44 protein-coding genes and 13 pseudogenes are annotated in these 57,671 nt (G+C 33.3%); 39 read left to right on the top strand and 18 right to left on the bottom strand.

Annotated elements, in window-relative coordinates; genetic code table 11:
* The first annotated feature begins 119 nt into the window (after nt 1-119).
* Nucleotides 120-596, top strand: a complete 477-nt coding sequence (locus tag COO03_RS05485; protein WP_097895788.1) for a hypothetical protein — start codon at nt 120-122, stop codon at nt 594-596.
* 965 nt (nt 597-1,561) lie between these two features.
* Complete coding sequence (locus COO03_RS05480) at nt 1,562-1,741, top strand: hypothetical protein (protein ID WP_097895786.1); 180 nt, start codon at nt 1,562-1,564, stop codon at nt 1,739-1,741.
* Between the two features lie 144 nt (nt 1,742-1,885).
* On the opposite strand, the gene COO03_RS05475 is transcribed toward COO03_RS05480, so the two are convergent.
* Nucleotides 1,886-1,990 (bottom strand): YjcZ family sporulation protein, encoded by a 105-nt coding sequence (locus COO03_RS05475; RefSeq protein WP_097895784.1) that lies wholly within the window; start codon nt 1,988-1,990, stop codon nt 1,886-1,888.
* A gap of 706 nt (nt 1,991-2,696) precedes the next feature.
* Here COO03_RS05475 and COO03_RS26885 point away from each other — a divergent pair.
* From COO03_RS26885 to colA, 5 genes are all read left to right on the top strand, one after another.
* Complete coding sequence (locus COO03_RS26885) at nt 2,697-2,834, top strand: hypothetical protein (RefSeq protein WP_170958206.1); 138 nt, start codon at nt 2,697-2,699, stop codon at nt 2,832-2,834.
* Nucleotides 2,835-3,460: 626 nt separating this feature from the next.
* On the top strand, nt 3,461-3,604 hold the full coding sequence (locus tag COO03_RS05470; RefSeq protein WP_230322510.1) for a hypothetical protein: 144 nt from the start codon (nt 3,461-3,463) through the stop codon (nt 3,602-3,604).
* A gap of 204 nt (nt 3,605-3,808) precedes the next feature.
* Complete coding sequence (locus tag COO03_RS05465) at nt 3,809-4,750, top strand: DMT family transporter (RefSeq protein ID WP_097895782.1); 942 nt, start codon at nt 3,809-3,811, stop codon at nt 4,748-4,750.
* A complete protein-coding gene (locus COO03_RS05460) occupies nt 4,747-6,069 on the top strand; it encodes a histidine--tRNA ligase (RefSeq protein WP_097895780.1) in 1,323 nt (440 codons plus the stop codon). The genes COO03_RS05465 and COO03_RS05460 overlap by 4 nt, the downstream gene beginning before the upstream one ends.
* 525 nt (nt 6,070-6,594) lie before the next feature.
* The gene (gene colA, locus COO03_RS05455; RefSeq protein ID WP_097895778.1) at nt 6,595-9,231 is read left to right on the top strand and encodes a collagenase ColA; all 2,637 of its coding nucleotides are present in this window, start codon (nt 6,595-6,597) and stop codon (nt 9,229-9,231) included.
* A gap of 374 nt (nt 9,232-9,605) precedes the next feature.
* Here the strand turns inward: colA and COO03_RS05450 are convergent.
* Nucleotides 9,606-9,752 (bottom strand): annotated as a pseudogene (locus COO03_RS05450) (IS4 family transposase); the annotation flags it as partial.
* A gap of 4 nt (nt 9,753-9,756) precedes the next feature.
* On the opposite strand from COO03_RS05450, the pseudogene COO03_RS27450 reads away from it, so the two are divergent.
* Nucleotides 9,757-9,951, top strand: a pseudogene (locus COO03_RS27450) (hypothetical protein); the annotation flags it as partial.
* Between the two features lie 188 nt (nt 9,952-10,139).
* Complete coding sequence (locus COO03_RS05440) at nt 10,140-10,400, top strand: YuzF family protein (RefSeq protein WP_097895777.1); 261 nt, start codon at nt 10,140-10,142, stop codon at nt 10,398-10,400.
* Between the two features lie 190 nt (nt 10,401-10,590).
* On the opposite strand, the gene COO03_RS05435 is transcribed toward COO03_RS05440, so the two are convergent.
* The 3 genes from COO03_RS05435 to COO03_RS26880 all read right to left on the bottom strand — a co-directional run bounded on the left by COO03_RS05435 (nt 10,591) and on the right by COO03_RS26880 (nt 12,227).
* On the bottom strand, nt 10,591-11,247 hold the full coding sequence (locus COO03_RS05435; RefSeq protein WP_170958208.1) for a GAP family protein: 657 nt from the start codon (nt 11,245-11,247) through the stop codon (nt 10,591-10,593).
* Nucleotides 11,248-11,259: 12 nt separating this feature from the next.
* Nucleotides 11,260-12,018, bottom strand: coding sequence for a MerR family transcriptional regulator (locus COO03_RS05430; RefSeq protein ID WP_097895773.1), 759 nt, complete (start codon nt 12,016-12,018; stop codon nt 11,260-11,262).
* A 65-nt stretch (nt 12,019-12,083) separates the two neighbouring features.
* Nucleotides 12,084-12,227 carry a hypothetical protein gene (locus COO03_RS26880; RefSeq protein WP_003201958.1) on the bottom strand — a complete coding sequence of 48 codons (144 nt, stop codon included), beginning with the start codon at nt 12,225-12,227 and terminating at the stop codon, nt 12,084-12,086.
* Between the two features lie 486 nt (nt 12,228-12,713).
* On the opposite strand from COO03_RS26880, the gene COO03_RS05425 reads away from it, so the two are divergent.
* The 14 genes and pseudogenes from COO03_RS05425 to COO03_RS05365 all read left to right on the top strand — a co-directional run bounded on the left by COO03_RS05425 (nt 12,714) and on the right by COO03_RS05365 (nt 27,623).
* A complete protein-coding gene (locus COO03_RS05425; RefSeq protein WP_097895770.1) occupies nt 12,714-13,208 on the top strand; it encodes a DM13 domain-containing protein in 495 nt (164 codons plus the stop codon).
* A gap of 474 nt (nt 13,209-13,682) precedes the next feature.
* Nucleotides 13,683-14,474 (top strand): phosphotransferase, encoded by a 792-nt coding sequence (locus tag COO03_RS05420; protein WP_097895769.1) that lies wholly within the window; start codon nt 13,683-13,685, stop codon nt 14,472-14,474.
* A gap of 261 nt (nt 14,475-14,735) precedes the next feature.
* Nucleotides 14,736-15,479, top strand: coding sequence for a sulfite exporter TauE/SafE family protein (locus COO03_RS05415; protein ID WP_097895767.1), 744 nt, complete (start codon nt 14,736-14,738; stop codon nt 15,477-15,479).
* A 187-nt stretch (nt 15,480-15,666) separates the two neighbouring features.
* Nucleotides 15,667-16,596: an AAA family ATPase gene (locus COO03_RS05410; protein WP_097895766.1), complete on the top strand. Its 930-nt coding sequence runs from the start codon at nt 15,667-15,669 to the stop codon at nt 16,594-16,596.
* A complete protein-coding gene (locus tag COO03_RS05405; protein WP_097895764.1) occupies nt 16,593-17,690 on the top strand; it encodes a DUF58 domain-containing protein in 1,098 nt (365 codons plus the stop codon). The genes COO03_RS05410 and COO03_RS05405 overlap by 4 nt, the downstream gene beginning before the upstream one ends.
* A 12-nt stretch (nt 17,691-17,702) precedes the next feature.
* The gene (locus COO03_RS05400; protein ID WP_097895763.1) at nt 17,703-18,464 is read left to right on the top strand and encodes a hypothetical protein; all 762 of its coding nucleotides are present in this window, start codon (nt 17,703-17,705) and stop codon (nt 18,462-18,464) included.
* Between the two features lie 154 nt (nt 18,465-18,618).
* Complete coding sequence (aiiA, locus tag COO03_RS05395; RefSeq protein WP_097895761.1) at nt 18,619-19,371, top strand: quorum-quenching N-acyl homoserine lactonase AiiA; 753 nt, start codon at nt 18,619-18,621, stop codon at nt 19,369-19,371.
* Nucleotides 19,372-19,472: 101 nt separating this feature from the next.
* The gene (locus COO03_RS05390) at nt 19,473-19,844 is read left to right on the top strand and encodes a hypothetical protein (RefSeq protein ID WP_097895759.1); all 372 of its coding nucleotides are present in this window, start codon (nt 19,473-19,475) and stop codon (nt 19,842-19,844) included.
* 501 nt (nt 19,845-20,345) lie between these two features.
* The gene (gene pdxR / locus COO03_RS05385) at nt 20,346-21,788 is read left to right on the top strand and encodes a MocR-like pyridoxine biosynthesis transcription factor PdxR (protein WP_097895757.1); all 1,443 of its coding nucleotides are present in this window, start codon (nt 20,346-20,348) and stop codon (nt 21,786-21,788) included.
* Nucleotides 21,789-21,799: 11 nt separating this feature from the next.
* Complete coding sequence (locus tag COO03_RS05380; RefSeq protein WP_097895755.1) at nt 21,800-22,714, top strand: D-alanine--D-alanine ligase; 915 nt, start codon at nt 21,800-21,802, stop codon at nt 22,712-22,714.
* 421 nt (nt 22,715-23,135) lie between these two features.
* Nucleotides 23,136-24,509: a UDP-N-acetylmuramoyl-tripeptide--D-alanyl-D-alanine ligase gene (locus COO03_RS05375; protein ID WP_097895754.1), complete on the top strand. Its 1,374-nt coding sequence runs from the start codon at nt 23,136-23,138 to the stop codon at nt 24,507-24,509.
* A gap of 382 nt (nt 24,510-24,891) precedes the next feature.
* The gene (locus tag COO03_RS05370; RefSeq protein WP_097895753.1) at nt 24,892-26,112 is read left to right on the top strand and encodes an aspartate aminotransferase family protein; all 1,221 of its coding nucleotides are present in this window, start codon (nt 24,892-24,894) and stop codon (nt 26,110-26,112) included.
* Nucleotides 26,113-26,209: 97 nt separating this feature from the next.
* Nucleotides 26,210-26,287 (top strand): annotated as a pseudogene (locus COO03_RS26315) (DNA-binding response regulator); the annotation flags it as partial.
* Between the two features lie 133 nt (nt 26,288-26,420).
* Nucleotides 26,421-27,623 (top strand): L-lactate MFS transporter, encoded by a 1,203-nt coding sequence (locus COO03_RS05365; RefSeq protein WP_097895751.1) that lies wholly within the window; start codon nt 26,421-26,423, stop codon nt 27,621-27,623.
* Between the two features lie 86 nt (nt 27,624-27,709).
* On the opposite strand, the pseudogene COO03_RS05360 reads toward COO03_RS05365, so the two are convergent.
* A pseudogene (locus COO03_RS05360) lies at nt 27,710-28,134 on the bottom strand (IS66 family transposase); the annotation flags it as partial.
* 415 nt (nt 28,135-28,549) lie between these two features.
* Between COO03_RS05360 and COO03_RS05355 the strand changes: the two are divergent.
* Nucleotides 28,550-28,939 carry a cupredoxin domain-containing protein gene (locus COO03_RS05355; RefSeq protein WP_097895750.1) on the top strand — a complete coding sequence of 130 codons (390 nt, stop codon included), beginning with the start codon at nt 28,550-28,552 and terminating at the stop codon, nt 28,937-28,939.
* Nucleotides 28,940-29,313: 374 nt separating this feature from the next.
* On the opposite strand, the gene COO03_RS05350 is transcribed toward COO03_RS05355, so the two are convergent.
* On the bottom strand, nt 29,314-30,465 hold the full coding sequence (locus COO03_RS05350) for an ArsR/SmtB family transcription factor (RefSeq protein ID WP_097895748.1): 1,152 nt from the start codon (nt 30,463-30,465) through the stop codon (nt 29,314-29,316).
* 126 nt (nt 30,466-30,591) lie between these two features.
* On the opposite strand from COO03_RS05350, the gene COO03_RS05345 reads away from it, so the two are divergent.
* Nucleotides 30,592-31,092, top strand: coding sequence for a GNAT family N-acetyltransferase (locus tag COO03_RS05345; RefSeq protein ID WP_097895746.1), 501 nt, complete (start codon nt 30,592-30,594; stop codon nt 31,090-31,092).
* Nucleotides 31,093-31,129: 37 nt separating this feature from the next.
* The gene (locus tag COO03_RS05340; RefSeq protein WP_097895744.1) at nt 31,130-32,362 is read left to right on the top strand and encodes an MFS transporter; all 1,233 of its coding nucleotides are present in this window, start codon (nt 31,130-31,132) and stop codon (nt 32,360-32,362) included.
* Between the two features lie 37 nt (nt 32,363-32,399).
* Here the strand turns inward: COO03_RS05340 and COO03_RS05335 are convergent, their stop codons facing one another.
* Together COO03_RS05335 and COO03_RS05330 are read right to left on the bottom strand one after the other, a co-directional pair.
* Nucleotides 32,400-32,864: a DMT family transporter gene (locus tag COO03_RS05335; RefSeq protein ID WP_097895741.1), complete on the bottom strand. Its 465-nt coding sequence runs from the start codon at nt 32,862-32,864 to the stop codon at nt 32,400-32,402.
* A gap of 14 nt (nt 32,865-32,878) precedes the next feature.
* A complete protein-coding gene (locus tag COO03_RS05330; RefSeq protein WP_097895739.1) occupies nt 32,879-33,301 on the bottom strand; it encodes a DMT family transporter in 423 nt (140 codons plus the stop codon).
* A 128-nt stretch (nt 33,302-33,429) separates the two neighbouring features.
* Here COO03_RS05330 and yeiL point away from each other — a divergent pair, with 128 nt between their 5' ends.
* A complete protein-coding gene (gene yeiL, locus COO03_RS05325; protein ID WP_097895738.1) occupies nt 33,430-34,131 on the top strand; it encodes a transcriptional regulator YeiL in 702 nt (233 codons plus the stop codon).
* Nucleotides 34,132-34,811: 680 nt separating this feature from the next.
* Here yeiL and COO03_RS05320 read toward each other — a convergent pair.
* The 3 genes and pseudogenes from COO03_RS05320 to COO03_RS05310 all read right to left on the bottom strand — a co-directional run bounded on the left by COO03_RS05320 (nt 34,812) and on the right by COO03_RS05310 (nt 37,642).
* Nucleotides 34,812-35,864, bottom strand: a complete 1,053-nt coding sequence (locus COO03_RS05320) for a phosphatidylinositol-specific phospholipase C (protein WP_097895735.1) — start codon at nt 35,862-35,864, stop codon at nt 34,812-34,814.
* Between the two features lie 525 nt (nt 35,865-36,389).
* On the bottom strand, nt 36,390-36,548 hold the full coding sequence (locus tag COO03_RS05315; protein WP_097895733.1) for a general stress protein: 159 nt from the start codon (nt 36,546-36,548) through the stop codon (nt 36,390-36,392).
* Nucleotides 36,548-37,642: pseudogene (locus tag COO03_RS05310) on the bottom strand (response regulator aspartate phosphatase). The gene COO03_RS05315 and the pseudogene COO03_RS05310 overlap by 1 nt, the downstream one beginning before the upstream one ends.
* A gap of 683 nt (nt 37,643-38,325) precedes the next feature.
* Between COO03_RS05310 and COO03_RS05305 the strand changes: the two are divergent.
* The gene (locus COO03_RS05305; protein WP_097895731.1) at nt 38,326-38,631 is read left to right on the top strand and encodes a hypothetical protein; all 306 of its coding nucleotides are present in this window, start codon (nt 38,326-38,328) and stop codon (nt 38,629-38,631) included.
* 194 nt (nt 38,632-38,825) lie between these two features.
* Here COO03_RS05305 and COO03_RS05300 read toward each other — a convergent pair whose 3' ends face one another.
* Together COO03_RS05300 and COO03_RS05295 are read right to left on the bottom strand one after the other, a co-directional pair.
* Nucleotides 38,826-39,536: a hypothetical protein gene (locus COO03_RS05300; protein ID WP_097895729.1), complete on the bottom strand. Its 711-nt coding sequence runs from the start codon at nt 39,534-39,536 to the stop codon at nt 38,826-38,828.
* 367 nt (nt 39,537-39,903) lie between these two features.
* Nucleotides 39,904-40,369 (bottom strand): annotated as a pseudogene (locus COO03_RS05295) (Tn3 family transposase); the annotation flags it as partial.
* A gap of 588 nt (nt 40,370-40,957) precedes the next feature.
* On the opposite strand from COO03_RS05295, the pseudogene COO03_RS05290 reads away from it, so the two are divergent.
* From COO03_RS05290 to COO03_RS05280, 3 genes and pseudogenes are all read left to right on the top strand, one after another.
* Nucleotides 40,958-42,016: pseudogene (locus tag COO03_RS05290) on the top strand (sensor histidine kinase).
* A 569-nt stretch (nt 42,017-42,585) separates the two neighbouring features.
* Nucleotides 42,586-43,503: a CPBP family intramembrane glutamic endopeptidase gene (locus COO03_RS05285; RefSeq protein ID WP_097895726.1), complete on the top strand. Its 918-nt coding sequence runs from the start codon at nt 42,586-42,588 to the stop codon at nt 43,501-43,503.
* 832 nt (nt 43,504-44,335) lie between these two features.
* Nucleotides 44,336-44,812, top strand: a complete 477-nt coding sequence (locus COO03_RS05280) for a hypothetical protein (protein ID WP_097895724.1) — start codon at nt 44,336-44,338, stop codon at nt 44,810-44,812.
* A gap of 887 nt (nt 44,813-45,699) precedes the next feature.
* On the opposite strand, the pseudogene COO03_RS05275 reads toward COO03_RS05280, so the two are convergent.
* Nucleotides 45,700-46,572, bottom strand: a pseudogene (locus COO03_RS05275) (IS4 family transposase); the annotation flags it as partial.
* A gap of 252 nt (nt 46,573-46,824) precedes the next feature.
* On the opposite strand from COO03_RS05275, the gene galE reads away from it, so the two are divergent.
* Together galE and COO03_RS05265 are read left to right on the top strand one after the other, a co-directional pair.
* Entirely contained in the window at nt 46,825-47,832 is a 1,008-nt protein-coding gene (gene galE / locus COO03_RS05270) for a UDP-glucose 4-epimerase GalE (protein WP_097895723.1), read from the top strand.
* 569 nt (nt 47,833-48,401) lie between these two features.
* On the top strand, nt 48,402-48,647 hold the full coding sequence (locus tag COO03_RS05265) for a DUF3937 family protein (RefSeq protein ID WP_097895721.1): 246 nt from the start codon (nt 48,402-48,404) through the stop codon (nt 48,645-48,647).
* 132 nt (nt 48,648-48,779) lie between these two features.
* Here COO03_RS05265 and COO03_RS05260 read toward each other — a convergent pair whose 3' ends face one another.
* Nucleotides 48,780-50,210, bottom strand: a complete 1,431-nt coding sequence (locus COO03_RS05260; RefSeq protein ID WP_141523342.1) for an IS4 family transposase — start codon at nt 50,208-50,210, stop codon at nt 48,780-48,782.
* Between the two features lie 293 nt (nt 50,211-50,503).
* Nucleotides 50,504-50,980: pseudogene (locus COO03_RS05255) on the bottom strand (Tn3 family transposase); the annotation flags it as partial.
* Here COO03_RS05255 and COO03_RS05250 point away from each other — a divergent pair.
* From COO03_RS05250 to COO03_RS05235, 4 genes and pseudogenes are all read left to right on the top strand, one after another.
* A pseudogene (locus tag COO03_RS05250) lies at nt 50,975-51,568 on the top strand (recombinase family protein); the annotation flags it as partial. The pseudogenes COO03_RS05255 and COO03_RS05250 sit on opposite strands and share 6 nt — an antisense overlap.
* 329 nt (nt 51,569-51,897) lie before the next feature.
* Nucleotides 51,898-52,953 carry a ribosome small subunit-dependent GTPase A gene (gene rsgA, locus COO03_RS05245; protein ID WP_097895716.1) on the top strand — a complete coding sequence of 352 codons (1,056 nt, stop codon included), beginning with the start codon at nt 51,898-51,900 and terminating at the stop codon, nt 52,951-52,953.
* A gap of 29 nt (nt 52,954-52,982) precedes the next feature.
* Nucleotides 52,983-53,969 carry a phosphotransferase enzyme family protein gene (locus tag COO03_RS05240; protein WP_097895714.1) on the top strand — a complete coding sequence of 329 codons (987 nt, stop codon included), beginning with the start codon at nt 52,983-52,985 and terminating at the stop codon, nt 53,967-53,969.
* 433 nt (nt 53,970-54,402) lie between these two features.
* Nucleotides 54,403-55,323, top strand: a complete 921-nt coding sequence (locus COO03_RS05235; protein WP_097895712.1) for a CPBP family intramembrane glutamic endopeptidase — start codon at nt 54,403-54,405, stop codon at nt 55,321-55,323.
* A gap of 28 nt (nt 55,324-55,351) precedes the next feature.
* On the opposite strand, the pseudogene COO03_RS27445 reads toward COO03_RS05235, so the two are convergent.
* Nucleotides 55,352-55,902, bottom strand: a pseudogene (locus tag COO03_RS27445) (IS3 family transposase); the annotation flags it as partial.
* Between the two features lie 790 nt (nt 55,903-56,692).
* Between COO03_RS27445 and COO03_RS26310 the strand changes: the two are divergent.
* Together COO03_RS26310 and COO03_RS05215 are read left to right on the top strand one after the other, a co-directional pair.
* Nucleotides 56,693-56,779 (top strand): annotated as a pseudogene (locus COO03_RS26310) (bacitracin ABC transporter ATP-binding protein); the annotation flags it as partial.
* A gap of 257 nt (nt 56,780-57,036) precedes the next feature.
* A pseudogene (locus COO03_RS05215) lies at nt 57,037-57,347 on the top strand (heparan-alpha-glucosaminide N-acetyltransferase domain-containing protein); the annotation flags it as partial.
* Nucleotides 57,348-57,671 lie beyond the last annotated feature (324 nt).

The following is a 57,671-nucleotide window of genomic DNA, read 5'->3' as shown; positions in this document are numbered from 1 at the left end:
TTTCAAAACGAATGGGTTTAAATGATCTAGGTCTACAAATCATAAAAAATACCAAATCATTCTATAAAGATGTAAAAAAAGAGAACACATCCATCCTAAAATGGGGAATATATGGTCTAATGGGCGCATCTGCAATTGCAACTATTTTAGCTATGCCTGTTATCGCTCCAGCTATTGGTGGCCTAATGGGATTATCTGGTGCAGCAGCTACTGCTTCTGGTTTAGCAATTTTAGGAGGGGGATCAATAGCTGCAGGCGGACTGGGAATGGCCGGAGGAATGACTCTTTTAGCTGGTGGAAGTGGTATTTTAGGTGCTATTGCAGGTGGAGCCGCAGGGAAATTATTAAGCCAATTACCTCAAGAAACAATTGCCCTAAATGTTATTAAAGTAGTAAACTTAATTATTTATCTTAATTCAAATAACGGTATCAGCAAACATTATTCTGATGAATTATTAACTGAAGCTAAAATGCTATTTATTGAATTTAAGCAAGTAACAGAAAAAGAATTAGTTATTAACGGTATTAATAAAGATAAAAAAGAAATAATCCAATTACTTGATATTTTGAATGTTGGATTAAAAAGAATTATTTAAAATGTGATATAATGGATAATTTTTTATGGTTAATCTATCCGGTATTGATACTTATTTTTATTGACTTATTATCTGCATCATGGGTATTAATTCGAAATACGTGGAAAGATTTTTATGAGCTTGTGTGGAAATCCAAAAGGGTTTGATACTTTCCTGCTAGCAAGATGGAAAGGTCAATATCATACTTAATGCTAGAATCACTGTTGTCAATTACTCTTTCTCAATATACAATTAAATTATTATTATTAGTTTATTGTTTATTTTGTTTCCTGTTTGTTTTTTCTTCGAGTAACTCGATACAAACAGTTGAATGTTGAGATGGTGAGCTACAGCGAGATATATTGGTTATAACCTATATCCGTAATCATCAACTATTAAAAAGGGCTTTTCTTGGGCTGAACATCAAATGAAGATATTTACTATCTTTTTTTGAATGCTTCGACTTGGGAAAAGCCCTTTTTGTGTTTTCTCAAACTCGTGAAATAGGTAAATGGGGTAAAAGGAGTATCTGTGCTGGCAAATACAAAATAGATTCCAATAAAAGGATAAAAATGCACCGTACACTTTTGGCAAACATTTGTGGCAATCGTTTTGATAATTATTTTTGAAAATATCATATTCCATTGAAATCAAGCACCTAATAAAAATTGAATTAGTTACAAAAATTATGGCTTTTGGTAAACGAATATTAAACCAGCTACTTAAATAATGAGGAACCGACTACATAATTACATTTTCTGCAAGTTACTTTGCACTTCACGGCACGGTTGCTCCCTCTACCCCTATGAGGATAGTTACCCGACTATTTCACTCTTGATCCCTACACAATGTGTGGGGATTTTTTCTTTATTTTGTAATAGAGTACTATTATTGTACTCTATTGAATTCACTAAATGTTTATATATACAAATTTAAATGTTAATATATTTAAAAAGAGACCATTGAGAAAGGAGGGAATAAGTAGTATGTTTGGTAGTAAACAAGATGATGTTAAAGAGTATCTGATAGAAGAAGGTTATGAAGTTAAAGAATATTTAAGAAAAAATGGAGATTGGTATTATTTTAAAGTAAATACATTTCGGTCAGGGACTCACACAGTAAAAGTAAAAGATGGAGTATTCGGTTTTAGAGTAGAAAAGGCATAGATATTAAGACTACTCACGAACTTAAAATACCCCTATTAGTATGAAAACAGTCACCCGACTATTTCACTCTTGATCCCTGCACAATGTGTGGGGATTTTTTCATAAAGAAAAGACACTCTTATGAGTATCTTTTCTGATGTTTTTTTAGCAGAAGCAAGCAGCCCCAACTATGATTAATAATATAAAGAGGACAACGAGTAAAGCGAATCCTCCAGCAAAGCCGCCGGCACAACTACCACCAAAGCTCATAATACTTCCTCCTTTAAGTAAGAGGGAAAAACATAGGGATTCACATATAACGGATTCGGTTTATTTTATGCTGTTAGGATCTAAGTGAGCAGGTCCTTTAAGAAAAAAAGAAAAGACAACCGAAATGGTGCATTTCTACTCTGTAACAAATTTAAATACATAGTACATGGAAAATAAAAAAGATAGAGATGCTATTCTGCCAGCAATCGATTCTTTCATAAATTTCATAAGTATCACTTTGACAAGTAATGCTAAGAATAACGGTATAAACAGTACCATAGCAAGTTTGATTGCTATGTCATTTATAGTTGGATTAAACGGTTCAAAATTAATTATGATATTTACTTACCTTTCTATTAATCCTTTTATTTTTATAATACAATTTATATTGTTTTGTCCACTAAAAAAAGACACCCACAGGTGCCTTCCTTCGATTTGAAAACCACATTAATTTTAATAATATGTATATGGACTCCCATCCAATTTCCATTTTACCATATTTATCTATTTTGTTGGTTGAGAAAATCAAAAAAAGCACTCTTTCGAGTGTTCAAACTTATGCTGATGCAGATACCTTACCTTTGCGGAAGATTCCCATCAATCCACCAATAGCAGCAGCTGTCAGAAGCAAGAGCAATTCTTCTTAGTAGTTAAGAGCAGAAGCGGCAGCCTAACTCTTAAAGAAAGTATTGAAAGGATGAGAGTTATGAAGAATACGAATTTAACAGCAAAAATTGAGATTAAAGGATTGGATAGAGCTAAAGATTTGTTAGAAGAATTGAACAGCCTTGAATTAAAGGTTGTTGTACATTCAGTTGATCAAGACAAGGGTAAAGATAGATGAACAATGAACAATGAACAATAAACAACAGCAAGACAAAGGCGAACGAAAGAAGATCGTCGCAATAATACGTGATTTAAAAGCTAGAGAATTACATAATAGCGTGGCAGTCATCGAGAAGTATCTGGCTAAATAGGAAGATAAAGAAAAAGCCCTAGAGGGGACTCTAGAGCTACTAACAGGGTAATAAAAAAAGACAAATGGTAGTGAATGACTTCTTTAGATGTTACAAGTTTAACACGTAACTTATAAAAATCTTATATAAAGATGTTATGAAATTATGAGCATATGACAGGTCTCGTGCTTGTCATTTAAGGCTCTAGAGTAAGGGTATTGTCGAATCGACATCGTAATAATACCATGAATTTATTGATAAACAACTTGGTAAACGTGTCCAATTAAAAAGCCCTAGAGCTGGGCGAGCTCTAGAGCAACAAATAGGGTGTTACAAAAAAAGACAAATGGTAATGAATGACATCTTATAATGTAATCAGTTTAACACACAAAATATAAAAATGTTATATATAGATGTTGCAAAAGTATAAACATATGACAGACTCTGTGCTTGTCATCATGGTCGAGTCGAGATGTAAGGTTTCGATGATGCTGAGGTTATCATTAATAGCAGAGTGAACATTGCTGATAAACTAGACTATTATAGTAAAACATATAATACAGATTTAAACTATAAATTCGCTAAAGGTATTCGTATTATTGGATTTACTTACAGTGATTCATTTGCTGAGATTCAAAAGGATTTAATCGGAGAGTAACATGATCAAAGTAATATCAATTATTTTAGGCGCTGTCGTGGTCGGTATAGCGTCTAAAATAAAAAAGATTTAAGTTCTGAATATTCAAACAAAAATATAGAAAATGTTTATTTTGGGAAAATATTGAAAAATGAGGGTAATCATTTAATATTGTTAATAGTTAGTATATTAGGTCGTTTGTGATTTGAGAAGGGGAGGTTAGAATTGACAAAATTTCAAAAAGGGGCTACGTATACCATTATTTCAGCTTTCGGATTTGGCGTTATGCCTATATTTGCAGTAAAGGCATATCAATATGGAATTACAGTAAATACGTTATTATTGCTTCGTTTTTTTCTTAGTACTGTAATTTTCTTTTGTTATTTTTTATTTAAGAAGACAAAAATAAATTTACAGAAAACGGAAATGAAAACATTGTTTTTATTGGGAAGTGTTTTATTTACTCTCATTTCTGTATTTCATTTTGAATCTGTAAAATACATTCCTTCATCAATGGCTGTATTACTTTTATTCTTATTTCCTATATTTGTTTCAATTCTTTCTTATTTTTTATATAAAGAAAGAATTGGAAGTAAAGCATTTGGAGCGTTGATACTGGCTTTTATAGGAATTGGCTTTTTACTAGGAGTTGCATTACAAGATTCTAACTTTTATGGTATTGGACTGGCTATTGGTGCAGCTATCGTATATGCATTCTATATGATTGTTGGGAAAAAGGTGACAAATTTAATTTCACCTGCGGTAACGAGTGCATACGTGACATTATTTGCTACAATTGGTGTCTTTGCGATTGGCGTATTTTCTAGAAGTATACGATTTGATTTCGAACCTATGGCATGGGTTTATATTTTAGCTATTGTTCTATTCTCAACTGTTTTAGCAGAAATTACATTGTTTCAAGCATTAAAGCGATTGAGCTCGACTAATGTATCTATCATCAGCATGATTGAGCCTGTTTTCACAGCTATTTTTGCAAGCTTTTTGTTACATGAAAATGTAACGTTTCCCCAAATATTAGGTGGTTTAGTCGTTTTATTTAGCCTAACGTGTTTCATTTATTTTCAAAGAGAAGTTTCAGAGGATTCTACAAATCTAAAAGAAGAATTGTTTGAGAAGAATAAACAAATAGGAGGAAGAGAATTATGAAGCTGAACATAGTAAGAAACAGTTTAGATATTCCAGATGGAACAAAAGATGTTTTAGGATATGACATGCGGGTTAGAGAATATGTTATTGATACGATAAAAAATGTGTATGAAAGATTTGGATTTCAGCCCCATCAAACACCTATTCTAGAATACTTTACTACATTTGATGGGCACCATGGAGAGGGCGAAAAGTTGTTTTTTCATATGAAAGATACGAAGCAACAACATATGATTAATCGGTATGATTTAACAGTGCCATTGGCCAGGGTAATCACCATGAATCCTAATTTACCAAGACCATATAAAAGATATCAAATTGGTCCCTCTTTTCGTGATGATGTACCTAGTAAAAGTCATTTTCGGGAATTTACACAATGTGATGCAGATATGGTTGGTACAAGTAGTTTACTTGCAGAAGCTGAAATTACAACGATGGCAAATACATTATTAAAAGCATTACATATCGAAAATTTTACGATTCGAATCAATCATCGTCAATTAATTAAGGGAATCGCCCAAAAAGTTGATATACATTCAAAAGAAGGGCTTTTAGGGATACAATCTGCATTAGATTATGCAGATAAAGTCACAAAAGATGGGTTAGAGGGCATTAATAAATTAATTGAAAATGGTATAGAAGAATGCACAGCATCTTTAATTATTAATAGTATTCAAGGATTGAACCAAGAGATGAAACGAGAAGAAAATCTTCTTCATAAGTTAGAAGTAATGAAGAGTTTTTTTGATCAGCAATCTGTGGCACAACAAGGAATTGAAGAACTCGAAACAATTTTTTCATATATGTCAAAAGATGTTTTAGAACGGATAGAGATTGATTTAAAGTTAGCAAGAGGCGCTAACTATTATACAGGCTATATATTAGAAGGAGTTATAAAAGATTTAGAAATAGGTGCTGTACTGGGAGGAGGGAGATATGACAAACTTGTATCTTCTCTTGGTGTATTAGACGAACCAGCAGTAGGATTAGCGTTTGGATTAGAACGATTATTGCTAGCTTTAGAAGGGTTACAGTGTATCGATAGTAAAAGTGTATTAAAGGACAAAGTGTTATTAATGAGGGATGAATTTGTTAGTCCTAAATATATGTTATCCATTGCTAGTGAATTAAGAAATTATTGTGATGTAGATTTATACTATGATTCTTTTGCTAAAGAAGAAGGAATAGCGTATGCTCATGCAAATCAATATCCATTGATTTTGAAAGTTACAGAAGCTGAAATTGAGATGTATGATGTAATTGAAAATACGATATTCAAAGAGAGAATTGAGAGTATTATCCAACGTATTCGAAAATAAGATTATTAATTGTTATATATTGGGAATGTGCTTAAGAGAGGTCAAATTGCACTAACCTTCCTCATAGATTTTGTATCGTTTTTTGGAATTTTCAGTGGCGTGTATACTGGAAGGCCGCCGAGATACATGTGATTTTGGTTCATAGTCTGTATTTTATTTCTAATAAATTTGATACAAGGAAAAAAGTGCAAAATTTGGAATCGAGTGGACATCTTCAAATTTCAAAGGAAGCATTTTATGTCGAATAACTTCTACATGACTAAATTATTAGGGTATAAATAATTTGATTATTCTGTCTAAATCGTGTCTTTTCTGTGAATTTTAATGTCGGCATGGTTCTTTCTTATATGAAATAAGGAAGGGAGGATAAATTAATTTAGCAGTAGCTGAGATGAAAATATTGACTATTGATTTTACAGGTACCACTGGGGGATGCCGTTATCTAGTAAAGCTACATAAAAGAAAGTTTCGATTTAAAAAGTCAGGATTTTTAATATCTTTTGAAAAAGAAAGGGAGAAAATAGCATGATGAAATACTCGAAATTTTATAAACTGATGCTTGGTGTTGGAATTGTTACTATATCATGTAATGGATTGCAAATTCAAGCAGAGACAAAAGAGAAACATACAAAAAATGTATTACAAATGGAGCCGATAGGAATACAGAAATCCGTTGATGGGTTAGCACATTCCTCGAATGTACAAGAAAGTACATCCTTTACAAAAAGATTAAAGTTAGCAGACTTATCGCAGCGTCCACCAGCGCCAAAAGAGAATGCTAAACAGCTAGTTGAAGAAAAAAAATATTCAATGGCTGAGTTGAATCAATTAAGTAACAAACAATTAACTGATCTTCTTGTTACAATTAAATGGTATCAAATTCCGGAGTTATTTCAGTTTAATAGTGATAGTCTAAAGTTTTATCAAGATGATAGCCGGATGCAAGCAATCATTGATAAACTAGCAGAACAAGGACAAGCTTATACGAAAGATGATTCAAAAGGAATTGAGACATTAGTAGAAACCCTACGTGCGGCATTTTATTTAGGTTTTTATCATGATGAATTAAGCAAACTAAACGAGCGTAGCTATCATGATAAATGTTTACCGGCTTTAAAAACAATTGCGAAGAACCCGAATTTTAAACTTGGCACATCGGAACAAAACAAAGTTATTTCATCGTATGGCATGCTGATTGGAAACGCATCAGCTGATGTTGAAGTTATTCAATATGCAGGTGAAATCTTCAAACAATATAACGATAATCTTTCTACGTTTATTGAAGATCGAACAAAAGGCGATGCTATATATAATTTGATGAAAGGAATTGATTATGATGTTCAGTCGTATATGCATGCTACGGGCAAAGAACCAAAAGATACGATGTGGTATAGGAACATCGATAGCTTTATTAATGAAATAAGTCGTTTTGCACTCATTGGTACGGTAACAGACAAAAACGGATGGTTAATTAATAATGGAATTTACTATGCTAGCCGATTCGGCAAGCTTCATAGTACACAGGCAAAAGGACAGCAAGTTACTACAGAAGCGATGCGGATTTATCCATATTTAGGGGAGCAATATTTTGTTGCGGCAGAACAAATTACTACAAATTATGGTGGAGTAGATGTGAACGGAAAAACAATAAATTTAGATCAAATTCGAGAAGATGGTAAGAAGAAATATTTACCGAAAACGTATACATTTGATGACGGAGCAATCATCTTTAAAGCGGGGGATAAAGTTAGCGAAGAGAAAATTAAACGTTTATATTGGGCGGCAAAAGAAGTACGCTCTCAATTTTATCGTACAGTTGGTAGCGATAAGCCGCTTGAAAGTGGACATGCTGATGATGTATTAACAATGGTTATTTATAATAGTCCGGAAGAATATCAATTTAACCGTCAATTGTACGGCTATGAAACGAATAATGGTGGCATTTACATTGAAGGAATCGGAACGTTCTTTACATATGAACGTACACCAGAGCAAAGTATTTATAGTTTAGAAGAATTATTCCGTCATGAGTTTACACACTATTTACAAGGAAGATACGAAGTTCCAGGATTATGGGGACAAGGAGACATGTATCAAAATGAACGCTTGACTTGGTATGAAGAAGGAAATGCGGAGTTCTTTGCAGGCTCAACGCGATTAGATAGCGTTGTACCGCGAAAAAGTATGATTGGCGGATTATCTAATGATCCAGCGAAACGATATACGGCGGAGCAAACATTAAATGCTAAATACGGAACGTGGGATTTTTATAACTATTCGTTTGCATTGCAATCTTATATGTATAATAATCGTCCTGAGATGTTTGATAAAATACACGATTTAATTCGTGCAAATGATGTTCCAGGTTACGATGCGTACCGCTCTACATTAAGTAAAGATAATCAATTAAATCAAGACTACCAATCTTACATGCAAATGCTGATTGATAACCGTGATAAGTATACAATTCCGCAAGTATCAGATGATTATTTAGCACAGCATGCTACAAAACCGCTTTCAGATGTTACGACAGATATTACAAATGAAGCGAAGTTAAAAAATGTGAAGGTAACAAAGAATAAATCACAATTCCTTAATACATTTACACTACAAGGAACATATACAGGAAGTACGTCAAAAGGAGAAGCTGAGGACTGGAAAGCGATGAATCAAGCAACGAATGATATGCTGAAACATCTTTCAGAAAAAGAGTGGAGCGGATATAAAACATTGACGGCTTATTTCGTAAATTACCGCGTCAATGCCGCTGGGCAATTTGAATATGATGTTGTGTTTAGCGGAGTGAATACGGAAGAAGATCCTAGTATAGAAAAAGAACCGAATAATACATTTGATACAGCGAATCCACTATCTTTGAATACATTATTACGAGGTAGCCTAAGTGATCAAGATCAAGTTGACCGGTTTGTTATTGATGTGAAGACAGCGAAAGATTTACAGATTACCGTTACGAATGAACAAAACCTTGGAATGAATTGGGTATTATATTCTGAGTCAGATCTTAATAATTATGCCGCTTATACAACAAAACGCGACGGAAATAAATTACTTGGAAATTATTATGCGAACCCAGGGAAATATTACTTGAGTGTATATAAATATGGCGGTGGAACAGGAAGTTATACAATAGAAGTAAAATAATTTAAAGAGGCTGCTTTGAAAGACTTTTGTTAAGTATTTTATTTGTATAGAAGCATTTTCCATAAAGAAAAGACACCATAATGAGTGCATTTTTCTTATTGTTTTTTACCAGTATCCGTCGAAGTGAGCAGGTCCTAAAAAAAGATACTGAGATTGTATCGTAAGATTTAATAACTTTTGCATAAGCATCAAATATATATAGTATACTTAAGTTATGATGACAAAGAGGGCGAATGCTCTCTTTGTCTGTTAATCTCATGGTTTGTTACTCTTTTGTACTGTCGCCTGTTAAGCGCCGGTCTTTTTTTGTTTCTTGGAATGCAGCCCATGTCCATCAAGCTAATATTTTGAAATATCCCCAAAACAAAAAAATGTATAGCAATTAACTCCTTTGCTTGATATTTACTCTTTCGCTGAACGAATCCTTGTTCTTTAGCCAGGTGTTCTAGAACATGAGGAGACATATGTCGTTGTAATTCTTCAGCAATCAGTTGAAGTTCGTCAGGAATTGAAAGATTCATAAAAAACGCCATCCTTTCCTCTATCCTTACGCACCCATTTGGAGATTATACAACAATTTATGAACATATTAATGCACAAGGACGTGCACTTGCTATTGTAAACAATGGGAAATATCTTAATTTAACAACAGTTAGTATGGGAGATGGTGCAAGAACATGGAATGATCAAGCTTCCTCTGCAATCGTGAAGGCAAATTAATACTAAAATAATTGACACAATGAGGAGTTGACTCTTATGAGTTGGCTCTTTTTCATTTTTTGGGTAATTCAAAATTCTTAAGTTGATGGGCATGGCCATAATGTGGCATCTCTTTTTCTTTTAGATAGGCACTTCTTAAATGAACGAAACATACACTACAGCAAATCTTGAAAAGAGGAGGCACCTTTATGTATTATTCCTATGAAGATGTGTACGGTTATTTTCGAGATGGTTATGAGATAAGCGGTGAAGTAGTTGCGTTAGTTGATCCATACGTTGTACAAACATTACAATCTATTGTTGGACAAAGAATTGTAGTTGAAACAATCCGTGGTAGTGTAAATGGTACGCTAAGAAGTGTGAAACCAGATCATATTGTATTAGAAGAAAAAGAAGTGCCATGTTTTGTTCGAGTACAACAAATTGTATGGTTTATGCCTGAAAAATAAAAGAAATGTATAGACGAATTGCTAGAGTAAAGCTAAGAATCTATTATGTTAATATAATAGATTCTTAGCTTTAATTGGTTCCTATATATACATCAATTAAAAAACCGACATAAAACCCATCTTTTTAGGTGGGAGAGAGCATCTAGCCATGCATAGAAGTAAAGTGTACCCCATACTCTGGTCAAACATCCTACAAATAATCCAGGCTATTAAAAATCAGGATGAGTCCAACTATACACATAATCCACGAAAGAGCCGATCCTGTATTATTAGCGATTTTCACTCGAAGCTTCTCAAGAGATGTTTGCATCCACCGCCCAAACAGGAGGTAGAAGAGAAATAGCACGAGGGAAGGCAACACCATGATAAAGTTATATCCAGCTAAAATAGAAGACCATTCCACCCATGATAGATTAGAAGTAGTCATTATGCCAATTGCTGCAAAATAAGGAAATGCAGTACCTACTTCAATTAATGAAGTAGTGAATCCCAGAGCAACCATTGAAAGAATGCTTTTTGATTTTGGTGCAGGTAGGTCGGAACTTTTCTTTGCTGGAACATAAAAACTTGCTATGAACAATATCACCCCAATAATAAAGAACGTCCAGCTTACGATTCGATTTTGAAATACGCCAGAAATAATCTCAAGCAAGAAATCTAATCCTAACATGAGTGAAACTCCAACAGCAAAATAAAATCCTGCTATCGTCAATAAATAAACCAATAAACATTTGGTAAGTTTCTCTTTATCTGTTAAAAGCAAATATACTGTTACCCCTAATGTGGCAGGGCTTAGCGTGTCCAATAGGGCCAATCCCCCTATTAGGAGAAGTAGTTCTGTACTCATCATTCTTCCCCCTTATTTCGGTTGGGGATTATTCTTTTCAGCCATAAAAATGGCATATGCCTGATCTATAAATTCAAGCACATCCTGGTCAATTGGATATAATCTCAGTTTCTCTGATTGCTTTGGCGACATCCTTATTTTCCACAGCTTATCTAAAAATTCATCCTCACCTTCAAACTCCTCTAAGCGCTTTTCATCCATTCTTCTAATGATATTTTGGACTTTGGGTGCTTTTGGGCCGTCCTCCATATAACGCTTTAACTGACCTATCAGAGCAATCCATTCTAGTGAATCAGAGCTGTCACTTGTCATATTGGGAACCTTTTCCCATAGTTTTATTTCTCTGTCTTTAAATACAGATTCACGATAATACTGCTGTATTTCTTTATCTTTACTGGATAATTGCATAATCTTCTGAATCGCGATCCAGTTTTCTTCTCCTTCTATCGCGATTCCATGTATCATTTCCCGTAAGGATAACTCTATTTTCTTTAAATTTTCCTGTTCTTTTATTACAAAAGATAATTGACTTTTTAAACTATCTGACCAATCCCACGCACTGGAAGCGAGCATATTCTTAATCTCATGTAACGGAAATCCAACCTTTTTTAAGAATTGAACCTGTTGTAGTTTTTTTATTTCTTCATTGGTATATAAACGATGGCCACCCTCTGTTTTGGATGCTGGTTTTAATAATCCGATTTGATCGTAGTAACGCAGTGTTCTTACTGTAACACCTGTCAGCTCCCCAACCTTATTAATGTGTATCAACTGATTAACCTACCTTTCTGTACGTTAAGACTCTATCGTTAACAATTGTTTTATTCATTCCACATTTATTCTTCTTTACGAAAAAAATTTTTTAGTAAGTATCCTGCTCCTAAGCCAATCAGTACACCAGGAAATGCATTATCCAGTGTCAGTCCAATCCCTGCACCTATAATGACGCTTCCATAAATAATAATATCTCCCTGTTTCATCTAAAAACCTCCTATTTTCCTAATTTCTTTTATCTAGATATCTCTAAATATATAAATTCAAATTAAAAAACCGACATAAAACCCATCTTTTTAGGTGGGAGAGAGCATCCGTTCATGCATAGAAGCGGTTAGATCCTTTTCCTGTGCCCCATACCAAGTGAAAATAAAGAGAAAAAACGAGTGCAGGTCACCTTTTGTTATCCATAATCGCGACTTATATGTCGAAAAACCAAAATGGATATATATAGTAGTTACTAAACAGTATATAAAATGACGCAGCGTAAACTTCAAGTTTTTTTAGACTTTTTTTAATTTTCATTAAATCGTCCGGATAGGAAACAGGGATGTGAATTTTGATTTACTTTTCTCGTTACATCAGAAAAGAAATAGGGCGTTTGAAAGACTTTTGTAATAATTATGTTATAAAAATGAAAGACCTTCTTGTTAACATACATATAAGTACTATGTTACAGGGGAGATTATTTTATGAAAATAAAATCTGTATTACTTATTGCAGGATTTGTAATGGTTGGAGGAATTTTATGGTTTTTATTCCGTCCCGAAAAATTATTTATTGATAAGCAAATTAATGAAGCATTGCCACAAACAGAAATAAAATCAAAAGAAGTTCAACAACAAGAACGAGTAATAAGCAAAGGGCAGTTTCAGAATGGTATTCATGAAACGACAGGCGTAGCAACGATCTATCAACTATCGGATGGAAAGCGCGTTCTAAGGCTTACCAATTTTGAAACTTCTAATGGTCCAGATGTTCGAGTGGTATTGGTTCCTGCGAAAAGTTTAAAAAATAATGAAGATGTTAAAAACTATCAGTATATTGAATTAGGTAAGTTAAAGGGAAACAAGGGATCTCAAAACTATGCAATTCCTGAAGAAGTAGATATCGATGCATATGGTTTAGTTTCTATATGGTGTAAGAGATTTAATGAAAATTTTGGTATGGCTCATTTTGAGAAATAAAAAGAGATATAGGAAAATATTGATATGTATATAGGCTACAAGGTCAGTTAAAAAAGAATGTTAATGATGTTGTAAGTTTTACAACTATACAGATGTCAATATATAGAAAACAAAATCTAAGTAGTTCAGATAACGTGGAGAAACCGTATAAATGGCAGGTTAAATCGAGTATAAAATCACAAAGGTTTTATACTCGATTTTTTTGTTGATATGTAAAGGTTTATCCTGTTTTCATTGTTGAATTAACAAGTGCAATAGCACATCAATTATCAGGATGGCCATAACCATTGCCATTTTGTTATTTTAGATTTGATTCAAGTTGCTATTCGAGGTGTTAAAAAAGGAGTAGGAAAGTTATGTTAAAATATAAAGACAAGTAAAATGGTTCCTGTTCCGTTAACGAGCAGGATTGTTGAACAATCGGCATTTGTTTTAAGAGTGTCTAGTTTTCTAATAATGGAGGGGAATTATCAGATGTCAAACTACGAAAACGAAGAAATGCTAACGGGAGGGAATGTCTCAAACGTATATCGTTCGGAAAGTACTGTTCGACGAGAATTAAAGCCAGACAGTACCAAAATTCATAAGCTATTAAATCATTTGGAAAACAAAGGTTTTAGTTATGCACCAAAGTTTTTAGGTATTGATGAAAAAGATAGAGAGATATTATCATTTATTGAAGGAGAAGCTGGTAATTATCCTTTAAAAGAATACATGTGGTCTAATGATGTTTTAAAAGAAATAGCGAAGATGCTCCGTCTTTACCATGATGCTGTGAGTGACTTTCCGTTATCAGATGATTGGAAACCAATGGATAATACTCCAAATAAAATAGAGGTTGTATGCCACAATGATTTTGCAATATACAACATTATTTTTAATCACGAAAAACCAGTAGGTATTATTGATTTTGATGTTGCTGGTCCTGGTCCAAGACTTTGGGACATAGCCTATACTCTTTACACTTGTGTCCCCTTAAGTAGAGTTTATCATACTGAAACAGGTGAGGCAGTTTATTATAATTCATTACAGCATGCCGACCGTATAAAACAAAGAGTTAAATTGTTTTTTGAATCCTACGGTGAGGATATGGAAGAAGATTATTTGGAGATGGTATTGCTACGATTAGAAGGGTTATGTAAATACATGAAAAGAAAAGCTAAAGAAGGCGATATGAATTTTCAAAAAATGATAGATGAAGGACACCTTGAACATTATCAAGACGACATTAAATTCATTCGTGAACATGGAAAAGAGTGGATTTAATGAAATAAGTCTTATACAAAAGTAAAGCTCAGAGTCATATAGGGACTTTGAGCTTTTTTGCGTGTTATTTACTATGCAAATTAACCTGTGAATTAATATGTTATTTAGCTCGTTATTTTGGATTTTGCATTATATGTAATGAATAGACGGTCGTATTAAAATAAAGTGTTAGATTAAATCGTAGCTATGCGATTTTTATGCAGTGGCTTTAAATATGGTAAAATTTACATGGGGTTGACTTTTGGGATGAGGGGGATTGTCTTGGACACACTGTTTTTCACTCTACTAGTAATAGGAATTGTATCTGCCTTTATAGGAACGTTAGCAGGAGGTGGAGGATTAATCACTTTACCGGCTATGATGCTTGTAGGCGTACCTATCCAGATTGGAATTGCAACTAATAAGTTTTCATCAGGAATCGCTGCACTGACAAGCATATTTTACTTATTAAAAAATAAGCATCTAAGTGTAAAAATAATAATCGTGAATGTCTGTATTGCTATTATTGGGGGAATGAGTGGCGCACTTATTACCTCACATGTAACAGAACAAACAATGAATATTATGGCCTTAATCTTATTGATATTTGCTTTAATTATTACATTGAAAAATAAGCAATGGGTATCTTCTGTTGAGGGGAAAGCTAAAGATACAACAATTGTAAGTAATGCCATGCCGTTCTTTATAGCTGCTTATGATGGAGGATTTGGTCCCGGATCTTCAACATTTGGAATTCTACATTACATGAATCAAAAAAACACGTATATGAAAGCAGTTCAACTGACAAGAGTTTTGATTTTTGGTAGTTGTTGTGGAGCATTTATCATATTTTATCAAACAGGATTTGTCCAATGGAATTACGCAATTGCAATGGCAATCGGATCAGCAATTGGTTCCCAAATTGGATTAATTGCATTACCTAAAATTCCATTAAAGATTGCTAAAAAATTATTAATTACCATCATTTTTTTGCTAATAGGACAAGTAGCATTTAAGATGATTTGACTACCGAGAACACAGATTATGTGTTCAGTTATTACGTGAAGAAAGAAATAGAAAGTTTATCTAGAATGAAAAGGTCCATCAATTAGATGGGCTTTTTTTATTTCTAGTTTATGGAAGATGATGTGTGCTAAAATGGTATAAAATATCAGAATAATCAAAAAACAAAAAAGAAAGGTGAATGCGGTGTATGTCTATATTAGAAAAAATTAAAGAAAATGTTTCTAAAGTTATTGTAGGCAAGGAAGAGGTAATTGATTTAGCGATGATTGCGCTAGTTGCAAATGGACACGTTTTATTAGAAGACGTACCAGGAACAGGGAAAACAACGCTTGCTAAAACACTTGCCAAAAGTATTGCTGGAGCCTTTCAACGTATCCAGTTTACATCTGATACGTTGCCTGGTGATGTAGTAGGATTAGAGTATTTTGATATGAAAGAGAGTAATTTTAAAACAAGGAAGGGGCCTATTTTTGCAAATCTTGTTTTAGCAGATGAAATTAACCGGGCTGTTCCAAGGACACAATCAGCCTTGTTAGAGGTAATGGAGGAACGAACGGTAACGATTGCAGGAGTAACGCATGTATTACCAAATCCATTTATTGTGTTAGCTACACAAAATCCGTTAGAATCAGCAGGAACATTTGCACTTCCAGATGCGCAGTTAGATCGATTTCTATTAACAATTCGGCAAGGGTATCCAGATCGTACATGTGAAAAAGAAATGCTAAAACGATTTAAAGAAAACAATCCATTTAACGATTTACAAAGTGTTGTATCTCTTTCTGACATATTGGAGTTGCAGGAACAATCTAAAAGAATCCATATACACGATGAGGTGGAAGAGTACTTGCTCGATATTGTGGAAGCGACGCGAAAGCATGATCTAGTGGAAATTGGAGTTAGTCCACGAGGATCGTTAGCTTTTATGAGAGCGGCACAAGCAAGAGCTTTATTAAAAGGTAGAGAATATGTAACTCCTGATGATTTGAAAGCTTTAGCATCCCCAGTTTGTGCCCATCGATTAACTTTAACCATTGAAGGGGATATGAAAACAACAAAAGTAGATGTACTGCAAGGGGTCTTAGAAAAAATCGCAGTTCCAGTGGAAAGTGTATGAACGAAATCATAAAAAAGAAAAGTCTGTTGTTGGAGCCTTTCTTTATAGGGGGGATTGGAGTTCTTTGTCTTATACTCGTAGTATTTACAAATCAATTTTTAATCGTGGCTGCCTTTTTGTTTTATTTGTTGCTAGTAGGATTTATATATATGTATATGAAAGCAGTCATGAGAGTGAGACGGGAGATTTCTCAAAATCAAAAGAGATTATTTATGAAAGAAACAGGAGAGTGTGTAGTGCAAATTATAAATGAGGCACGCTTCCCGATTTTTAAAGCAGCTTTTCAGTTTCGCTCTGATGAACAAATAGAGTGGGAAACGAATCAGAAGATGCAACGTTCTCATCATTCTTATCAAATTCCTATTCAAATAGAAGGAAGAGATATGATAACAATTATGTTAGAGGGGAATTCGAATGAAAGAGGGCAGCAAGGTTGGCAAACTGCGGAACTTATGATATCAGATCCATTCGGTCTTCTGACTTATTATTTGCCTATTGAACGAAAGAAACTTCCTGAATTTCATATTCTTCCGCAAATGTCTAAAGTAACGATACCGGAAATGACAACATGGAAACATGGATTTCGCAGAGCCGCTGTTTCTCCATTATATGATGAAACAAAAATAGTAGGTGTGAAAGAGTATGAAGGAGAACCATTTCGCTCCATTCATTGGGGAGCTACTGCGAAAACAGGAGTTATTAGTGCAAAAAAGTATGAATATACACAAGGAGACCGGTATGCACTGTATGTAAATATATTAGGCAAAACGGGATATACGCTTCGTACAGATATGGAATATTTAATTCAAGTAGCTGCCGGTGTATGCCGAGAGTTAATTTCACAAGATTCCTCTTTTGAACTATGGATTAATGGGGTACGTGAACAAGGTGTCATTCATTTAAGGGGAGGAAAGCACCGAAAACAACTCTATAAAGCAATGGATCTTTTGTCTTCGTTAACAGAAAAAGATACACCACTTAATGCACATTTTTTCTATCAAACAGGCTTTCGAAGACAAGAAGCAGGTTGTATCCCATTAATTATTGGACATCCACCTGAAAAACAAAAAGGATGGATACAAATTGTAAAGTAAAGGAAGGGGAGTATGAAGAAATATAAATGGGGATCACGCGTTATATTTTGTCTCATAGCTATTAGTGCGTGCTTTGTATTAGCGATTGGAATAACAAAAGGCGCTTTTTTCGCGAAGGAAAAGGTACTAGATTCTTCTAATCCAAAGGGAAACCAAGGTGAACTACTCTTATCTAAAGGAGGGAAGAGCATTGAAAAAGGAAGGGCGGGACTTTGGAGGAAAGGGGAGGAGAAGGATTCAGGATCAGGAGTTGAAATAGAGGATACAATTGATTTTGATAAAGATGGATATTATGAGAAGGGGAAATTTAAACGAATACCCCGAGATAATAAGTTGCAAAATGATGGCGAAGAGTTTACAGGGATTAACACCGGAAATATCTTCATACAAATTGGTATTCTTTTTTTAATTATTTTAATCTTGTTTTTCATCTTTCGTCGTATACAAAATAAGAAACAACCGCTTCATAATATACGTTCTAAGCAAAAAGAAATACAAAAAATTAAGGGAGAGGAAGAACAAGAGAATCGAGATAGCTTAATACTTCCAGTAGAAGAAGTGCGAGCAATGCTAATCAAATGGGAATTGACATTACCGAAGTTTGAAAAGAGAAGATTACAAGAGACGGTTCAACAATGGTTTTCTCGTATCCACAAAAGTAATGATATTATTCCTATCTATGAAAAAGTAAGATATGGGGAAGGAACTGCTTCAAATGAAGAATTACAGATTATGCGGAGATGGGTAAAGGAAAATGCAAACAAGGGTTTATAATGTTCAATTTAGAGTAGGGCTATATCATTTTATAGGGTATTTGTGAACAGTGAATTTATGGTGAAATAAAAAGAATTAGAAGGAGAAAGTCTCTTATTAGCGGAAGTGTTACTGTATTTATTTCCAAAAATCACTATGTGAAGGTGGATATAGAATGACCGTTAAAAAACTTTACTTTTTACCAGCTGGCCGCTGCATGTTGGATCATTCTTCTGTTAATAGTATGCTTGCCCCTGGTAAACTTCTGAACTTACCAGTATGGTGCTATCTTTTGGAAACAACAGAAGGTCCTATTTTGATAGATACTGGAATGCCGGAAATCGCTGTAGATAATGAAGATCTTTTTAAGGGAACATTTGCTGAAGGACAGATTCTTCCTAAAATGAAGCCGGGTGATAGAATTGTAAATATTTTAAAACGAGTAGGCTATGCGCCAGAAGAGCTTCTTTGTGTTATTAGTTCTCATTTGCATTTTGACCATGCTGGTGGGAATGGAAGCTTCAGCCATACACCAATTATTGTGCAACGAACTGAACATGATGCTGCTTTACATAGAGAAGAATATTTAAAGGAATGCATATTACCAGGTTTGAACTATCAAATGATTGAGGGAGATTATGAAGTAATGCCAGGTGTTCAGTTGCTCTATACGCCGGGACATTCCCCAGGGCATCAATCAGTATTCGTTAAAACGGAAAAATCAGGCTCTGTTTTGCTAACAATTGATGCATCTTACACACAAGAAAACTTTGAGCAGGGTGTTCCATTCGCAGGATTCGATTCAGAAATGGCCTCACAATCTATCAAACGATTAAAGGAAATTGCTTTAGATGAAAAACCAATTGTTTTCTTTGGACATGATATGGAACAAGAAAAAATTTGTAAAACATTCCCTGAGTATTTATAGTGTACTTATTTTGTAGGAATAAAAAAAATATAACTACACCTTTTTTTATATTGATTTATGGAGATATGATATCCTAATAAAATCTAAAAAAGGTGGAAGGTATGAAAAAAATCATAATGCTGTTTAGTGTAATGATATGTTTTTGGTCGTTAAGTGGGTGTGATTGCACCTATTCATATGTTGGAGAAAGTGAACATTGGAAAGGCAAGTATATAATTTCACAAGCAGATACTAGTGAATCTGGAGAAGGCGCAATTATTTACAAGGGAAAAGATAGAGAAAAAATCAATGACGTAAAATGGAGAGTTGAAGATAATAGTAGTAAACAAGAGGGAGCGGGATTTATTGATAGGGGGACGATTCAATTAAAATCGTCATGTTCAGGTTGTGCAGTGCATGATAAGAAAGAAATGTTTCTTGTCACAATTGAATGGGATGGAAAGAAAGAGAGCTTTGAAATGAGATACAAGTAGTTGGGATTGTTAGACTAAATGAAAAAAGAGTGGTTTAAAAAATGAGCCGTGGAATAAAAAACTTAGCATGGGGAATAGAAAAGAATAAAAAACGACTTACATACTAAATGATTTTAAGGTGCAAGTCGTTTTTTTATTGGATTTGTAAAAAAGAACCTTAAATTTTGGTGGATGGAAAAATTTAAGGTTCTTTTCTTAGTTAGTGAGAGTATTTGTTTTGATTTGAGAGGAAGAAGAGAAAAAGATTTCTCTCTTGCATTTATAAATAACTTGTTTTGCATTCTGTAATCATGAATTACAGAATCAATTTTATAATTTTAAATTTTGTAAGATTGTAGGTTAATGAAAATAGGTGTAGATGTAAAATAAAGTCATGCTGTTTGTAAAAAAGCTGTATGAATGGTGTTTTAAACCATACCACTAGTTAAAGAAAATACATATATGGTGGACCTTTTGAGATAGATATAATTATGTGAAAATGATAGTAAGGAGGGCGAGGAAGTGTTTAATGATTTTAAGTTTGTAGACAATCGTCCGGTTTATATCCAATTAAAGGATTATTTGAAAAAAATGATTATGAAAGGCCAACTATTGGAGCATCAGAAGCTCCCATCTACCCGAGAATTAAGTAAATTATTATCGGTTAGTAGAACGACCGTTCTCACTACTTACGCAGATTTAGAACAAGAAGGCCTAATCTATGCAATAAAGGGAAAAGGAAATTTTGTAGGGAAAGTCGATGCAACCAAATCACCATCTATCGAACTAAACTGGCAAGGAATGCTGAATGAAGTTACCTTGCAAGCGGATGAATTAGATTTAATGAAGCACGGTGTTCGTTGGGAAAAAGGTATGATTTCATTCAATAGCATTGCCCCAGATGAAAAACTTTTTGATGTCGAAAATTTTAAAAGGGCTTTTTTGACGAGGTTATCCAATGAAGGAGATATCATTTTGAACTACGGATATGCCAAAGGTTACAGACCCCTAATTCATTACCTTCTTCATTATATGGAAATGAAAGGGGTAGACATTTCCAACAAAGATATCCTCATCACGAATGGCTTCACTGAGGGTCTGGATATTTTATTGTCTTCCTTAGCTAAAAAATCCGGGCGTATTATTTGTGAAAATCCTACCCATCATACTGCATTAAAGCTTTTTCGATTACATGGATATGAAATCCACGGGATGGAGATGAAGGATGATGGTATCGATATTTGTCAAGTTGAGAAAAGTTTGTCCGAAACAGATTTTGATTTTGCATATTTAATTCCGTCTTACCATAACCCTACTGGGATTGTCACCTCTTCTGAAAAAAGGTCTAAAATTATGAAACTTTTTTCAAAATATCAAGTTCCAATTGTAGAGGATGGATTTAATGAGGAATTACGTTATTCAGGTTCACATTTGGCGCCGTTATTGACCTTTTCCGGATCCGGGAACAATGTTATCTATATTAGCAGTTTTTCAAAAGTTCTTTTTCCGGGCTTACGTGTTGGATGGATTTTAGCGGATAAGAAATTAATCCACTACTTGGAAAGTATGAAAAGGGCACGTAATATTCATACGTCCACATTGGATCAGGCAGTGCTTTATCAGTATTTACATGATGGCTATTTCGAAAAATATTTAAAAAAGGCCAAGTCAATTTATAAGAAAAAATATGAACTAGCACTTCATTCTTGTAATCAATACATTCCATTTAAAAGAATGACTGGAGATGGCGGACTCCATCTTTTTATAGAGTTAGAAGAAGGAATACATTCACGTATACTTTTGAAAAAATGTTATCAAAAGGGAGTTGTTTTTTCTCCTGGAGATGTCTTTTACACGGATGGAAGGGGAAGTAATACGTTTCGATTAGGATTCTCTCGGTTAACGGAAGAAGATATTCTCACTGGAATTAAGATAATTGGTGATACTTTAAAAAATGAAAATTAGGAGTTGGAAAAATGAGAGTTGGCGTTATTATGGGAGGAGTGTCCTCCGAAAAACAAGTGTCCCTCATGACAGGGGAAGAAATGATTGCGCATTTGGATAAGAGTAAGTACGAAATAGTGCCTATTAAACTAAATGATAAAAAAGAGCTTGTTGAAAAGGGAAGAAATCTTGATATTGCATTGTTAGCACTTCATGGAGAATATGGGGAGGACGGTACGATTCAAGGTACACTGGAAACCCTTGGCGTCCCATATACCGGAAGTGGCATGCTATCAAGCAGTATTTGTATGGATAAAAATGTATCGAAAAAAATGATTCGTTATGAGGGCATTCAAACACCAGATTGGATTCATCTTTCAAGTATGGAAGAGCTTCAGCTTGATGAAATAGATAAAATGGGGTATCCGTTAGTGGTAAAACCAAATTCAGGTGGTTCCAGTGTAGGGGTAAAGATCGTATACGATAAGGATTCTTTACTTTCCTCTCTTGAAGAGGTATTCAAATGGGATTCTGAACTAGTAATTGAAAAATATATAAAGGGCGAAGAAATTACATGTTCTATTTTGGACGGAAACCTTTTACCAATCATTTCGATTCAACATACGGCTGAATTTTTTGATTATCATGCGAAATACGATGATATCGCTACGATTGAAGAGGTTGTAGAACTTCCGGCTACAACACATGAACGTGTCGCTGAAGCTGCAATGACCTGCTATAAATCATTAAAATGTAGTGTTTATGCTAGGGTAGATATGATTATAAAAGATGGAATCCCGTATGTTATGGAAGTGAATACATTGCCGGGGATGACCCAAAATAGCTTATTGCCTAAAAGCGCCCATGCGGCGGGAATATCCTATAACAAGCTATTGGATATAATTATTGAAACTTCCTTACAGGTTAGAAGGAGCGAAGGTTTCTAATAGCGTTACAGGTTAGAAGGAGCGAAGGTTTCTAATAGCGTTAAAATGTAGTATTGAAATTTGGTTAAAAATCTTATTATTACGATAAAATAAATACCGTTTCTAGTTATTCAGTTCATTCGAGCCTATATGAATATACACAGCACATGATAGTCGTATGAGCAAAAAATATCCCGCGTTCTTCTATTATTTCACAGTTAATATAATTAAACCAGATTAGTAATGTTGCCGTAGATGTTCCAGTAGAAAAATGTTTTAGACTGAACTTCGTTAATTTAATTGGATTTCTCTGTTCGTGTTGGCTTAATTTAATAATAAAGATTTAGGCTGAGAGTAGTTTTCATTTCGTAAAAGAGTATTTATTGAAATAAAAGTAGTAGATTAGATAATAAAAAATACTCATAGATGGAGAGTGCCAATTTTGATTCAAAGAAGGTTACTTGAAATAGAGCAAATGGTAATCGGAGAAGGTTTACAGACTAAATATCATAATTATCTTATTAAAGGGGTTTCTATTAGTTCAAAAACGATAAGACCTGGAAATTTATTTATCCCAATTGTTAGGTTAAAGAATGGACATGATTATGTGGAAGAGGCTATACAGCAAGGTGCTATTGCTTCTCTTTGGGAGAAATCTCAGCCAAATCCACCTAAAGGTATTCCATTAATTTTTGTAGATGATACGTTGATAGCTTTGCAACAATTGGCACGTTCTTACAGAAATCAACTGTCTGTTCATGTAATTGGTGTTACAGGAAGTAACGGAAAGACAACAACAAAGGATTTGATTAACTCTGTACTCGGTACAACTTACAAGGTTCATAAAACAAAAGGAAATCTGAATAGCCAAATCGGTTTACCGTTAACAATCCTAGAAATTGAAGAGGATTGTGAAATCGTAGTATTAGAAATGGGGATGAGTGAACGTGGACAAATCCAACGTTTGTCAGAAATTGCTCAGCCCAATTTAGCTGTTATCACGATGATTGGACAATCGCACATACTAACATTAGGTTCAAGAGAAGCAATAGCAGATGCAAAGTTGGAAATAGTAATGAACTTAAAGGAACAAGGTCTACTTATCTACAATGGGGATGAACCACTTTTAAAAGAAAAAATTCACGCATTGCCCAACGAGAATCAAATTAAATTTATTAGAATTGGTGAATCTTCTTCAAATGACATTTATCCTGTGTCTATGAAAGAACATTCAACAGGGATTGATTTTACATTAAACGATGAAGTAACTTATTTCATACCTCTCCACGGAAAACATAATGTTTACAACGCTATTATTGCTATAAAAGTCGGTCAGCAATTCAATTTAGATCAACAAAGCATTCAACAAGGATTAAAACAAGTGGAATTAACAGAAATGCGTTTTCAAATGTTAAAAGGAAAATTAGGAACTACGGTTATTAATGACGCTTGGAATGCTAGCCCTTCTTCTGTTAAGGCAGCAATAGAAACATTTGAACAACTTGTAGGATATGAGAAGAAAATTATTGTGTTAGGCGACATGTTGGAGTTAGGTCAAGAAGAAGAAAATTATCACCGGAATATTGGTCAAATATTAAATCCTAATACAATAGATTATATTTTTACAATTGGAGAACGCGCAAAAATGATTGCACAAGAAGCAAAATTTAGATATACAAAAGGAACCGTAAAAGCATTTCTTACAAAAGAAGAAGCTATTACAGAAATTCTCTCTGTATGTAATCCGGAAGATGCAGTCTTAGTAAAAGGATCAAGAGGAATGACATTAGAAGAAGTAGTCCGAAAATTAATATGACAATTTAATCTTAATAAATTATCGCCGTTAAGGGAAGTAAGAAGAACAAGAGGTGTTCTTTTTATGAAAGCACCTCAGTAATATACAATTATTATACTTTTTTCTATAGTCTAAACTATTTTTTAAATAAAATAATAGAAGAATCGTATCAAGGTAAGCATTTGCAACTAGTATTTATGTTTACACTTTACTATGAATAAATACTAATAAATTATAATTGAAAATATATAAAACTATTGAAAGGTAGTAAACAAAAATTCTATGCTCATATATTTTTTCTAACATGTAAATCGGATGACGGTGTAGTCAATTCAGCAGTTGTACCGAATTTTTGTGTTGGAAAATGTAAAGACACTATGATTACACCTAGGAGGAATCATGCATGACTGATTGGTTTCAATTAGATAAAGAATATGTAATGTCTGCGTACCACCGCATGCCGGTTGCTATAGAAAAGGGCGAAGGCTGTAAGCTTTATGATGTGAATGGTAAAGAATATCTTGATTTATTCTCTGGTGTAGGAGTGAATATATTAGGCTACAATCATCCTAATATTATAAAAGCTACCTTTGAACAAGTTAAAAGATGCTTACATCTTCCTTTTCATTTTTTAAACCCAGTTGCTATTGAATACGCAAAAAAATTAGTCGATTATTCTTTAAAGGATGGGAAAGTTTTTTACACAAACTCTGGTGCGGAGGCTACCGAGGCAACCTTAAAACTAATCCACAAGTACAGACATATAACAAATCAAAAACGTGATGGAGTGATTGTACTCAAAGAAAGTTTTCATGGACGTACATTAGGTGCTCTTCACTTTACAAGACAAGAAAGTGTGTATCAGAATTTCCCTCGTATGTCTATTCCTGTATATGAAGTGGAACGAGAGAATTTAGAGGAACTTGAAAGAACTATACTCAAAGAAAATCCGATTGCTATTATGGTAGAGCCAGTATTAGGAAGTGGTGGGATATACCCTTTGTCGGGTAGATATTTAAAAGGTGTTGAAGAGCTTTGTAGACAGTATAATATGTTATTTATTGTTGACGAGGTGCAAAGTGGTATAGGGAGAACTGGAAAATTGTTCGCTTATCAACATTTTGATATTACACCTGATATTATTCAATTTGGTAAAGGAGCGGGAGGCAGTACACCCTTAGGAGGAATAATAGTAGGTTCCCGACTTTATGATATATTCTCACCAGGTGATCATGGAACAACATTCGCACATTCACCAATCGGTACGGCTTTAGGTTTAGCTGTATTAAAAACATTAATTGATGATGGTTTAATGCAAAAGTCTTATGAAATGTCCTTATATTTAAATGAAAAACTTCAAAAAATTCAGGAGGAAAACCCTTCTTTTATTAGAGAAGTACGTCATTGTGGGATGATGTTTGGAATTAGTATTCATGATACGAATAAAAACGTACAAAAACTACAGTTGGAATTACTGAATAAGGGTATGCTTGTGGACGTTACAAATGGCAATACGATTCGTTTACTACCCCCTTATATTATTACAAAAGCAGAAATCGATGAATTCATTAATCAGTTTCTTTCTTGTATCCCCAAATCAGTCGCCTTGACAAGCGTGTTGTAATATATGTTTATTCTTTTTGCTATTTACTATTGTGGCGTTAACATAAAGTCGTACTGTTATACCCTTTAGCTATTATTATAGTTAAAGGGTATTTATAATTTTTATGAAAGAGGATTCAAAAGTACCTGTAAGCCGTACTTATGCAAAAGAATTAAAGAAGCTGCTTCGTATTTAACGAGCAGCTTTTTGCATTTCATCCTTCTTTTTCTGTAACTGATTCCATATATTTGACGCTCTGTGTTGTAAGTGCTTACGGAATCGGTTACATCCTATACAATGAAGCTATCAAATCGAAAGAGGTGGATGGTATGAAAAAATCATCTATTAATCCGTGGCTTGTTGTCCTTGGTACAGTCATTGTACAAATGGGACTTGGAACGATATATACATGGAGCTTATTCAATCAGCCTTTAGTGAGCAAATACGGCTGGGGTCTTAACGCTGTTGCTATAACCTTCTCAATTACTAGCTTTTCTTTAGCATTTTCAACTTTGTTTGCAGGTAAATTACAAGAGAAATTGGGACTTCGTAAACTCATTATGGTATCCGGATTAGCCTTAGGAATTGGCTTGATGCTTAGTTCGCAAGTTTCTTCATTATTAATGCTTTATGTATTAGCAGGAGTTGTTGTAGGTTACGCAGATGGTACAGCCTATATTACTTCACTATCCAATTTACTAAAGTGGTTTCCAGAGCGTAAAGGTTTAATTGCTGGTATATCTGTCTCCGCATATGGTACGGGTAGCCTAATTTTTAAATACATTAATGCAAAGTTCATTGATTCAGTTGGTGTATCACAAGCGTTTTTATATTGGGGCTTAATTGTTACAGTTATGATAGTGATAGGCGCTTGTCTTATCCATCAAGCCGCTGAACAAGATACAGTTCATGAAACAAAAAGTCGTGATTATACAACAAGAGAAATGCTAGGTACAAAACAAGTTTATCTGTTATTTATCATGCTATTTACATCATGTATGAGTGGCTTATACTTAATTGGTATGGTAAAGGATATTGGTGTTCAACTCGTAGGGCTTAGCGCAGCAACAGCAGCTAATGCTGTCGCTATAGTTGCAATCTTTAATACGATTGGCCGAATCATTTTGGGGCCGTTGTCAGATAAAATCGGCCGTTTAAAAATTGTTACTGCAACGTTTGTCGTTATAGCTACGTCTGTCTTTGTTCTTAGTTTTGTGGATTTAAATTATGGCATTTATTTAGCCTGTGTAGCAAGTGTTGCTTTTTGTTTTGGTGGAAATATCACTATTTTCCCAGCCATTGTTGGTGATTTCTTCGGTCTAAAAAATCATAGTAAAAACTACGGGGTCGTGTATCAAGGCTTTGGTTTTGGAGCACTCGCAGGTTCCTTTATCGGTGTAATTCTAGGTGGATTTAAACCAACTTTTATGGTGATTGGCGTATTGTGTGTCGTGTCATTTATTATCGCTATTTTCATTCAATCACCTAATCAGCAAAAAGAAAAACAAGAAAATTATCGCAGCGTAGCGTGATTTAAATTTTTATTACATTCTAAAAGTAAACGTAAAGTAACTCCAAAATATAAAAGTTGATTTTGGAGTTACTTTTTTGTTTACTTCACTTTTTTCCCCTTCTGTGAATCAGGTAAAGACTTTAAGGCTTCATTAAACTTCCGTCTGGCATGTGCCCAACATCCCACAAGGGTAACATCTGGTACTTGATGATAACCACTATATCCATCTACTTGTAAATACCCTTGAAAACTAGCTAAAAAACGTTTCGGATGTTTCCCTGCTCTTGTAGGTTGATAGTCATAGAGAACGATAGGGATGTCCTCTCGTCCTGTACGGTATAACCACAGATAGGACTTGGTTGTTGCTGCCCAGGTTCGCGTAAGATTTGGAAGGTTGTTTCGTCTGCATGAAGGATGGTTCGAGTAAGTAGATGCTCATGCATCCTTTCATACAAAGCCACTAACCGACAATCGGCCCCATATAATAACCAATTTCCTATCGTTTGTCGTGATAAGAAGATTCCCATTCTTTCTTTAATAGGTGTCTTTTCATAAAAAAATCTTCACATGTAGTATGTAAGGAGATTATCTCATGAGTTATTTACAAATAGTAGGTGGGGAATTTTACAATAAAGTCGTTTGAAAAATAATAAAGTTGTTAAAAAAATGCGGGTCATTCTATTCAACAATCGGACCAGATTAGTGAATATTAACTTGAAGATGATGAAAATATTTTGTTTGAATGTGAAGTATAACACATAAACGAATGGTGCAGGTTAATTGAAGAAGAATGGATTCTAGGAGATCGCCATTAGAGTCGATCTTTTTTCTTTGTCACTGTTTCAGATAAAAGAGTTACTATTTGAAGCACGTTGGAACTCTATTTATAGTGATACTATTTTATGAATTGGAAAACAATAGTGCTTAGGAAAGGAAGGATTGCGAATGTCTGTGAAAAAGTGGTTAACTGGATTTGTCGTTTTGCTTGTGATGATTGTGGTTGTGACAACTCCAGGCTCACTCAGTGTATTTGCCGAATCCGGCGTCGTAACACAGCCCATTGAGTCAGTGAAAATGATTGAGGTCGAGTTGAACGATGATTACTTTAATCCGAATGTCATCACTATTCCGATTGGAAGAACGACAAAGTTGATATTGAAAAACCAAGGTAAGAAAGAGCACACCTTCACAGTGAAAAAGCTCGGAATTGACGCCGAAGTCCAGCCGGGAAAAGAAAAAACCATTACCGTGAAACCTAATGAGCCCGGTACATATGAACTGATATGTCGGTACCATTTCCAGAAAGGGATGGATGGAAAAGTAATAGTCAAATAACAAGCAGGGCCAATCGGGCGCTATTGTTGAATAAAACTTAGATTTTTAAACGACTTTATTGTTATATTTTTTGTGTAGTGAAGTATCCTACATCAGGATTAAACAAGCAAATGAGTTTTGATTAAACTTTTTATAAAAACTAACTTCATAACAAAGTTTAACCCTCGTATTTTGATCAACCTTTTTTCAAAATGCGAGGGTTTCTTTTATTATAAAATCAACGTTTGCAGCACCATTTTAATCAAACTTTGTTCCAAACCAACGACACTGCTGTTGCAGTGTCATTTTGTACTTTTATGAGATTTTAATCAAACTTTGTTCCAAACCAACACCTCTCTTTTACCATTAAATATGAGATTGTCGAACGTTTTTGATTAACGTCTTATATGATTTAAAAAAGTAATTGTTTTTTCAACCGTAATTTTATTAATAGAATAATACTTCGTTTTACCTTCTTTTCTCACATGAATAAGATCACCACCTTCTAACACGGCTAAGTGTCGAGATACAGTGCTTTGGTGTAATTCAGTCTCATTGATAATTTCTTGAGCGAATAATTCTTGTTTATTAGCAAGTGTCATTAATATCGTTAAACGTACTTGATCACCTAAAGCTGTAACAGCAGGGATGATTTCATCAATATTCAAGAGAGTATTGGTTTCTTCATTTTGTAGTTTAGTTGTTAATTTTGGTTCAAACAAAATATATAGTATCTCATCTATTTTAAAAATAGATAAAAAGTTTCCCATATGTAATGTTGGAATAAAAGTAATGTTTTTAGAAGAACGAATTGTTTCAACCCATGTATTGTTAGGATATAGTCCAGTTATCAAAAAAACAATTTCATCATTTGTTTTACATGTATGGGTAGAAATAGATTGTAATTTCGTAATTTCCTGGTACAAAGTATTCGAATAATTGAGCCATACAGGTTTAAATGCAGCTTTCCAAAAGTCTTTTAATAGGATAATGATTTTTATTTTCACTTCATTTGAATCTAGAAAAAAAGATATTTTTTCTTCAGTAGGTGTAATGCCCCAACTTTCTAAAACCGCAGCTAAAGCAATTCTTCTTGTAGGTGTATTAGATAAACTTTCTTCATCAAATTGAATACGATTTAATAGTTGATCTATTTTCTTGTCATTAGGTAAGTTAGCATAGTAATAATTTATATTTTCAATAATTGCATATGTAATTAACTCTTCGATTTCTTCGTTAGACAGGCTTTCCCACCAAGAAATGAAAGGTTCCCATTCTAAGTGTGTAGAATCCGTTAAATCTAATTTTTTTAAAATAAATTCCCTGAGTATTGCACCATGAGCGAGCACGGAGCGTAAAGAGAGTAAAATCTCATGGAATGCTTGTGATAGCTTGGGTACAGTTTCTGTGATCCAGGGAGAAGCCATGGTATTATTGCTTTTTTGGTAATCAACTAACAATATATTTGTAGCAATATTTACTCCGATAGATTGTATAATGTCAATATTTGCTTTTGGGTACGTTGTTGTAAGAAATTCTTTTTTCATAGAAACCTCCTAAAAATAAATATTTCATATTTACATATTCGATATTTGAATGTTAATATAATTTTATGACAATTCAGAATTATTATCAATTAAAAATGTTATTTATAAATTTAGGGAGATGAAAAAATGATTCGAATTCAAAAAGCTTTGGTTTGTCATGTGGAAGGGATTTCTAAAGTGTGCTCAGATGGTTGGCGTGATACATATGTTGATTTAAGAGAAAAAGAGTATATAAATGCGGTTATTGAGGAGTTCTATCAATTTGAACGAATTTATAATGAAGTTACCCTGTCAATTAAAGGGTGGGATGGCTGGTATGTTGCTTTAGAGAATGGGGAAGTAGTTGGTGCTGGCGGAGGTGGTATGACAAGTGAAGAAGTAGGAGAGCTTTTTGTGCTGTATTTAAATCCTAGTAGAAGAGGAGAAGGTATTGGAACAATGCTTTTAAATGCAATTACAGAAAGACAAATTGAACAAGGTGCAACAGAACAGTGGGTTTCTGTAATGCAAGGGAATCAAAAAGGAATTCCTTTTTACGAAGCAAGAGGTTTTGTACAACAAAGTAAAGCAACAGCGTTTGAAAATGAAAAAGATTTGAAAATTCGCTATCGCAGAGATCTTTCATAAATTTATTCCGAAATAAAATATGAAAGAGGAGAGCATATTGTATAAAGCCATCTTGAAAAATAAAAATGTAATGTATTACTTACTGGGAGGAGGGGTTTCTAGCTTAGGCGATATATTAACTGGATTAGCTTTTGTTTTTCTTGCTTATGATTTAACTGGATCAGAATTATATACAACAGGAATGGTAATTGCGACAACGATTCCTTATCTTTTGCTTGGACTAGTGGGCGGTGTTATAGCCGATTGGGTGCAGAAAAAGAAATTGCTAATTATGATTGATATAATTCGTATTCCGCTCATTCTTTCTCTTGTTTTCAGCTATTACTTCGATGTTTTAACCTACACGTATATGATCATCATAAGCTTTTTTATTCAATGTTGCGGTTGTTTTTTTAATCCGGCATACCGAGCGCTGTTACCAATTATAACTCCTACAGAACAACGAAATATGACGAATAGTTTATATGATTCAGTAACGAGGGGGATTACTGTACTTAGCCCATTTCTCTCCATATTATTAATGAAGACAGTCGGTGTTATTCACTTTTTTACTATTGATGCGATTACATATTTCATAAGTGCTCTTTTTCTTATCCAAATGAATGTAACAGAAGACGTGATGGCTACAAAAAGAAAACATGTAAAGGAAGTATTTCTCTCATTACGTGAATTTTGGCTTTGGATGAAATCTAATAGACAAATTACATTTTTATTTCTTCTTACATTTACAATGGTCTTTATGAATACATGGATTTGGAAAGTCGGATTATTATTATCTTTGGAGGAGTTCACAAAAGAGAGTAAAGAGATTTATAGCGTCATTCAAGGGTTCTTTGGATACGTAGTAATCGTTACAAATATGATTATCCCTTTCATATGGAAAAACTTGAATTTAACTATTTATACAATCGCGTCTATCATTTGGGGTATTGGAATATTTATACTTGGATTTACATTTAACATTCCATTTTACTTTGTTGGAGTATTTATAGTCGGAATTGGCCTACCGTTAGCAGGGCTAACAAGAGTATACATATTACAAAAACTCGTTCCAAAAGATATGTTAGGGCGAGGGTTCAGTTTTAATGCGGTTTTGCTTTATTTAGCGGATACAATATCTCTTTTTGTATTTGGAATTCTGTCTATATTTATTTCTATAAATTTTATCTTTATCATTTGTGGAATCGGAATGATTATTATGTCTATTGTATTGAAATTCCTTGTCTTTAGAAGGAAATCTATTAAAGAAGAGATAAACTTGATGTGTTGAACCTGAAGGTATTCCTTTTATATTTTTGGGCATGCTGTTAGAGTTGTACCTTACTATTTTTTATGGGCTCATATGTTTTATCGACCAATAAATTATAAGTGAGTCCAAGTAATACTAAAAACCCACCGATTATTTTACCGATAGATACATCGTTTGATGTAAAGAAATCAATTACTACTCCCATAAATAATTGCCCTACAAAAATCAACAATGTTAAATAGAAAGAAGATATTTTAGGAGTAATATAGTTTGATAATACAATTACAATAACACCGACTAAACCGCCTAAATAGGCTGCGAACGGTATAGATTGTAATGTAGTACTGGATACATGAAGAGATTCGCTACTAAAAAGTAAAAATATAAAAGAAAAAAATAGTCCCGTAATATAGTTGAAAAACGTTCCTTGGAAAATTCCAATCTTTGCTGCTAAGTTAGCATTAATAATTCTTGCAATTACAATAGAAACCCCAGCTAAAATAGCGATACAAATATATAGCATCATTTCACCCTCCATTAAAAAATAGTCATTACAACGATTCCAGAAGAAATCAGAAGTAATCCAATCATTTTTTTCTTTTCAAATTTTACAACCTTCATCCCTAATAGACCGAAATGATCGATAATAATAGATGATACAGATTGCCCAAGTAAACTTAAAGCGATTGTGATAGAGACGCCAAGTGCTGAGAAGCTTATATTACTAAACAGTACGGTAAACACTCCGATAGCTCCTGCGCTATAAAGGTAAAGAGGTATTCCTTGCTGCATACGAAGTTTGGATTTGCTAACAAGTAATACAATAACAATGGCAAATAATCCAACGAGATGAATCATTACACTAGACATATAATTCCCTGTAATTTCAGATAAGATGCCATTTAAAGGAATCATAATGGCGATGAAAGCACCTATAATAATTGAGAGTAAATTATACAATTCCGTTTCCCCCTTACAAATTTACATGTAATGTATCATGATTAAATCGTGAGTTACTATGACATATGTCATAGTGAAAAGAAGAAATTTTCTTTATAATGAAAAAGAGTTACAGAGGTGGGGGATCTATGAAGAAAATAAGCAATTCTCATAAGTTAGATGATTATGTAAGACAGAATCATATTGAATCATTTTTTAGTAATGACATGAAATCCTATATGGAACTATTACTCTTTAAAAAGAATGAACATATTTGTAAGGAGAATGAAGATATTCACTATTTATATTTCTTTGTTGAAGGTAAAGCAAAGGCATATAGCACATTAAGTAACGGGAAATCCGTATTATTATGTTTTTATGATGGATTGCAAATATTAGGAGATGTAGAGTTAATTCACTCTCAAAAAACAACATCAAACGTACAAGTGATGGCAGATTCTTATTGTATTGGTCTACCTTTAGAAAAGGTGAGAGAGCAATTGATTCGTGATGCAACCTTTTTAAGATGTATTTGTAGTTCTTTGGCTCAGAAATTAAATAGACTTTCCAAAAATAGCACAATTAATTTACTGTATCCTCTTGAGAATAGACTAGCAAGTTACATTCTTGCGACCGGGGAAAGGGTTACTCATTATGAACAAAGGATTATATTTAATGGAAATTTAACTGAGACATCGGAATTATTAGGAACAAGCTATAGGCACTTACTGCGAACATTAAATACGCTTTGTGACAAAAGTGTAATAAAAAAGAATAATGGGTGTTTTGAAGTGACGAATATGGGATTATTAAAGGAATTTGCAGCGGATATTTATAAGGTAAATTTTTAGTGGATAGAGCTTCCTGCATACAAAGATGAATTGCCTGTTTTGCATGAAATGGAATCATAATTACTGCATGTAAATTATGTGGTAAATTTAAACGCACTTCCAATTATTTATATATAGGGGTCACCATACATGCCCATCAACTTAAGAATATCAACTACCCCCAAGTGTAAAAAAACGTTATTGGATGTTTTTTTCACTCCTCCGAAAAGGGGGAGTACCTGCTCCCCTGTCACCAACCCTATTTATCAGTTCAATAGGTTGTATCTGGAAATAAAAGTAAGACTATGACCTATTTTTACACGTTATCTTAACTCGAAAATAGAAAACCTTTGTCTATCAATGGTTTATTCATTGTAGCCATATAAACAACGTATTCGTCTTGACAATGAGCCTCGCAGCATCAGATTCTAACCTCTTTGCCCGACACCTGAAAAATGATCGATTTACCTAACAATGTTATCTGATGCCTTCTCATTGTAAAGACATCGTTACGCTGAATACGTTGTTTACAGAGTTAAGATATCATGTCTACAGTGTAACATTTAGGAAGGTTTTCTTTACTTTGTATACCATGAATAGCATGTTTGTAACTAGTTAAGATAATACACGTATCTCGGCCATACCCCTAATTGATTTCTCTAGTAGATTCTGACTTGTGAAATGTGATCGTGATGATTTTTTTAGTTTATTTTCTTATTACAATTAATTACATTCTCAATTAAACCTTTACCAGGAAAATCAGCAGCAATAATTCCTGTATATGCTGGTTTGTTATTCGCTATATAATCAGTTGTTAAAACGTTTGTTCCTTCAAACGAAATGGTACAAATTCCTAAAAAACAACCTGTTCTAGGAAAGTCTGGATATGAACTATTCCAACCAGGAGTAGTAAGGCCGGTAGCAAGGCGAGGTGCAGATGTTCCAGGGCTGCTATGTCCACTTGCTACAAAGTATGGGAATGAACCACCGCTACCGCTTAAATAATTTATAGATTTATATTCATCCCTCCATTGATAATGCTGACTTGCATCTTTCAAGTGTTCTTTTACAGATTCCCATTTCGCATATAGATCCCAGTTTGTAGACAGAGAATATTTATCTTGTTTATAAAATTCGTAAGCATAACTAATACCAATATTCGATCCACCAACATCGCGAAGAATAACAATTTTACCTCTCATTTCTTTGAGTTTTGGATTAGTTATTGTGCCGTCTTGACTATCCCAAAAGAATCCAGGGTATTGATCCATATATCTGCGAAGTGTGTTATTAAATACATCATTCGATTCGGAACTATATTCTTGTTTCACTCGCATTAAAATCGTTTCACTTGGGTTTTCTTTTAAGAATGTAGTAACCTCGTTTAGTACGTCATCAAACATTGCATTCAAATAATAAGGACCATGATGAATTGCAAAAGCTCCATCTGTATATTTACAACGAATGTCTAAAAAACGGATTCCAGAATTTAATTGCGCTTTTAATGACATAGATTGTGTATGGACGATATCGGCTGGAGCGCTCCATGAAGTACTATAAGCCATGGAATCGTGTGTACCTGGAATTGATAATTGACTTAATTTCGTATTACCGTTAATGCTTTTCATCCAATTTGGGTTTTCATATCCTATTGTAGAATCATGAGAATAACCAGGGTGTTCATGAGCAAATGCTGACGAAGAAAAAGTGAACATAAACAGTAAAACAATCATGCAACTAAAGATTTTTTTCAAGTTACTTTCCTCCTTGTGTAGTAGTAAAAGTTTTGTGATAGAATGTCTAGTTGATCCAGAGCGCTGGAGAAGCATAGAAATATCGTTCAATTTTATTTCTCTGTTTATTTAGGATACATAAAGACTTGTGGAATTGATTTCTGGAAATAAACGATTTCTAATTCTCTACCGGATCTGCTGCTGCTAAATTTTGTTACATTTTTCACAATCTTAATTGTATAGTGGAAAAGTATTAATTGCAATATATAAATAAAATGATAAAATATGCAATTATGTATATTGAAGAAAAGTCATGTGGGGGTCACCTTACATGCCCATAAACTTAAGGGCATTAACTATCCCAAGTTGTAAAAAAACGTTATTCTTTTTGTATATTTCTACAAAAAGAATAACGTTTTTTTCGTTTTATGGATACATTTTTTTAGCTTGATAGCAATGGGGCGGTACCCCTTATTGAGTTTTAAAAAAGGGCGCTCTATTGAGGGAGTGCCCTTTTCGTAATTCATGATATAGAATCTCTTTATATTACCAGGAGTCACCGTGACTGGATTGCATGTACATGATTGTACTAGATTTAGTCGAATCAATATGTTCTTTGGATTCTGATTGTGAAGGGAATGCTAATCCTATAGATAAAGCAGCTGAAAGTGATAAACCTAAAATTGTTCCAAATAGTTTTTTCATTATTTTAACGCTCCCTTTTCGAAAGTTTTTTCTTTAGCTTGAAGGCTCATATAAAAGTATTTACTAGCTTTTACAGTGTCGTTTTCTTCGTAAAACTTGATTGCTAATTTTTCAGCGTATTCTTGGGTGTAATTATATAGTTGTTGCCTATCGAAAAATGAGATAGCTTCCAAAGATAATTCTTCGAGAATAGCAGCTGGAACACCTTTGTTCATATAATCTAAAAGCTTGAAGTGATATAGGTATTCTTTGTTATCTAATTGCTCACAAATCGCTAATCCTCGTTCTATTAACTCGTCCGAATGCTTAACTTCGTCGAGTTTGAAACGTTCTCTAGCTTCAAGGAAAAGGGCTTTGAAATGACCAGGAATATTAGTTGTTACTTCGGTTAAGTGCCGAATCGCTGAAGCGGATAAGTTTTGGCTGCTATATAAAAAACCTAAATTATTTCGGACTCTTAATATTAGGGAATCCTCATTGTTTTTACGTAAAATATCTATTGCAGAATTGAATTTTTCTTCAGCTACAGGGAATTGTCTTATGTCTATACATGCTAAACCGTATAAGTTCTCGCAAGCGGCTACATTATTTTCATAACCATTATGTTTGGAGAAAATTTATTTAGCTTTCGTCACGTGCTGAATCGCTAATAGGGGTTGGTAGGTATGAAGATAAAAGTTAGCGAAACGATAGTTAAACTCGGCTATTTCAAGATCATCATGAACATGCTGTAATAGTGCATCGGCTTTTTCGTAGTGTTCCCAGGCTTCATTGTTATTTGAAATGAGTGCTGTGTGAATCCCTTTGAAAAAGTGGTAATAATAAGATAAGAGTTCATTTTTTGGTATGTCCAGTTCATCGATTGCTTGGAAACTGGTTGGTGTGATGCTTAAATGATCAATCAAAACATTAAAGCGGAAAGTAAGAAGTGAGTAATGGAATAGTAAGTTTGGATCTTCATTAATGCTTTTACTGTACTTATCGATCTCGTTTTTTAAGTTTTTTGCTTCCTTAGTGTGCTGGGCGCGAATTTCTTGATACCAGTTATTTAAAAGATGTGTAATCTTATCGCTTGTTTTCAGTTGATTTACCATAATTCTCCCCGCTTTCTGGTATATTTTATTTGGATATGGTTATGTATATATTAGCAAGAAATGAAGTGCGGTAAAGTATTTGGCGGAAATAAAAAATGTTTTTCAACAATTTTCTGATAATTATAAAGAGAGATATAAAAAAGGAATCCAATTGGATTCCTTGTATAAATAATTTGTTCGGTTTCATTTAAATAAAATTTTTAGTGCATTTAGCAATGTCAGTAGAATATAAAGTCATAATTACAACGACTATATACATGGCTAATAGAGATTTGGTGTTTTTTTGTTCTTTTACTTGATCCTTGTTCAGAGACATTAAGTTTTGAATATCTTAATTCCATTATCATTACTGCAGTAATGATAAAATCTATAGCAGATAACTTTATTATGTATACTCAAGATGCAAAAGAACACTTAAAATTTGTGCAATTTCCCCCTTAAAGAGACAAACTAAAAAATTTAATTCATGATTAAACAAACGAAATGAATATTACAGAATGATTACATAAAATTGATTCGAAATAGAAAAACAAAAACTAGTAACCATCTGAAATTCAGTATTCTTAGTTACTATTACAGAAATCATAAAAAAATAGTTCTCATTTTCATTACAACAATATAAATACTTCCTCCTTGATGTTAAAATTACTTTATATCAACTTTGAAATACAGGGGGCTACATTATGAGTATTGGTTCAACTCACAATCACGTTACTAGTAAAGAAATAATGGCCATTAACGCATATGTTACAGGAAAGATTATTTCACAATCAAAAGCATCGAATATTTTAAAACGTTTTGATCCCGAAGAGAAACCAGGAAATAACCATAGCGGTATATACTTTATATCCGATCAAGGAGAAAGAGTATTCGAATATTACAAAGGGTTAAATCCTAATTTATTTAATAAACAACGACTAGAGAACTACGAAGAATTAAAACATCGCGCTATAGATTATTGCGCTGAAAATACTAATCTAGTGCTATAACAAAAGAGCGTTCCTAATAGAACGCTCTTTTCTTTTTCATTTTAACTACTCAAATAACAATCAACAATTTCACCGATGACAAATACACTTCGATTTTGGAACGCATTTGTTGCGATCAGTTATCCTTTGTATAACTCAACCTTCATCTACACAACCAAACTTCCATAATAGGGGTCACCATACATGCCCATCTATCAATAATAGACTTGTCCACCATTTAGAAAAATGGTATATCCATTCGGATCTAAATTCTGAAATTGAATTTTATATTGTCCTCCTCTGGATGTAAACTTACTTATTGGAACATTTATTCCTCCTAAGAAACCACCAACTTTTATACTTCCTACTTCTGAACCATCTTGTATTACTCGAACAGCCATTGATGAGAATTTTTTCTTGGCATCAATTACTACACTCTGAGGTTTAGAAAAAAGTTTTCCACTTCCGCCACCAATATATATACTACTGCCAAATTGTGTTGGTTCATAATTATAGACTGTCAAACCAGCCGCTTTTACTTTTTCTAAAGCAGATTTATGAGCGTTAAGAAGATTAGTATCTGATGAACTAATCATGTTACGGTTTTCATCATAAGTAGCAGTAAAAGGTTCCCCATTAGTTTCAGGTTGTTTATAAATATCAGGAGCTAATATTTCTTGCTGAAGCTGTTCAATTTCTTCTTCAGAATAGGATTTAATTAGATTTCCTTTTTTATCATAAGCTTCTATAAACGGCTTCATATTATTAAGCTTTTCTTGGTATTCTTTATCGTAAATTACTTCTTCTGTAGGCTTTGATGTTGTAGTAGGTTGCGTTTCAGCAAATACGGGACTACCTGTTGTAGGGATTAAAATTGATGTAGATAATGCAAATAAAGCGACTTTGGATAAATACCTTTTTTTCATAAAACCACCCTCCATTGTTTATAATTTTTAATATGATAATAGAGATACATATATTAGTTATGTAATAAGCTAATCCAGTATCTCCTATAATTAGAATACAACATACATTGTTTTTTTTAAAAACATAACTTAACAGAATATTCTACATTTTATAATATCAGGTAATTATCTTGATTTGGGTCACCGTATAAAGGGGTCCAGTCAACCAAATGACATAAAACCCACGTTAAGCAAAATCGGACAAATAAAATGATAGTTTTTACAAGTTGGGGTCCCGCCAACCAAATGACATAAAACCCACGCTAATACATTTTTTGGAAAACGAAAAGCCGATTTTCCCACGTTAAGGAATTTCGGCTTTGGTATTTTACTTCCGGAGTGGTCTTAATGATTCTAAAGTAGTTGATTGTTTGAATTTAAATTTATACTCCCCAAGGAAGTTAATATGTTCCCATCCTAGCGGTGAAATGTGATGTAACAATTCTTCTTGCATGAAACCCTTCTTTTTCTTATATTCTATCGCCTTGGTTAAATATACCGTATTCCATATACTGATGGCATTAATAATATTTAATGAACTTGCCCTTTGGAGCTGATCCTGTAGCGCACGTTCACGTAGCTCTCCACGCTTACTAAAAAAAAATAGATCTGGCCAGAGAATTCATAGCTTCACCTTTATTTAATCCTCGATGAATTTTCCGTCTTAATGTTTCACTTGAGATGTAGTCTAAGATGAAAATTGTTTTTTCAATTCTTCCCATTTCGCGAAGTGCTGTAGCCAAACTGTTTTGTCGAGCGTAAGAATGTAATTTGAACCATAAGTTTGCCGAAACGGCAAGGTTATGGTTCTTTTTATTTGCGGCAAAGTTATCGTTCCTAATTTTACAAGGAAGAATTGTGAGGTATGTTATATTTTTTAGGTATTTTTTTGTTAATTGTATAGGGGGATAAAGTTGTTCAATTCAAAGAGTTCTCACCGATTTAATGGTCATCGTATCATGGATGAAACTTTTATATCTATTAGTTCTTCAGATTATAAACTTTTCCCTATTTCATCATATCTACACAATCATTCATCCACCCAGCCTTGTTGAGAAGTGAGTTTCGCAATTTCAATTAAGCCTTTTGATCTTTAGTGATATTCTTGAAAGAATTTTGTTATATTTTTGCAAGAATGTTGAAAGGTATTTAAGCTAAGATGTGTTTACTGATATTAGTTTCATTTTACAACAAAGGATATTTAAGGTGCCTTGTATTACAAAAAACATTTAAAATATGTATTTTTACGTTCTCAAATTCTTCAACAAATTTGGGAGCTTGGATACGAGGAGAGGAAGACAGTAGCTGTGTTAATGAATCATCTATATGAAGAGTTAGAGAAGCACAGATTATTGGTTTAAGACAACTGGGGGGAATACAATATGAAATTACGAAATCAATTGTTATTGATGAATCTATTAAGCACCGGCATTATGCTGATTGCTATCTGGTATAGCGAAATGAAAATGTTACTTAGGCCGGAACAAACACAGTTATTTATAGGAATTGTAACCGTAGCAATGGCGTTTTCAACGATAATTTACTGGTTATTAACACGTTCTATTACGGAATCTATTCAAAATTTAATTGCATTAACAAAACAATTTAGCGATAGACAATTTGGAGCGATGTATAGAATTGGACGAGGACCACAAGAGTTTAAAGAATTAGCGGCAGCTTTTCAACAAATGGCTAAAAAATTAAAAGAAGGGTTTACGAAGTTAGAAGAAGGAGAAAAAGCACGTACAGAGCTCATTGCGAATATTTCACATGACTTACGAACACCTATGGCTAGCATACAATTGATGATTGAAGCATTACAAGATGATGTGATTGCAAATCCCGAAATGAAAACGTAGTACTTAACGACAATCCATAAAGAAATACAACGATTAAGTGGATTAATTAATGATTTATTTGATCTTTCTAAGTTAGAACTTGGACAAGAAGATTTTTATCCAAGTTTCACACATATGGATCGTATTCTATTAGAAGTACTAGATTCACATTCTATTTTATTAGAAGAAAAACAGATCCATTTGCAATTACAAGTTTCTGATACATTGCCTAAGCTCTGGATTATGCCTTGTAAGATAGCACGGGTTATCAGTAATTTGTTACATAATGCAATTCGATATTCTCCAGTGTCTGGAACGATTGAGTTAATTGTAGAGGAAAATAAGCAGAAGCATCACGTTCAATTCATTGTACGTGATGAAGGAGAAGGCATTGCTTATAGTGATCAATTGCGCATATTTGAACGCTTTTTTAGAACAGATCCATCAAGAACCTCACAATCTGGGGGATCTGGACTTGGATTAGCCATTGCACAATCATTAATTGAAATGCACAAAGGCGAAATTGGTGTACGAGATCGTTCAGACGCTAAACAGGGGAGTGAATTTTGGTTTACTCTTCCCGTTACATCAGCAAAGAAATAAGATGATTGCAAGACTTTTGTAACATTTATGAAAGGGAAATGAAAGATATTTAAAATACAATGAACTTCCCGGCACCTATTTTAGATAAGTCGGTAGTAAAAGGTATAAGCAAAGAGTGAAGAACAACATGATGTGAAAAGACAAAAAGAAGTTACGGCGATTTCTCGGTGCTTATTCTTTTACAGTATTACGTTTAAGTAATGTAATCTAAACTTTACTAAGGAAGGAAAACAAAAATGAAAAAAACATTTAAAACAAGTGTTTTTTTTATAGAAATAAGGAGATTCTTTAAGATTAATTACAGTAAAAATGCCTAACATATTAGTCATATCTAACATGTTGAATTCCTTTACGAGGGCATGCTACATGTCGGTCAACTTAGGAGTTGAAACAAACAGAGCTTTCGTCCATTCGAGATACGTTTAAAAATGGGCTATCTTACAAAACTGTCATGTTTATGTAAGATTATTAGATGGTTCATTTACTGTTTCGATATGATAATAGGGGCATATAAAGTAATAACAATTACCTAAAATTTAGTTCCAGATAATATATAGGAGGATTCATGTATGGAAAGCTTATGGATGTTTAAAAATAAAGTAGGCAAAAATAATAATAAATTTATAGATAAAATACCTAATTGGATATATTTTCTGTTGTGCGGTGTTGGTATAATGGTTCTCTTTTATGGAACGCAAGCAACAGTGAGCATTTTGCTCCAACCTATTCAAAATCTAATTCCAGAAACTAGTTCTGCATATCGTTTTGTAGGGGTCATGCGTACTTTTATTGGAATATGGCTACTGTTGTTAGTGTATGTTTACATATTTAAGAATCCGATTTCGAGTATAGGATTTACAAGAGATCGGTCATATAGAGTTATGGCAAATATATTTAGTGGTGTAGCAATTGGTCTATTTATCAATTTTGTAGGTATTTATATTTACGCTCTTATGTTTAATGTTCAAATTGGATTTACAGAGCAAATCTCTAATTTTAATGTTTATCCATATGTTTTATTATGTTTTGTTACTTACCTTATTCAAGGTGGCGCAGAGGAGCTTGTTTTTAGAGGTTTTTTAACGAAATGGCTCGTGAAAAAATACAATCTTTTATTTGTCTTTCTTTTCACTTCTATTCTATTTTCTCTTATGCATTCCTTAGGTGGATTTAAACCAATATTTTTGACGTATGCTCTTTGTTTGGGATTTTTATTATTCTTAGTTGCTGTTGATAGTAATTCTATATATAAAAGCATGGTAGTTCATGGAGTTTATAACGCGTCCGAGACGCTGTTTAAATTTAACGATGATAGTATGGGGAAAGAGCATTTATTCTATGCAAATGCTAACATGGAGGCTTATCAGGATAAGGCCTATCTTATCATCTCAGCAATAGCACTTGTTTTCTGTGTATATTATTTGATAAAACTGCATAAAAAGAATCCAAAATGGTATTTCATGAGAAATGTTGATATAAGTAACTAGAATCTATTTTTAAAGTTAAAACTACATTTCTATTCTCTTATATTAGGGTACAGCCAACGTACTAACATAAAACCCACGCTAAGGAAAAGAAAGCTTGATATAATAGAATTTCTTGCGCAACAAAAAGGATTATGATTAATAATGTGACAAATTATTTTTGATACACTATTTTGTTACAACTAAATTGGCTAAATAAAAGCTAACGCTTCTTGAAACTAACATTGTAACAAAAACGTTCATTTTAGTTACAATTCTTAGCGTACAAAAATCAAAGTTTTTACTTCCGAAAAATGTCTTAGCGTGGGTTTTATGTCATTTGGTTGACGGGACTCCTTAGTATAGTGAGTTTTAAAAATATGGCTATATCCCTTAACAAAATTAAGCTTCTCTCTTAGGGAGGCGTTAAATTTTGGTTTTTATGGTTTTTATTTTTTAAAAATATAGTTTGAATTACAATTGTTAGAAAAGTAGACTATATTAGCGAGAGTGTATGAAAGAAAAGCATTAAAAAGATGGGTTTGTTGACCAAGATACATGTAATTTCAGTTCACAGCCTGTATTATATATATATTTCTAACATGAGGTTTTGATATGGAAAAAAGGTATTGCACTTATAATGTTACGGATTATTTTTTGATAGAGTATTTTGTTACATCTAGTTCATCAGTTAGGGTATTTCATATTTTTAAATAAAAACGAACGTTTATATTACAAATATATTCAGAAAATAGTTTTTAGTAAATAATGTATCCCTATGACCTTAGTTTTACACGTATCTCAGCTGACTTCTAAGAGTAATTTAAAATTCATTATTTTTCAGGAGATGAGCAATATGTTTATTTATTTATATTATTCGATTTTGTATTTTTTTGCAGTAATATTCGGAATGGATATTATTAATTTTGCAGATTCATTTGTTACTAGGTTTATAGATCCAGATTCAGTAGAAATATTTATTTGTATGTTAATAATATCTAGTATATTGTCAGCCATATTTTCATTCGTTTTACACTTTATCTATACTTGGAGACATGATTCAAATACATTTTTAAAAAGGTTTTATCAGGTACATTTTTTTGCTACATATATTTCTGGGGCGTTTTCTATAGTAAATATAGGAGGGAAAACACTGGAGGAATGGGGAATTAAAGGTACTTCGGTAGATGGGAATGCAAAAGTGTTTTTTCTTATGTTGTTCTTTATTGCAATATCAAATAATGCTTTTTATAAAACTTTTGAAAAAGGGATTGTTGATAAACTTGAATTCACGGTAAATATAATGAAGTTAAAGATAAAAAGAATAAAGTGAAACTTCCATCCCCACTGATAAAAGATAGAGAGATTTGTATCTCTATCTTTTTTATTTGATTTTTTATTCTTGCGTCTATGCAAACGACAAGCGTCGGCAAAATATGTACGATTGTAGTCGATGGATAATTAAAGGATTTGCAAAACACCTATGGGATTTTTTTATTAGGAGGTGTTTACTTTTCTTAAGTTGATGGATGTGGGTCCCGCCAACCAAATGACATAAAACCCACGCTAAGCAAAATTTCTGTAGCCTTTTATATATTCAAAGATTTAAGAGGTTCAGCCGAGATAAGTGAATTAACTATACTAAATAAAACAAAATTGTCCATATAAAAAATAAAGCATAAACTGTCCAAATTGGACAATTTATGCTTTAACTTACACACAAAAATGTGATTTAAAACATAACATTGTAACCATTTAAATCATAAGCTTGTAAATGCATCTATAGCAGCATTTACAAGCTATTTCACTTTCTTTATTTTATTATTTCTCACCATAAACTAAAATAATCTTTAATTTCGTCAATAATACCATTTAGGTTTACTTTCAAAGAAACTCCTTAATTCACTAGGCTTAGTCAGGCTATGAAACACATATAGAAAATAAAATAGACAAAAATACCTGTCCTTCTGTCGAAGACAAGTGTTTTTGTCTATTTTGAAATTATTATTAAATGTATGGTGACCCCATTGCCCTCAACTTAAGAATTGCCCCAAAATAAAAAGTGAAAATTTCTCAATTTTATCGTTTTGAAGTAGTTTATTTTTTGTTAGCAATACCCCTAGATGTTCAGCGAATAGAAGTTCTTTCGCTACCTTGGTTATTTTACGAGTGGAAGGAATAGACTTTACCTTTGGTAGTAAAAATTTCACTGGCGTTAGCCAACTTGTCCTTTAGGGGTGGAAGTGTCAGTTTATTAATCTTTTGATACATTCCAATATAAATCTCAGGAATTTCATATGTTTCACCTGATTGTAATTGGTCAATGAATTGCTCCATATCTAATTGGATGTACTCAGAATGCTTTTTTATTGTTCTATTTTGAAAGTATTCAGGCTCTTTATTCTTCTGATATATACGTGTATTGAGCTTTAATCGTGAAATAAAATAAGCGCCACACTCGCTTATAGTATGTAAATCTTTTAAGTCGAAATATCCTAAATCACGTATACATACATCGTTCGGTTGAAGCGATGTTAAACAAGTAGAAGCATAAGTTTTATCATTGTGCTTTCCTGATCCTACATGAACATGGAGAAACTGACCACTTAGTAAGTCATACTCTAGTTGAATCTTCACGCCAGCATTTTGACCACTACCACCTGAGCCTTGATATGTAAAGGTGAATTTATCTGGAATCTGAAAATGTGTAGAGTCCAATACACGAATACGCCGAAAATAGTTTGTATACAAAGTTGAAATCTTGCTAGAAGAACAAAATTGTTGGTGAAGTAAATGCGCTAAGAGTTGTTGTGAAAACTGAACAGCCTGAGAATTAAAACGTTGATTGAGTCCTTCTGGACTCATAGAAATGCCTGTGTTAGCTTCTAATCGACTACATAGTTGTGTCAATGAAGTATGAGCTATGTTTTGGCTTAACCAAACACACAGAGCCACTAATTCTTGTGCGCTATATTTACTTCTTCGTTGAACAAATCCTACCTTTCTAGCTAATTGATCTAAAGCATCAGGGGACATATATCGGTGCAACTCTTTAGAAAACAATTCTAGTTCATCAAAAGCCGATAAGTTCATGCCAAAAACGCCATCCTTTCCTATGATTCTACAGAAAGAATAGCGTATTTTTGTATTTTAGGGAATTTTGTTTTATTAGCCTGATAGCGATGTGATGAGCCCCCTTTAAACTTAATTCCTGCATGGAACAAATTCCAATAATATGCTATATTATTGGAAGATCATTACAATAATTTCGGAAAAATACATCAAATTATTAATTAATGGTCAAATAAAAAACAGTACATACTATTATAATAGGAGCTTAAAAATATGAATCAGACAATATTAATAACTGGCGGTGCAGGATACATAGGTTCGCATACTACAAAGAAAATGCTAGATTACGGATTTAATGTGATTGTAGTCGATGATTTAAGCACAGGCTTTCGAGAAGCTGTTGACAATAGAGCTGAATTTTACCAATTAGATGTAACGAATAAAACAGAATTTTCTGCTTTATTATCCAAACTACAAGTGGATGCTGTTTTACACTGTGCTGGTAAAATAATTGTAAAAGAAAGTATGGAACAACCATTTGATTATTATAATGCTAACGTTTTGGGTCTTCAAATGGTATTAGAAGCCTTGGTTGAAAATAACATTAAAAATATTATGTTCTCTTCAACAGCTTCTGTTTATGGTGACAATTGTATCCATTCACCTGCAACAGAAAACACACCAACATCACCTGTTAATCCATATGCAGAAACAAAATTAGCAGGAGAAAAATTAATTCATTGGGTAGCTAATAGATACGACATGAAATATGTAATATTCAGGTATTTCAATGTTGCTGGAGCAGAATTGGATGCGTCAAATGGTTTAGCGATGTTAAATCCTACTCACATTATTCCAAATGCAAATAAAACCATTTTAGGACAAAATAACGAATTATTAATTTTCGGAAATGATTATGACACAAAAGATGGAACATGTATTAGAGATTACATTCATGTTTTAGACTTAGCAAATGCACATACCTTGGGTATGCGATATTTATTATCTGGTAATGATTCGAATTTATTCAATTTAGGTACCGAAAAAGGATATTCTGTATTAGAGATTGCACAAAAAGTTGAGAGCGTGACGAAACAAACATTAAACTATCGATTTGTAGAAAGACGTAACGGTGATCCTGCTAATGTTTTAGCAAATTGTATAAAAGCAAAAGAGATATTAGGATGGCAACCTCAGTACTCCTTAGAACAAATAATTAAGTCCGATTATGAATGGCGATTAAAGCATAAATATAGTCCCTTCTTCTCAAAAAACCTATAATGGTGCATTAATTAAAAAGCTTACTGAACTACAATCTTTCAGCAAATCTAAAAAATATATTTTTCAAAGAGTAGGTGTAACATTACCTACTCTTTTTATATCAAGCCATCTAATAAATGAATTGTATTTCCTTCTTTTGTCTTAAAATTTGTCGTATTATGGTAGATAAAGACTACTACAAGCCCCATTGAACTTTTAATTTATTCACAAGTATCATAGCTTCTCACTATCTTTGTTTATATCTAGATGAAACTCTCTTGCCAGTACTCTATAGAATTTCTTAAGCAGCTTCTTTTCCTCTTCTGTATAGTTGCGATACATTGCCATCAACTTAAGAAATTGGTTGTTCTCCAAAACGAAAAAATGAGCTTTTTTGTTACAAGTTAGCACAAAATTTCGTTCTGGGGGTACTATAAAATTTTAGCTTGTTAGCAATGCGGCGGGACCACTAGCCTAAAAAATAACAGGACATTTAAAAATCCTTTCTACTCCGGTCACCTTGACAGAAAATTTAATAATATTTACAATAACTTTATATATCAATATGCAATTATAAAGGAGGGGAAAATATGTTTACAAATAAAAAAGGGATTCGAAGATGTTTAGGTTTATTTATCTTTTTATCTGTAATTCAATTTACTATCGGTTATATAGAGGGATATTATAAATCTTCTACAGGTAATGAGTTATTAATTTCAGGAACATGGAAAACTGTGTTATTAGATGCTCCTGAAGGTATACTTGTTATTTTAGGAGCAATTGCTTTATATCAATTTACGAAGAAATTACCAGAAAAAACAGAATCTATGGGGTAGCACCCCACATCCATCAACTTAAAGTGTATTTTTATATAAAGTTTGGTCTTTCCACGTAGTTTTTTATAATCTTTTATAGATTTTATAAAAGTACGCATACCAAATAAACCCTGACGGGTTTCAATTTTTTTACTATGCTACCTGGTGAGTAGAAGTGGTATACTCATAAACAACACCCAAAATATCAAAGACTGTCTTTTTCTCGTATCGATGAGATTTCCGTCCGTTGTGCTGTAGGAGGTTAAACAGACGAAGGAGAACCTTTGATAGCTCTTGGGTGTTTTTGTGTAATGCTTGATGAAAAAGTAGAAAATAATCCTTAATTATGTACATCGCTTTGTATTCACTTAGCTCTTTCTGTTTCTTACGTAACAGGAGTTCTCGTATCTTAAACATAGTAGAAGAACATAATAAAATACTAATGAGTTGTCCATAAAGGTGACATTCTAATCGCTCTTGTTTAATAGATTTACAACGATGAATTTGAAACCAAGATTTCCATATTTTAAATAACAGTTCAATTTGCCAACGTAGTGAATATAAATCATAGATTTTCTCTTTTGGTACCCATTCCGTAGGAATATTTGTCATATATACCGTAATTCCTTGTAAAAGTTTCGTACGCTCTGTATATATAATCCCTTTTTTCTTTTCGCGAATCGCTCGATCGCGTAGGCGTTTCTGTTTTTGCTCCTCGGTACATCTATAAACCACAATGCGAGTAGGCAGTTTGTCTTTACTCCCTACATATACATCACGTAATTCATACACTTGGCCAGGTTGTAATTGTTTCATGATGTCTTCCAAATGAATTTGTACATATACCGGTCTTAATTGAGCGGGTTTTGTTTTAAATACCACTGTTTTGAATTCTTTTCTATATATTTTAGTTGGTAACTTAAGACGTGATAAATAATATCCTTGCTTATCTTGGATAGACTTAAAGTCTTGTAAACGAAAATATCCTAAGTCACGAATATATAGTTCATTCTTTTGTGTCATGCCTGTTCGAGTGGCACCATACGCCTGATCACTTCGTTTTCCTGGTTCAATTTTCACATCAGAAAATTCGCGACTCAACAAATCGTACTCTAATTGAATTTTCACACCAGCTTTATGACTACATCCTCCAGCACCAGGATAAGCGGTTGCGAAACGATCTGGAACTTGAAAGGTTGTAGAATCAAGAATACGAATCCGCTTAAAATAAGCAGAAAGAGAATGAGTAATCTTAGATACTCCTCCAATTTTAGCTTGTAGAAGTGTAGTAAATACAGTTCGAAAGAAGGCTACAGAAGCCGAGTTAAATCGTCGATTAAGTCCCTCTGGACTTAATAAAACTCCAGTTGAAGTTTCGAGTTGACTACAAAGTTGAGTAAGAGAGGTAGTAGCGACTTGTTGATTTAACCATACACACAAAGATAAGAAATGGTGCCCGTGGCACTTACGTTTTCGTTTCATCCCGCCTACTTCTATAGCTAATTGATTAAGCGTAGCGGGAGACATATATCGATATAACTCTTCAGCAAATAAAGATAATTCTTGTTTTTGGTTCATATTCATAAAAAACACGTCACCCTTTCTCATTAACATAAGAGAATAGTAACGTGCTTTTAACTTCAAAAATAGTCTAAATCCTTAAGTTGATGGATGTGGGGTACCGTCCCATCACAATCAAGCTAAGAAAAGCAAATACACCAAAACGAGAAAATTGAAACTTCCAGGTGAAAATGTACAATTTTTTGTTTTGGGGTGTTATAAAATTCTTAAGTTGATGGGCATGGGATACCGTCAGGAAAATGCGGATTTACAACACTAAGCAAATTTCCAAGACGATTCCCCCATTTTTAACAACGTTAAGAAAGCTTCAATGGTCTTAAAGAATCTAACGAGACCATTTTCTCCGAATTAAAATGGTATTCTCCTAGTAAATTAATATGTTCCCAGCCTAAAGGTGACATATGGTGCAATAATTCTTCATTAAAACTACCTGACCGTTTTTGATATTCAACTGCTTTTGTTAGATGTAAAGTATTCCAGATACTTATAGCGTTGATAATTATGTTTAAGGCACTGGCTCTTTGCAATTGATGCTGTATGGTTCGCTCCCTAAGCTCTCCTTGTTTTCCGAAGAATATAGCTCTTGACAGTCCATTCATGGCTTCTCCTTTATTCAATCCTCTTTGTATTTTTCTTCTTAGAGATTCATCCGAAATGTAATTAAGAATAAAGATCGTTTTTTCTATTCGTCCCATTTCACGTAAGGCTGTAGTTAAGCTGTTTTGTCTTGAATAAGAACGTAATTTCCCCATAATAAGGGATGCTGAGTCAGTTCGACTAGCCAGAATCCTTCAAGGCAATTTCAACAACTGAACGAAATCGGAATGGATATTATTTTTGAAGAAAAAGTCTCTGGAGCAACAAAGGATCGGAAGCAACTTCAAAAAATGTTAGAGGATTTACAAGAAGGTGACATTATTTATGTTACAGACTTAACTCGGATTACTCGTAGTACGCAGGATTTATTTGAATTGATTGATTTAATACGAAGTAAAAAAGCAAGCCTAAAATCTCTCAAGGATACATGGCTAGATTTATCAGAAGATAATCCATATAGCCAATTCTTAATAACAGTAATGGCTGGTGTTAACCAATTAGAGCGAGATCTTATTCGAATGCGACAACGTGAAGGGATTGAGTTGGCTAAGAAAGAAGGAAAGTTTAAAGGTCGGTTAAAGAAGTATCATAAGAATCACGCAGGAATGAATTATGCAGTAAAGCTATATAAAGAAGGAAATATGACTGTAAATCAAATTTGTGAAATTACAAGTGTGTCAAGAGCTGCACTCTATAGAAAGTTTACTTTAGCGGGATTTCCTTCTTTTAAAAAATATTTGCTCTTGGACAGGATAAGCTATTGATTTTTCAATGATTCAAATGTTATAATTTTCTTACAATTACTGAAGGGAGTGAGATTAAGCAATGACTAATTTAATGAAGATAACCTTGGAATTATATTTATTGCATCTCACTCATGCGGATTAAAAAAATAGAGTTTTTGATTTATTTATAAAAAGAGCATGGCGATGGTGAGAATTGGCTTTTTGTAAAGAACGGAATGTGTAGCCACAGGGTTGTTTTATATACCCTGTGGCCTTTTTATTGTCTATTTTCGTATTAAACAAAATGCTCTTATATAAATGTAAATTCCAGTTATTCTTCTCAAAATTTATAACTGGAGGCAAACTTAATGCAACTACATTCACAAGGTTGGAATGCTAATTTTGAGGAACATTTTAAATCCTTTAAACAAAAAGGTCTAAAAGCAGGTAGAGTTACATCCAAAAAAAAGGACAATTATCTGATAACGGTTGAAGGGGAATCAATTATTACAGCTAGAATAACTGGTAAGTTTAGGTATAATGCTCTATTAAATAAAGATTTCCCGGCAGTTGGAGATTGGGTAGTGTATGAGATTAAAGAAAATAATCATGCATTCATTCATGCTATTTTACCAAGAGAAAATGCTTATGTAAGGAAGCTTCCTATCTCTGGAGGGAGAAAATTTAAAAAAGGTGTTATTGAAGGAGGAAAAACAGAAGAACAAGTAATTGCTTCAAACATTAATACAGCATTTATTGTTATTGGCTTAGATAATAATTTTGAAATTCGTCGATTGGAAAGATTTTTGACTTTGGTTTTTAACAGTGGAATTGAACCGGTAATTATTCTAAACAAAGCAGACTTATGTTTTAGTATTGACGATTATATAATCCAAGTAAAAGAAATAGCAGATAAAGTTCCTGTTTTTTCTGTCAGTGCTGAAAAAAATGTAAATATGGATGTTTTCTTAAAATATTTACGATGTGGAGAGACAGTTATATTTCTTGGATCATCCGGAGTTGGGAAATCAACAATAACTAACTACTTGGTTGGTGATGAAAAACAAAAAATACAGGCAATTAGTAAGTCTACGGGTAAAGGAAGACATACAACGACTAATAGTGAACTTATATTCCTTCAAACGGGCGGCATAATTGTAGATACTCCTGGTGTTAAAGAATTGCAACTTTGGGGAGATGAAGAGATTCTTGACCAAAGTTTTGAGGAAATCAAACAATTGAGTTACGATTGCGAATTTAAGAATTGTCAACATCGAGAAGAACCAGGCTGTGCCATTCAAAAAGCCATAAATGATAAAAGGTTGAGTCAAAGCAGAGTTAATAGTTATCAAAAACAGTTAGCTGAATTACAAAGATTAAATACTAGGAGAAGAGATTTCGAGAAAAAATTAAACAAAAAATGAAACAATAAAAAATAAGGAGTTGTCCGTTTATGTTGAAATTAAAATATCTCTTTAACAATGTGGATTTAGCGGAAATGCTATTGGGAAATTGGGAATACGATAAACAATCGCTTGATATGTTTGAGTATTATAGAATATCTTCAAATGCGATTTATCCATTTCAATCCCAAGGCAAGACTCAGCTTTTAAGATTTTCTCCAAGAACAGAGAAATACAAAGAAAATATTTTAGCAGAATTAGATTTTATTTCTTACTTGCGTTCCAAACGGTATGGAGTTTTGGAAGCTGTTGTATCAAGGAATGGGGAGAAACTTTTAGAAATGCAAACCCCATGGGGTGATTATTTTGCCTCTGTTTTTAAACGTGTATCTGGTGTACAGATTAACAAGACTGATTTAAGTAATAAGGTTATTTTCAGTTATGGAAAAGCATTAGGAAAGCTTCATCAGCTATCGAGTGAGTATAAACCTTCTAAAAACAAACGATGGTCATATAGCGACGTATTAAATTGGATTCATAATATTCTAGTTGATTTTCCAGATGAAAAGTCGGCTTTGAAGGAAACTAGGTTATTACAAGATTATTTTTCCTCAATTCCTATGACTAAAAACAATTTTGGACTGATTCATTATGATTTTGAATACGATAATGTATTCTATGATGAAGAGTCTAAATCATGTAACGTTATTGATTTTGACGACTCCATGTATCACTGGTACGTGATGGATATTGAACAATCACTTGAGAGTTTGCAAGATTGTAGTTTGCCTGAAAAGTTTCAGCAGAAAAAACAATGCTTTTTGGACGGATATCGTACTGAATTTGAGATCCCAGATGATATGATGTCATTAATACCAGCTTGTAGACGATTTGCTAATTTGTATGGGTATGTACGTGTATTAAGATCAATAGAAGATAAGTGGAACCATGAGCCGGAATGGTTGGTAGATTTGAGGGCAAATTTAACAGAGGCAATGAAAGATGAATCTTTGTGTTTCGGAAAGGAAATAGAATAATAAGCTCATAACACACATCATCGAAACAAGGATAGGGTTAATTTCCCTTTAATAGTTGTGTTAGCTCTAAAAAGAGGCCAGATTTTCTTATATTTTATAGAGAAATCTGGCTTTAATAATGATTGACCTCTTATCATTGTAAATCCGCATTTTCCTGACGCTACCTCATCGCCATCAAGCTAAAAAATTGTATCCATTATTGAATTCCCTTTGACTGTATTTAATATACTGGAATCTATTTTTCAAACTTAGATGTTGCGTTCCCTGCTAAATAAAATCCCCTAACTTATCCCAAAATGTAGCAAAGTTAGGGGGTTTTATTAGTATCGCGTCTTTCTTACAAATTGCTTAACTTTATGTCACATCAAAAGGCATTTTATGAAAACATAAAGAATTAGTACATATCGAAGTATTTTTCGTTGAAGGGGTGATTATGTTGAAGTATTTAACAAAGTCGAAAAATTCGTCAACAGGTCTGAGGAGGTTTTTAGAATCCCATCCGTTAACTTCATTTTTTTTAATGGCATATTTATTCTCATGGGTTGTATTAATTCCATTTATCTTATCTCAATGGGGTATTTTTCCTAAAACAAAATCGTTTGATATGTTCTTTATTGCCAATGCATTTGTAGGACCTATGTTAGCAGCATATATCATGTTTCGAACTATTGAAGGCAAAGAATCATGGAAAAACATTAGAAAAAGCATCAGACAGACTAAAGTTGGTTTAAAGTGGTACTTGTTTACTCTTATCGTCCTCCCTGCTGTGATGTTTCTGGGGATGGTGATATTAAATGGAGGGATACCCACTTTCCAAGGTCTTACTTCTAAATTTTTTGTGACCTATCCCATCTATTTTGTAGCTGTCTTCTTTGGAGGTGGACCACTCCCTGAGGAAATCGGATGGCGGGGGTTCGCCTTGCCTCGATTACAGTCAAAGTTTGGACCGTTAAAAGCAACATTACTACTGGGTGTTTTGTGGGCTTTTTGGCATCTTCCACATTTCTTAACGGTTGCACAAAAGGGCGGACCAGGTTCTGACCTTTCTCTCCTTTATTTTCATTTGCCGCTTTTTATTTTGCTGTGTTTGCCGGTTTCTATTATTCTCACTTGGATGTATAACTGCCATCGCGGTAACTTATTTATTGTCATGCTGGCTCATACGAGTATAAATACGTTTAGCTTGATACAACCTCATTCGACCAACCCTGTTTTGAAAAATTCGGATTTATTTGTCGGGATAGGATTAGGCATTGTTGCTTTGCTTGTTCTTATTTTCACACGAGGCAATCTTGGATATAAACAAACTTCTCATGAAGTAGGATTCAGTAACAATGAAAATATAAGTAAATAACTTGTTCTAATAGAGGTCACCATTAGTTAGATACTAAACCTTGATCCTTCATAATTCGTCCAATACGGCGACGTGAAATCACATACCCTAACTTTTTTAGTTCTACTTTTATCTTTCGTGTTCCATAGTTTTGACGGCTCTCTCGGAAGATTTCTTTCACGAGTGGTGACAATTCATCTACTGTATCTTGTGCTTGTTTTGCCTCATAATAATACGTCGCTCTTGCTAATTGTAGGACATTGCACATTGCTGATATCGAGTATTTATGTAGGTTATTCTTCACTACTTTTACTTTCGTCCTAGTATCAGCGCCGTTTGCTTTAAAATATCATTTTCCATAAGAAGCTGTTTGTTTTGTTTTCTCAACGCTTCCAATTCTAGTTGTTCAGCGGTCTTATTATCTTTCTCTTTAAACGAGCCAGATGTATGATTTTGATTGATCCACCGATCCAATGATGATGGGGTTAATCCATATTCCTTAATAATGTCTTTCCTTGGTTTACCATTTTGGTACAGTTGAACCATTTGGTGCTTAAATTCCGCTGTAAAGGTTCTTCTTTCCCTTTTATTTTTCGTCATAGTNNTCTAGTTCAGTGTAGCCTATCCAAAGTTTTCAGTGAAAAAAATAGCGCTCTAAGGGAAGTTATGATATTACGGGACAAACAGAAAAATTGTACTTTTTTATATACTTATAGTTCGGATAGTACCAATTCTGGTTCAGCAACTGTCATGCCTCTTGAATGTGAGAAGCAATAATAAGGAGGGATAATATGATAACGTCTTTTTCGATAATGATGATTTCGATATTCATTGCAGCTGGAATTGTATTAACTTATAGGGGGCACCATATCAAAAAAAGAAAATTGTACGTTACGTCACAATTTGGACACAAAATATCCGGTTCCTTGTACGCTAAGGGACCGGATATTTATTTTACTGTTTGATATAACGTACAATTTCTCGCTTATTTAGATACCGTAGAACATTAAAAAAATATCAAATTACAGTATCTGTTGTAGCATTAGAGCTTCCTGTAGTTACTTTTAATGAAATACGATCACCTGTTTGAAATGTCATAGAAATATTATTATTGATATTGGAAGTTAGGATGCCAGTTAGTGTAACGGTAAGAGGTGAATCTACACCATTTTTAGATGCAGATCCAAGTGCGAATGTTGAAAAAGTTATAGGTCTTTCATATCGTCTTTTGAGATACTTTAAAATAACAAACGGCTCGATATGTTACAAGTAACATATCGAGCCGTTTCGTTTATCTTACAAAGATGTAAGGTAAATGTAAGGTTAATCCATAGCAGATTATTTCGAAAAAACGCACAATAGGAAAAGAAAATAGTGTAGGAGGATATATATGAACAAACCAGTTGTAGACGTAAAAAACGTTCAAAAAGTGTACGGTAAAAAGGCGAAAGCCAGTCACATGCTAATATCAGTATCAAAACAGTTATTAAAAAATTGAAAATTAAAAATTAAAGGTGAATATTATGAATAGGATTTCTCAAATTTGATAGAAGAAAGATAATCTGAGGTGAAGAATTTACAATATGAAAAATTTGGATATATCAGGGTTTCCAGTAAAAATCAAAAATAAGAACAGAGAATTTTCTGACAACAAAATAACGCTAGCATCACTCAATGGAATAGTAAAGAGACAAAAATCAATGAAATTTGAATGTAGGAGCATAGAAAACAAACATGAAAACTGAAATTAATAACAATAGGATAGATATATTAGATTATCTAAGAGGATTTGCTTTGATAGGGATTTTGCTAGTGAATGTTCCCTTTTTTCTTTTAAAAGTAGATTCTCCATCGCCAAACTCTGTTGATGCATCATATCAACGTTTTTTATATTTATTTGTAGAAGGAAGATTTTTTACAATGTTCCCTTTTTATTTGGTATAGGATTTTATATCTTTATCACACGTGCAAAAGCAAAAAATGATAATGCATATCGCCTATTTATAAGAAGACCGGTTGTATTATTCGCAATGGGCTGTATTCATTTATCCAATTTTTGTGTAACAAAAAGGTATTTTAATAATAATGTTACGGATTATTTTTGATACAGTATTTTGTTACAGCTCGTTCAACGGTTAGGATATTTCAGATTCTCAAATACAAGAGGAAGAAACAGTACATTCACATAGTTAAGAAGTAGTTAAGTCCCATTTAAACCTTCTTTCCCATAATAAAATTATAAGCGTACAAGAAGGTTGGTATTTTTAGATGAGTACAATAATCAAAACTATTCATGTAATGAAGGTATATGGCAATCAGTTAAACACCTTACTATAAAGGAGGGCTTTGAAAATGTCTTTTTCTCAATT

This window comes from Bacillus sp. AFS098217, assembly GCF_002551815.1.
GTDB lineage: Bacteria > Bacillota > Bacilli > Bacillales > Bacillaceae_G > Bacillus_A.
Note: the sequence above shows the minus strand (reverse complement) of the source record. Positions and strands in the feature narration are given on the sequence as shown.

Bases quoted from the DNA above. Each gene is read 5' to 3' on its own strand.
- COO03_RS05485 (WP_097895788.1), top strand. From the start codon at position 120: ATGGGCGCATCTGCAATTGCAACTATTTTAGCTATGCCTGTTATCGCT.
- COO03_RS05480 (WP_097895786.1), top strand. From the start codon at position 1,562: ATGTTTGGTAGTAAACAAGATGATGTTAAAGAGTATCTGATAGAAGAA.
- COO03_RS05475 (WP_097895784.1), bottom strand. From the start codon at position 1,990: ATGAGCTTTGGTGGTAGTTGTGCCGGCGGCTTTGCTGGAGGATTCGCT.
- COO03_RS26885 (WP_170958206.1), top strand. From the start codon at position 2,697: ATGAAGAATACGAATTTAACAGCAAAAATTGAGATTAAAGGATTGGAT.
- COO03_RS05460 (WP_097895780.1), top strand. From the start codon at position 4,747: ATGAAGCTGAACATAGTAAGAAACAGTTTAGATATTCCAGATGGAACA.
- colA (WP_097895778.1), top strand. From the start codon at position 6,595: ATGATGAAATACTCGAAATTTTATAAACTGATGCTTGGTGTTGGAATT.
- COO03_RS05440 (WP_097895777.1), top strand. From the start codon at position 10,140: ATGTATTATTCCTATGAAGATGTGTACGGTTATTTTCGAGATGGTTAT.
- COO03_RS05435 (WP_170958208.1), bottom strand. From the start codon at position 11,247: ATGAGTACAGAACTACTTCTCCTAATAGGGGGATTGGCCCTATTGGAC.
- COO03_RS26880 (WP_003201958.1), bottom strand. From the start codon at position 12,227: ATGAAACAGGGAGATATTATTATTTATGGAAGCGTCATTATAGGTGCA.
- COO03_RS05425 (WP_097895770.1), top strand. From the start codon at position 12,714: ATGAAAATAAAATCTGTATTACTTATTGCAGGATTTGTAATGGTTGGA.
- COO03_RS05420 (WP_097895769.1), top strand. From the start codon at position 13,683: ATGTCAAACTACGAAAACGAAGAAATGCTAACGGGAGGGAATGTCTCA.
- COO03_RS05410 (WP_097895766.1), top strand. From the start codon at position 15,667: ATGTCTATATTAGAAAAAATTAAAGAAAATGTTTCTAAAGTTATTGTA.
- COO03_RS05405 (WP_097895764.1), top strand. From the start codon at position 16,593: ATGAACGAAATCATAAAAAAGAAAAGTCTGTTGTTGGAGCCTTTCTTT.
- COO03_RS05400 (WP_097895763.1), top strand. From the start codon at position 17,703: ATGAAGAAATATAAATGGGGATCACGCGTTATATTTTGTCTCATAGCT.
- aiiA (WP_097895761.1), top strand. From the start codon at position 18,619: ATGACCGTTAAAAAACTTTACTTTTTACCAGCTGGCCGCTGCATGTTG.
- COO03_RS05390 (WP_097895759.1), top strand. From the start codon at position 19,473: ATGAAAAAAATCATAATGCTGTTTAGTGTAATGATATGTTTTTGGTCG.
- COO03_RS05380 (WP_097895755.1), top strand. From the start codon at position 21,800: ATGAGAGTTGGCGTTATTATGGGAGGAGTGTCCTCCGAAAAACAAGTG.
- COO03_RS05370 (WP_097895753.1), top strand. From the start codon at position 24,892: ATGACTGATTGGTTTCAATTAGATAAAGAATATGTAATGTCTGCGTAC.
- COO03_RS05365 (WP_097895751.1), top strand. From the start codon at position 26,421: ATGAAAAAATCATCTATTAATCCGTGGCTTGTTGTCCTTGGTACAGTC.
- COO03_RS05355 (WP_097895750.1), top strand. From the start codon at position 28,550: ATGTCTGTGAAAAAGTGGTTAACTGGATTTGTCGTTTTGCTTGTGATG.
- COO03_RS05350 (WP_097895748.1), bottom strand. From the start codon at position 30,465: ATGAAAAAAGAATTTCTTACAACAACGTACCCAAAAGCAAATATTGAC.
- COO03_RS05345 (WP_097895746.1), top strand. From the start codon at position 30,592: ATGATTCGAATTCAAAAAGCTTTGGTTTGTCATGTGGAAGGGATTTCT.
- COO03_RS05335 (WP_097895741.1), bottom strand. From the start codon at position 32,864: ATGCTATATATTTGTATCGCTATTTTAGCTGGGGTTTCTATTGTAATT.
- yeiL (WP_097895738.1), top strand. From the start codon at position 33,430: ATGAAGAAAATAAGCAATTCTCATAAGTTAGATGATTATGTAAGACAG.
- COO03_RS05315 (WP_097895733.1), bottom strand. From the start codon at position 36,548: ATGAAAAAACTATTTGGAACAATTTTAGGTTTATCACTTTCAGCTGCT.
- COO03_RS05305 (WP_097895731.1), top strand. From the start codon at position 38,326: ATGAGTATTGGTTCAACTCACAATCACGTTACTAGTAAAGAAATAATG.
- COO03_RS05300 (WP_097895729.1), bottom strand. From the start codon at position 39,536: ATGAAAAAAAGGTATTTATCCAAAGTCGCTTTATTTGCATTATCTACA.
- COO03_RS05285 (WP_097895726.1), top strand. From the start codon at position 42,586: ATGGAAAGCTTATGGATGTTTAAAAATAAAGTAGGCAAAAATAATAAT.
- COO03_RS05280 (WP_097895724.1), top strand. From the start codon at position 44,336: ATGTTTATTTATTTATATTATTCGATTTTGTATTTTTTTGCAGTAATA.
- galE (WP_097895723.1), top strand. From the start codon at position 46,825: ATGAATCAGACAATATTAATAACTGGCGGTGCAGGATACATAGGTTCG.
- COO03_RS05265 (WP_097895721.1), top strand. From the start codon at position 48,402: ATGTTTACAAATAAAAAAGGGATTCGAAGATGTTTAGGTTTATTTATC.
- COO03_RS05260 (WP_141523342.1), bottom strand. From the start codon at position 50,210: ATGAATATGAACCAAAAACAAGAATTATCTTTATTTGCTGAAGAGTTA.
- rsgA (WP_097895716.1), top strand. From the start codon at position 51,898: ATGCAACTACATTCACAAGGTTGGAATGCTAATTTTGAGGAACATTTT.
- COO03_RS05240 (WP_097895714.1), top strand. From the start codon at position 52,983: ATGTTGAAATTAAAATATCTCTTTAACAATGTGGATTTAGCGGAAATG.
- COO03_RS05235 (WP_097895712.1), top strand. From the start codon at position 54,403: ATGTTGAAGTATTTAACAAAGTCGAAAAATTCGTCAACAGGTCTGAGG.